The sequence below is a fragment of the Pseudomonas khavaziana genome, assembly GCF_036704165.1.
Classification (GTDB): domain Bacteria; phylum Pseudomonadota; class Gammaproteobacteria; order Pseudomonadales; family Pseudomonadaceae; genus Aquipseudomonas; species Aquipseudomonas khavaziana.
Genome location: NZ_CP129946.1, coordinates 4,972,501 through 5,027,021, shown reverse-complemented (window position 1 = coordinate 5,027,021; position 54,521 = coordinate 4,972,501). Strand labels below are relative to the sequence as shown.

Here is a 54,521-nt window from a genome sequence, read left to right as displayed (position 1 = left end):
CAGACCGCCCTTGTCGATTTTTTCCAACTGGTTGACGCAGCGCAGCAACGTGCTTTTACCCGAGCCGGATGGACCGATGATGCACATCACCTCGCCCTGCTCGACCTCGATATTGATGTCGCGCAGCGCGTGATACTGGTCGTAATACTTGTTCAGGTTGACGGCCTTGACGATGCTTCTCATGGGGCAAATCTCCTCAACCCAGGCTTACGAACGCTTGCCGGCGCCGCGGGCAAAACGACGCTCGAGGCGGCTTTGACCAAATGAAAGAACGGTCACCACCGCCAGATACCAGATGCCCGCCACGATCAGCAGCTCCATGACCCGCGCGTTGGCGTAGTAGATGTTTTGCGCATTGTGCAGCAGCTCCGAATACTGGATCACGCTGGCCAGGCTGGTCATTTTCACCATGCTGATGAACTCGTTGCCTACCGGCGGAATGATCACCCGCATGGCCTGCGGCAGAATGATCCTACGCAGCGCCTGCAGGCTCGGCATGCCGATGGACTTGGCGGCTTCGTACTGTCCGGTATCCACCGACAGCAAACCGGCGCGCACCACCTCGGCTGTATACGCGCCCTGGTTGATACTCAGGCCGAGCAGGGCGGCCACGAACGGCGTCATCAGGTCGACGGTGTCGATGCTGAACAGGCCGGGAATCGCGATCACCGGGAAAATCAGCGCCAGGTTGAACCACAGCAACAGCTGCAGAATCAGCGGTGTGCCGCGAAACAGCCAGGTGTAGGCGATAGCCACGTAGCGCAGGATCGGGTTGGCCGACATGCGCATGATCGCCGTGATCACGCCGATCACCACGCCCAGCGCCATCGCCAGGATCGACATGATGATGGTATTGGCCAAGCCCCACAGGATCGCCTCAGACGTCAGAAACTGCCCGATGTAGGACCATTCGATCTGGCCGTTGGCGAATGCGCGTAAGAGCGCGGCCAACGCGATCACGATCAACGTGGCAAAAAACATTCGCCCGTAATAACGCCGCGGTACGTGTTCGTACTGGGTGATATCGAACTGGTTCTCGGACAACTTGCGCTCTATTTCCAAGCGCTCGGCCGGGGTTTGGTTCATGGTTCTACTCCAAAGGCTGTACACAACCGCCCACTGTAGGAGCGAGCTTGCTCGCGAAAATCTTCAACGCTAACGCGGGAAACCTGACGCCCCGCATTATTTTCGGGTTCTTCGCGAGCAAGCTCGCTCCTACAAGGTGAGCGCGTTCAAATTCTGAAACCAGTGTAGGTGTCGGCCCATTTTTGCTGAGCCGCCAACGCCATCTTCAACCGCCCAATCTGCTCGCGAACCCGCTCCGGCGCCGTCCCACCCCAGCCACTGCGCGCCGCAATCGCCGCTTCCAGGGTCAAGCAGTCGCGCACTTCGGGCGTGAGCCGCGCATCTACCTCAGCCAACATCGCCGGTGAGGCTTCCCACAACTCAATTTCATGCTTCTCACAAGCTTGCACCATGGCGCCGGTAATCTCGTGCGCCTCCTTGAACGGCACGCCACGGGTCGCCAACCAATCCGCCACTTCCGTCGCCAAGGTAAAGCCCATGGGCGCCTGGCGCCGCAGCTCCTCCACCTGCACCTTCATGGTCGCCACCATCCCGGCCATCGCCGGCAACACCAGCAGCAAGGTATCCACGCTGTCCAACACGCTGTGCTTGTCTTCACTCAAATCGCGGTTGTACGACAGCGGCAAGGATTTAAGCGTCGACATCAACCCGGTCAGGTTGCCAATCAAGCGCCCAGCCTTGCCTCGCGCCAACTCGGCAATATCCGGGTTCTTCTTCTGCGGCATGATCGAACTGCCGGTAGCGTAGGCATCGTCCAGCACCACCCAGCGAAACTGGCGCGATGACCACAGGCAGAACTCCTCCGACAGCCGCGAAATATTCACCCCGAGCATGCCCGCCACAAACAGGAATTCCGCCACATGGTCACGGCTGGCGACCGCGTCGATGGAGTTTTCGCACGGCCCGATGTAGCCCATTTCCTTGGCCGAATGCTCCGGTTGGCGGGCAATCGCTGACCCTGCCATCGCCGCTGCACCGAGGGGCGACAACGCCGTGCGCGCATCCCAATCCACCAGGCGCTGCACATCCCGCAACATTGACTGCGCATGGGCCAGCAAGTGGTGGGCGAACACGATCGGTTGTGCCTGCTGCAAATGGGTGAAGCCGGGGCAGATACTCTCGATATGCTGCTCGGCCTGCTCCACCAGCGCCTGCTGCAAGCCCAGCACCTCGGTGGTGATGGTGCGCGCATGGTCGCGTAGGAAAAGGCGCAAATCGTTGGCCGTCTGGTCATTGCGCGAACGTCCGGCGCGCAACTTGCCGCCCAGGGCACCCAGGCGCTCGGTCAGTACACGTTCGATAAAGGTGTGTACGTCCTCGTCATCCTGGGTGGGATGCAAGCGGCCGGCGGCGAAATCATCACCGATACGGTTCAGGACTTCCAGCGTGCGCAGAGTTTCGGACTCATCTAGCAAGCCGGCGCGCTGCAACTCACCGGCATGGGCACGGGAGCCGGCCAGGTCGTAGGGTGTCAGGCGGAAATAGCGCTCGGGGCAACGGGATAACGCCGCCAATGCGGCAGACGGACCGGTCTTGAAACGAGCGCCCCAAAGGCGTTCGGTGGGCTGGGACATGGGTATTCCTCACGCTTGTTTTTAGAAGAGTCGGAGGCAGTAGCAACAGAATTTCATCGATGCAGAACCAGCGTCTGACGCGCCGTATTCAAGGTTGCCAAGGGCGGATGTTTATGTTCATTATCGCCGCCTGGCTATGTTCAAGGATTGGGTTGAAGCCTGTTGAATATGGCACTTGAGGTCAACGCGTATTATGGAAACTCCACTTTCCACTTCTGGAAACCTGCCACCCAAACCCGGCACTAGACCGCCCCTGCAACTGAGCGGGCTGGACTTCAAACTGCTGCGGGTATTTATGGCCGTGGTCGAAGCCGGTGGTTTCAGTGCCGCGCAAAACGAGCTGAATGTGGGCCTGGCGGCGATCAGCAAACAGATCTCCGACCTTGAAATCCGCATCGGCATGCGCCTGTGTACACGGGGCCGGGAAGGGTTCGGGCTGACCGAAGAAGGCAAGTTGGTGTATCAAGCGTCCATTGAGTTATTTACCTCGGTGGACAGTTTTCGCGACAAGCTTAGTTCAGCTCAAAATGAGCTTATTGGCGACCTTAGCGTCGGCGTTATTGACAACACCGTTTCGGACGTTAATTCCCCGCTGATTACCGCTTTGGGTAACTTACATCGCCAGTCGCCAAAAATAAGATTACGCCTACATGCCTCGCAACTGGACGAAGTTGAACGCGGCGTCGTCGAAGGCCGCCTGATCGTCGGCATCGTCCCCGTGTACCAGAGCCGCGAAGAATTCGACTACTTCCCGCTCTACGAAGAAAAGGCCCACGCCTACTGCGCCGTAGGGCACCCGCTGTTCGCTGCGAGCGATATTACGCCCGAAGTCTTGCGCCACTATGAGGTGGTGAACCATCGGTATGCGATCCATCGCGACAAGGCCACCTTTGTCAACTACGACAGCCAGTCAGCCTCTGCCTCCCAGGTTGAAGCCGTCGCCATCCTGATCCTCACCGGCCGCTTTATCGGTTTCCTGCCCGAGCACTATGCCACGCCACTGGTAAGGGAAGGGCGCCTGCGCGCACTGTGCCCGGAACAGGTCCAGCTGAACACCGCGTTCAACCTGATCCTGCGCCACAACGCGCCACGAAGCCCGATGGTAAAAGCCTTCGCCACAGCCTTGGGCGTGGACCTCAAAGCTACGACATAGCTCTCCCGAGCTACACAGGTCAAATGTGGGAGGTGTCGAGCTTTAGCGAGGCTGCGAAGGGATCGCCTCGGTTCACCCGCCAATCCCACCCACCCGCATCACCGCTGCAACCGAGCCCGCTTTTTCTTCTTCGCATGAAAGTGCCGAAAATGCGCATCCTGCGCCGCCGCCAGCAATTCCCTATCCCCCCGCGTATCGCCCCAGGCCCGCAGCCGATACTCGCCCAAATCCCCATACACCGCCTCAAGCCGCAGCACCTTGTTCTCACAACGGCAATTATTCCCGGTGAGCTTGCCGGTCAACACCCCGTCGACCACCTCAAGCTCAGTCCCAATCAACTTGATCCCAAGCCGATCGGCAAACGGCTGCAACACCAACGCCGGCGACGCCGAACACAGCGTCACCACCGCCCCCGAGCCCAACTCCTGCTCCACCGACAACACCCCAGCCGGGCGCATCAACCGCGCCCAATTGCGCTGGCAATACTCCTCAGCCTTTTGCTGCACCCACGTCTTCTCCACCCCGGTCATAAAGGTGCGGATCAACTGCGCTTTCAACTCATCCCGGCTGATCTGCCGCACCAAAAAGCGCAGCCCCGGTACCGCCAGCTTGACCATCCGGCCATAAAACTCACCAGGGCCAAAGGCAAACTTGAGGAAGGGCACGAAACTGTCGTGGTGGGTGAGGGTGCCGTCGAAGTCAAAGACGGAAAGTACTTTGGCGTCAGCGGGGCCGGCTTCGAGCATGTCTGGGTTCACAGGTTGGCCTCGGTCCTATCTAGTATTTTTTGTGCATGCATCAGGTGTGACAGCAGGAGTCTACTCCCGTGCCAATCTTCCGATTTTGGCGTAAAGCCCTTCGGTGAAAGCGTCCCGATCACTCGACCGGTGACAACGCTGATGGCAGTTGGGGCACAAGGCTACAGCATTGGTGATGCGATCCGAACCCTTATGGGCGAGGTGCTTGATGTGATGTACTTCAAAAAGTGGCAATTCATCGTGCATAAAAAAGCCCTGAACAAGTCAGGGCTTCATGGTGTTGCTTGGCTCAGAAATCAATCCCAGCTCAACGCCCCACCTGTCTGATACTCAATCACCCGAGTCTCAAAGAAATTCTTCTCTTTCTTCAAGTCCATGATCTCGCTCATCCACGGGAACGGGTTAGTCGTGCCTGGGTACTCTTCCTTCAAACCAATCTGCGACAGGCGACGGTTGGCGATGAACTTCAAATAGTCTTCCATCATCGCAGCGTTCATGCCCAACACGCCGCGCGGCATGGTGTCGCGAGCGTATTCGATCTCCAACTGAGTCCCTTGCAGGATCATCTGTGTCGCTTCTTCCTTCATCTCGGCATCCCACAAGTGCGGGTTTTCGATTTTGATCTGGTTGATCACATCGATACCGAAGTTCAGGTGCATCGACTCGTCACGCAGGATGTACTGGAACTGCTCGGCGACGCCGGTCATTTTGTTGCGGCGGCCCATGGACAAAATCTGGGTGAAGCCGCAGTAGAAGAAGATACCTTCGAGTACGCAGTAGTAGGCGACCAGGTTGCGCAGCAGTTCCTTGTCGGTCTCGACGGTGCCGGTTTCGAACTTCGGATCGGAGATCGAGCGGGTGTACTTCAGGCCCCACGCCGCTTTCTTAGCGACCGATGGAATCTCGTGGTACATGTTGAAGATCTCGCCTTCATCCATGGCCAGCGATTCGATGCAGTACTGGTAGGCGTGGGTGTGGATCGCTTCTTCGAAGGCCTGGCGCAGGATGTACTGGCGGCACTCCGGGTTGGTGATCAGGCGGTACACGGCCAGCACCAGGTTGTTGGCAACCAGGGAGTCGGCGGTGGAGAAGAAGCCGAGATTGCGCATGACGATGCGGCGCTCGTCGTCGGTCAGGCCTTCGGGGGTTTTCCACAGGGCGATGTCGGCGGTCATGTTGACCTCTTGCGGCATCCAGTGGTTGGCGCAGCCGTCGAGGTATTTCTGCCAGGCCCAGTCGTACTTGAAGGGTACGAGTTGGTTGAGGTCGGCGCGGCAGTTGATCATGCGCTTTTCGTCAACGGCGACGCGGGCGGAGGCGCCTTCGAGTTCGGCGAGGCCTTCGGCGACGTCGAGTTTGTCCAGGGCGGCCTTGGCGCGCACGATGGCGGCCGAGTCACTGGCGGTGACGGCGCGGGCTTCAATGGCGGCGGCGGCGCCGGCACCGTCGAGGCGGTCCATGTTGGCTTCGGTGGCGTGGCCGGCGTTGGCGCCTTTAGCGGCTACTTCGTCTTCTTCTTCTTTGTCGAATTCGTCCCAGCTCAGCATGACGTGTCGTCTCCTGCGTGAGGGCTCAAAGGTGCCCGTGTGAAACCGGATGGTTGGGTGTTCACACGGCCCAATGGCCGCGGTGGATCTTAAGGAATCGTTTGTTGCAGCTAGCGCACGCATTAAACGGAATAGGGCTACGGGTGCTCTGCGTGAGGCTTGAGGTGCGCAGCGGTAGGTGCAAGCTCGCGCGGGATGCCTCAGGTCTGGCTCTTCATCCCAGTGTAAAGGGATATTGCAGGCCCGATTTACCCGCGCATTATAGGGAAAAATTTGGGTTTGTGTTGTGGCGGATGGTCACTGATCAGAGACAAAAAGGACGCTTTATAAGCCGGGGTGAGAGTTTACGGGGTGTTGCTGCCGCAAGTTTTTTAGCAACTGGCACACATCTCCGATTGTCGGCGAATTGCCATATGTCTTGCATAGGCTTCTACGTATCTCTACATTGCATATGTCAGGCATAGGTAGGAGCTGAATCATGCGCACAGTCTCGATTTTTAAAAACGGAAAGAACCAGGCTATTCGATTCCCAAACGACATGGCCTATGAGGGAGTCGGCGAACTCGAAATCACCCGCAACGGAGATACGATTACGTTGCGACCTGTACGACCTAGCTGGGGGTCGTTGCGTGAACTGCCCAAGGCGGACGAAGATTTTCTACAGGAGCGTCAGGACGTTATTGGCGATGAAGGCAGGTTCAATCTGTGACGACATACATGCTGGATACCTGCATTTGCTCATTCATCATGCGTGAACGGCCCGAGTGTGTGCTTGAGCGACTGGCATTGGAGGTCGCGAGGAGCAATCGAATCGTGATTTCGGCCATAACCTATGCCGAAATGCGATATGGACAGATTGGGAAAAAGGCTTCGCCCAAACACAAGACGTTAGTCGATGAGTTTGTGAAGCGGCTCGATGAGGTATTGCCTTGGGGCTTGGCAGCGGTGGACGCGACGGTTGAGGTGAAGCGAAGCTTGACTGGGCAAGGGTCGATCATCGGTCAAAATGACACGGCGATAGCCGGGCATGCAATTGCTGCGGGATGTACGTTGGTAACCAACAACGTCCGGGAATTCAGTCGTGTAGCGGGGTTGTCTTACGAGGACTGGGTTCACTGAAAGATCGGATGGCATCGGTACGGCTGGCGCCGCTATCGGGAGCAAGTCGAATCGTCTCACCGCCCCTCCCACAGTTTGATCGCGGAGGCGTCAGGAATCGAGCCTTTGCCGCAAGAACGATTTCTTGCGGCGAATAAGCTTCCAACTTGAATCGCTGTTATCCGTTAGAACAACCATTGCCCATCACGTGATAATTAAGAATATGCCGCTGACCTTGCGAATCTTCATATTCCATCTTCACCGGTACAACTTCGCATACTTCCGGGATGTTGCTCATGGACACTACTTTGGCCACATCCAAGTGAGTGCTATAGGTGTAGTCCTCAACAATCGGCGCGTTCTGGCCAGCCAGCTCAGTCGGGGCCTCGTCGGCCAGGGCGGCGGTGGCGCACAAGCTGCTGAGGGCCATAACTAATAGAGCTTTCATTTCTTTATTACCTTCTTCAGGGCGAAAGGGGTCACGGGGCCCTTGTGAGGCCGCGTGTGCAACTTGAAAGTTGGGAAGTTCGGATTAACGTGCCTTCGTGGGGGCTGTTACGTTGTTAATCACAGTGCCTTGGTTGGCGGAAGTGATTCTAAGCCTGCGCGTTATATTCATATACCCGTGCTTTTGATAAACACCTTTGGCGGTTTTTGTAACAATCCGTCAATCAAAGTTTTTTCAGTCAGCCGCAAAGCGCCACAGGCTGCGGGCCAGAGCGGTAACACGGCATAGCAGGGCAATTTGTAGGGTCTTGTTACTACCATCGTCGAATGGTTCTATAGGCCCACCCCGGCTACAACAGGGGCCATACAACAACAACTATGTCACCGAGGTAAGAAAGATGAGTGCGGCTTCCCTGTACCCCGTTCGCCCCGAAGTAGCAGCCAACACGCTGACCGACGAGGCAACCTACAAGGCCATGTACCAGCAGTCGGTGGTCAACCCCGATGGCTTCTGGCGTGAGCAAGCCAAGCGCCTTGACTGGGTCAAGCCTTTCACCGCGGTGAAGCAGACCTCTTTCGACGACCACCATGTCGACATCAAGTGGTTCGCCGATGGCACCTTGAACGTTTCCTACAATTGCCTGGATCGTCACCTCGCCGAGCGTGGCGACCAGATCGCGATCATCTGGGAGGGCGATGACCCTGCCGAGAGCCGCAATATCACCTACCGCGAGCTGCATGAAGAAGTCTGCAAGTTCGCCAATGCCCTGCGTGGCCAGGATGTGCACCGCGGCGACGTGGTGACTATCTATATGCCGATGATCCCCGAAGCCGTGGTCGCCATGCTGGCCTGTACCCGCATCGGTGCGATCCACTCGGTGGTGTTTGGCGGTTTTTCCCCGGAAGCGCTGGCCGGTCGCATTATCGACTGTAAGTCGAAAGTGGTGATCACCGCCGATGAAGGCATCCGCGCCGGTAAGAAGATTCCGTTGAAGGCCAATGTCGACGATGCCCTGACCAACCCGGAAACCAGCAGCATCCAGAAGGTCATCGTGTGCAAGCGCACCAACGGTGCGATCAAGTGGAACCAGCATCGCGATATCTGGTACGAAGACCTGATGAAAGTGGCGGGCACCGTGTGCGCGCCCAAAGAAATGGGCGCCGAAGAAGCGCTGTTCATCCTCTATACCTCTGGCTCAACCGGCAAGCCTAAAGGCGTACAGCACACCACCGGCGGCTACTTGCTGTATGCAGCCCTGACCCACGAGCGGGTGTTCGACTACCGCCCGGGCGAAATCTACTGGTGCACCGCCGATGTCGGCTGGGTCACCGGCCATACCTATATCGTCTACGGCCCGCTGGCCAATGGCGCGACCACCCTGTTGTTCGAAGGCGTGCCGAACTACCCGGACATCACCCGGGTGGCGAAGATTGTCGACAAGCACAAGGTCAATATCCTCTACACCGCTCCGACGGCGATCCGCGCCATGATGGCCTCCGGCACTGCCGCCTGCGAAGGCGCCGACGGCAGCAGCCTGCGCCTGCTCGGTTCGGTGGGCGAGCCGATCAACCCGGAAGCCTGGGACTGGTACTACAAGAACGTCGGTCAATCCCGTTGCCCGATCGTCGACACCTGGTGGCAGACCGAAACCGGCGGCAACATGATGAGCCCGCTGCCGGGCGCCCATGCGCTCAAGCCGGGTTCGGCGGCACGCCCGTTCTTTGGCGTGGTGCCGGCGTTGGTGGATAACCTGGGCAACCTGATCGAAGGCGCCGCCGAAGGCAACCTGGTGATCCTCGATTCGTGGCCGGGCCAGGCGCGTACCCTGTACGGCGACCACGACCGCTTCGTCGATACCTATTTCAAGACCTTCCGTGGCATGTACTTCACCGGTGACGGTGCCCGTCGTGACGAGGATGGTTACTACTGGATCACCGGGCGTGTGGATGACGTGTTGAACGTGTCCGGCCATCGCATGGGCACCGCCGAGATCGAAAGCGCCATGGTCGCCCACCCGAAAGTCGCCGAGGCGGCGGTGGTGGGTGTGCCGCATGACATCAAGGGGCAGGGCATCTATGTGTACGTCACCCTGATCGGTGGCGAGGAACCGAGCGAGCAGTTGCGCCTGGAACTGAAGAACTGGGTGCGCAAGGAAATCGGCCCGATTGCTTCGCCGGATGTGATCCAGTGGGCGCCGGGGCTGCCGAAGACGCGTTCGGGGAAAATCATGCGGCGCATCCTGCGCAAGATCGCCACGGCTGAATACGACGGGTTGGGGGATATCTCCACCCTGGCCGATCCAGGGGTGGTGGCGCATTTGATTGAGACGCACAAGACCATGAACGACGCGTAAGCGCGGATAGTCAAATAAAGCCCCATCCGGTTTAAGCCGGATGGGGCTTTTCTGCGGGATCTAACAATCACCAGATATCCAGTGTGGGAGGGGGCTTGCTCCCGATAGCATCAGGTCTGTGCCAAATATACTGGCTGACCCGCCGCTATCGGGAGCAAGCCCCCTCCCGCATTTGGAGCGCATTTCAACCACCAAGCCAATAAATATCGGTTTTTCCTGTAGGGCGTTTCAGAATGTTACCGGCTGGTGCAAATGTGTAACCCCGCATCAAAACTTGAGGCGATGGACCACGCTTGCGCCTCTAAAAACCGCGCTTTAGACACCCCAATAAATAAGATTAAATGCCACACTTGCCGTGCCAGAAGGGTTTGCGAATAATAGGCCCGCAATTTGCAGTACCAATGGGTTTAATATCTTTTGTCTCTGCATAAAATCCAGAGGCTGTCAATGGGCTGGAACCGCGTTCTCGGTGCTTCTGTAAATTGTTGTCGCATTGAGGAAATATCGACTTCCGGGCTGTCGTTAGAATGCCGATCACTCGCTCGTCGTCGCAGGTGTCGCCCGCGCAGGACGCAGCACCGCTATTCGGTTACACCTTCGCCGCATCGTGGGCCATGGCTCATACTGCTGTTTTTGCCCTATACCGATGGAGTCCCAAGATGAAGAAACTCGTGCTGTTGGGCGCCCTGGCGCTGTCCGTGCTGTCCATGCAGGCTTTCGCCGAAGGCAAGCCACTGAAAATTGGTATCGAAGCGGCTTACCCTCCGTTTGCCTCGAAGGCGCCGGATGGCAGCATCGTCGGTTTTGACTACGACATCGGCAACGCGCTGTGCAAGCAGATGGACGTGAAATGCACCTGGGTCGAGCAAGAGTTCGATGGCCTGATCCCAGCGTTGAAAGTGCGCAAGATCGACGCAATCCTGTCGTCCATGTCCATCACTGACGACCGCAAGAAGTCCGTGGACTTCACTACCCGCTACTACCTGTCCCCAGCGCGCCTGGTGATGAAGGAAGGCACCACCGTCAGCGACAGCCTGGATGAATTGAAGGGCAAGAAGATCGGTGTGCAGCGCGGTTCCATCCACGACCGTTTCGCCCGTGAAGTCCTGGCGCCAAAAGGTGCGGATATCAAGGGTTACAGCACCCAGAACGAAATCTACCTGGACGTGGCTGCCGGTCGTCTTGACGGTACCGTGGCTGACGCTACCTTGCTGCAGGACGGTTTCCTGAAAACCGACGCCGGCAAAGGCTACGCGTTTGTAGGCCCGTCGTTCACCGAAGCCAAATACTTCGGCGACGGTATTGGTATCGCCGTGCGTAAAGGCGACAAGGAAAACCTTGAGCGTATCAACGCAGCGATTGCCGCGATCCGCGCCAACGGCGAATACAAGAAAATCCAGGACAAGTACTTCGATTTCGATATTTACGGTGCTGATGCCAAGTAAATAGTCGCAGCTGTCTGTCCGAAATGGCGCAAGCAACAGTCATCCTGAAGTTTGCGCCATTTTTTCATCCCCCTTTTCGAGGACCTGAATCATGTTGAAAGGCTACGGGGCCGTTATCCTCGATGGCGCATGGTTGACGCTTCAGCTCGCCTTGTCGTCCATGGCCTTGGCCATTGTTCTGGGTCTGATTGGGGTCGCGTTACGCCTGTCGCCGGTGCGCTGGCTGGCTTGGCTGGGTGACTTGTACTCCACGGTGATCCGCGGGATCCCCGACCTGGTGCTTATCCTGCTGATTTTCTATGGCGGCCAGGACTTGCTTAACCGCGTCGCGCCGTTACTGGGCTTTGACGACTATATCGACTTGAACCCCTTGGCCGCCGGTATCGGCACCCTGGGTTTCATCTTCGGCGCCTATCTTTCGGAAACCTTCCGTGGCGCCTTCATGGCCATTCCCAAGGGCCAGGCCGAAGCCGGCCTGGCGTATGGCATGAGCAGCTTCCAGGTGTTTTTCCGGGTGATGGTGCCGCAGATGATTCGGCTGGCGATCCCCGGGTTTACCAACAACTGGCTGGTATTGACCAAGGCCACCGCGCTGATTTCGGTGGTGGGTTTGCAAGACATGATGTTCAAGGCCAAGCAGGCGGCAGATGCCACCCGCGAGCCTTTTACCTTCTTCCTCGCAGTGGCGGCGATGTACCTGGTGATCACCAGCGTGTCGTTGCTGGCCTTGCGTTACCTCGAGAAGCGCTACTCGGTAGGCGTAAGGGCGGCTGATCTATGATCTTCGACTACAACGTCATCTGGGAGGCCATGCCGCTGTACCTTGGCGGTTTGCTGACCACCCTGAAACTGCTCGCCATCTCGCTGTTCTTCGGTTTGCTCGCGGCCTTGCCCCTGGGCTTGATGCGGGTGTCCAAGCAGCCGGTCGTCAATGGTGTGGCCTGGCTCTACACCTACGTGATTCGCGGCACGCCGATGCTGGTGCAGCTGTTTTTGATCTACTACGGCCTGGCGCAGTTCGAAGTGGTGCGCGAGAGTTTCCTGTGGCCGCTGCTGTCCAGTGCCACGTTCTGTGCGTGCCTGGCGTTCGCGATCAACACCAGCGCCTACACTGCCGAGATCATTGCCGGCAGCCTCAAGGCCACGCCTAACGGTGAGATCGAAGCGGCCAAGGCCATGGGCATGTCGCGCTACAAGCTGTACCGCCGGATCCTGCTGCCGTCGGCCCTGCGCCGCGCGCTGCCGCAGTACAGCAACGAAGTGATCATGATGCTGCAGACCACCAGCCTGGCCTCCATCGTGACCCTGATCGACATCACCGGTGCCGCGCGCACGGTGAACGCCCAGTACTACCTGCCGTTTGAAGCCTATATCACCGCTGGTGTGTTCTACCTGTGCCTGACCTTTATCCTGGTGCGCCTGTTCAAGTTGGCCGAGCGCCGCTGGCTGAGCTACCTGGCTCCACGGAAGCACTGATATGGAACGTATTGATCATCTGTTGCCCTGGGGCCACCTGGGCTGCGAGCGCCAGCTGAGCGTGTTCCGCTTCGGCAGTGGCGAGCGCAAGGCCTATATCCAGGCCAGCCTGCATGCCGATGAGTTGCCGGGTATGCGCGCCGCCTGGGAGCTGAAAAAACGCCTCACAGAGCTGGAACAGCAGGGCGCCCTTAACGGCGTGATCGAGTTGGTGCCGGTGGCTAACCCGATGGGCCTTGGCCAGTTGTTGCAGGGCAGCCACCAGGGGCGTTTCGAGGTAGGCAGCGGCAAGAACTTCAATCGCGACTTCGTTGAGTTGAGTGAGCCGGTCGGCGCATTGCTGCAAGGCAAACTGGGTGACGACCCACACGCCAACGTGCGCATGATTCGCCAGGCCATGAGCGATACGCTCAGCACCTTGCCCGAGCCGAGCAGCCAGTTGCAGGGCATGCAGCGCATCCTGCTCAGTCACGCCTGTACCGCTGACATAGTGCTCGACCTGCATTGCGATGCCGAAGCCGCGCTGCACATGTACGCGCTGCCCCAGCACTGGCCTCAGTGGCGCTCGTTGTCGGCACATTTGAATGTAAAGGTCGGCCTGCTGGCGGAAGATTCCGGTGGCAGCTCGTTTGATGAGGCGTGCTCGTTGCCTTGGCTGCGTTTGTCCCGGGCGTTCCCCGAGGCGCAGATTCCGTTGGCGTGCCTGGCCACGACCTTGGAACTGGGCGGCCAGGCCGACACCGGGCGCGATGAAGCCATCTTCCACGCCGAAGGCATCCTGGCGTTTCTCGCCGAACAGGGGCTGATCAAGGGAGAGTGGCCTGCGCCGCAACACGAACCCTGTGAAGGCGTGCCCTTCGAAGGCACCGAATTGCTCTTTGCACCCCACGCCGGGGTGATCAGCTACCTGCGCAAGGCCGGTGACTGGGTGGAAAGTGGCGAGCCGATTTTTGAAGTGATTGATCCCCTGGAAGACCGCGTCAGCATTATCTGCGCGGGCACCTCGGGGGTGTTGTTTGCCGTTGAACGGCTACGTTATGCCCAAGCGGGTTTCTGGCTGGCCAAGGTGGCGGGGCGCGAAGCGCTGCGTCACGGGCGCTTGCTCAACGACTGACCACCTGTTTTTGTGAGAACCGACCGCATGTACAAACTTGAAGTCCAAGACCTGCATAAACGCTATGGCAGTCATGAAGTGCTCAAAGGGGTGTCCCTGGCCGCCGCGGCCGGTGATGTGATCAGCATCATCGGCTCCAGTGGTTCGGGCAAAAGTACCTTTTTGCGCTGCATCAACCTGCTGGAGCAGCCCCATGCCGGCAAGATTCTGCTCAATAACGAAGAGCTGAAACTGGTGGCCAATAAGGACGGCGCGATGAAGGCAGCCGACCCCAAGCAACTGCAACGCATGCGTTCGCGCCTGTCCATGGTGTTCCAGCATTTCAACCTGTGGTCGCACATGACCGCGCTTGAAAACGTGATGGAAGCGCCAGTGCATGTGCTCGGCATGTCGAAGAAAGACGCCCGTGAAAAAGCCGAACACTATCTGGCCAAGGTCGGTGTAGGCCATCGCAAGGATGCGTTCCCTGGGCATATGTCCGGCGGCGAGCAACAGCGCGTGGCGATCGCCCGTGCCCTGGCGATGGAGCCGGAGGTGATGCTGTTCGACGAGCCGACCTCGGCGCTCGACCCTGAGTTGGTGGGCGAAGTGCTCAAGGTCATGCAGGACCTGGCCCAGGAAGGCCGCACCATGGTGGTGGTGACCCATGAGATGGGCTTTGCCCGTGAAGTGTCGAACCAGTTGGTGTTCTTGCACAAAGGCATTGTTGAAGAGCGTGGTAACCCGCGGGAAGTGCTGGTGAACCCGCAGTCCGAGCGGTTGCAGCAGTTCCTCTCCGGTAGCTTGAAATAATCAAGACTGCCACTCAACCCCTGTAGGAGCGAGCTTGCTCGCGAAGATCGTCAACGATAACGCGGGAAGCCTGATACCCGGCGGCGTTCTAAGGTTTTTCGCGAGCAAGCTCGCTCCTACAGGAGAGCAGGTCGTCATTGTTTTTGAGATTTGTGTTGGTTTACGGGCTAGCATTGGCCCACGGCTTCTTTCACTGTTTTCGCTTCGGATAGCACTCCATGACCGCCCACAAAATTGGTTTCCTGATTTGGCCCAGCACAAAAGCACTCACGCTTGCGCTGGCTGAGGAGGCCTTGCGCGTTGCCCAGCGGGTGCATCCGGACGTGGTCTACGAGCTGTCGTTCCTGCTCGCCGAGCCGGCAGCCCCAGGCGCCTGGCAACTGCCCGGCGAGCCATGGGCCGGTAAGCTCGAGGGCTTCCAGAAGCTGTTCCTGCTGGCGGACGAACCCCCTACCGTCATTGCGTCCCAACTCGGCACTGCACTCAAGCAGCTTGTCCGTGCCGGGTGTGTGATCGGTGGTTTGTCTGCCGGTGTCTACCCGCTGGCCCAGCTGGGTTTGCTCGACGGCTACCGCGCCGCCGTGCACTGGCGCTGGCAGGACGATTTTGCCGAGCGCTTCCCCAAGGTCATCGCTACCAGCCATCTGTTCGACTGGGACCGTGACCGCCTTACTGCCTGCGGTGGCATGTCGGTGCTTGACCTGCTGCTTGCGGTGCTGGCCCGTGACCACGGCGCCGAGTTGGCCGGTGCGGTGTCGGAAGAACTGGTAGTGGAGCGCATCCGTGAGGGCGGCGAGCGCCAGCGCATTCCGCTGCAAAACCGCCTGGGTTCCAGCCATCCGAAGCTGACCCAGGCAGTGCTGCTGATGGAGGCGAATATCGAAGAACCGTTGACCACCGACGAAATCGCCCAGCACGTATGTGTATCGCGACGACAACTTGAACGGATCTTCAAGCAATACCTCAATCGCGTCCCCAGCCAGTACTACCTGGAGCTGCGCCTGAACAAGGCCCGCCAGATGCTGATGCAAACCAGCAAGTCGATCATCCAGATCGGCCTGTCCTGTGGCTTCTCTTCGGGGCCGCACTTCTCCAGCGCCTATCGCAATTTCTTCGGCGCCACCCCGCGTGAAGATCGTAACCAACGCCGCAGCAGCAGCCCCTTCGAGTTGTCCTCGGTGCCTTCCGAGCGCGGTTGATCACTCCTCCATCGGCGGCGGTGTTTCTACCACCAGGGGCACGCCTTGCGCGTCGACGGTGGCTTCTGTCACTTGAAAGTCAATGCCAGTGCGCACGTAGTGCTGTCGCAGATAATCCAGGCTCTGTGGCGACAAAGGGTTGTCGCTGAAGTCACAGTCTTCACTGTAGGGTGTGGTCGACTCCAGCAGATCGGCCGGAATTTCGCTGATCATATTATCGCTCAGGTCTATCGTATGCAGCTCGGGGAGTTGGAATAGCCCGCGTGGCACTTCGGTGATCTGCGTGTTGCCCAGGTAGAGCGCGCCCAAGTGGTTGAGCCCACTGACATCCGGGGCGACCACCAGCCGGTTGTTTCGCAGGCTCAGAAACCCCAGGTTGGGTACGTTATCCAGCACGTTTACGTCCGCCGGGGTCAGGCTGACCTCGCAGTGCTCAAGGCTCAGAGTGGTGAGCCCGGGCATTTGGCCTACGGCGTCGGGGATCTTGCCCAGGGTGCACCGGCTGAGTATCAGGGTTTGCAGTTTGGGGAAGCAGCGCAGGGTTCCGTCGACACCATTGGTAAGGCCGTTGCCGATGAGTTCCAGGGAGGTCACATGATCAAACCGGGCATGCAATTGCGGCAGTGGGCCCATGATGCTTGTCTCGATCACCACTGCGTGGGTGAATTGCTCCTCCAGGTTTTCCTCGTCCTGTTCGCTTTCGCGGCGCCAGGCATCTTCCAGCAAGCTTTTGAAGCGTCGGCGCGCCAGTTGCTCCTCGGCGGCGGTTTGTTCGTCGAGGCTGATGTCGAGGACGGGGTGACGAGCCGGTACGTCCAGGGCCCACTGCTGCAGGTCGGTGTCCAGTTGCGCGTATTCGGCTTCCAGGCGGGCCAGGGCAGGGGCGATGTCGGCCATGGTCCCAGGCAGGCGAAAGATAAAGTGATCGGCTTCAGCCTCGAGAAAGGTCGGGTACAACTGCAGGACCCTGGCGCGCTCCGCGCTGGGCGCCTGAGCGGTGAATGACTCATTGTAGTTCTGGGCATAGCGCTTGATCTGTTCCAGGGCCGGCGGTTTCAGCTCGTTGCCGGACAGATCGAAACCATGTGCGATGTCGGGCGTCAGGCTGAACAGGCCCAGGGGCAATTCGGTGATGCGGTTGTTGTTCAGCCACGCGGCCTTCAGATGAGGGCGGCTCAGCAGGCCGTTGGGCAAGCGCTCGATCTGTGTGTTTGATAAGTCCAGCAGTGTCAGGTCGGGCATGCCCTCGACATCCGGTATCAAACCCAGGGGGTTTTGGTGCAGATCCAGCGAATTCAAACCCTTCATCGCGTTCAACTGCGCATGGCTTTGCTCGGTCAGGGTTATGTTGCAGTCGCCCAGGGTCAGGCTGTTCAGCCTGGGCATTGTGAAGATCGGGGGCGGCAGGTCGCCAAGTGGGATATTGCGCAGTTCCAGGCTGCGCAGCCAGGGGAAATTGCGCAAGAGAGTTTCGACGCCTTCCAGGCCGCTGCCGCCGGCCACCGATAGCAGTGACACATGACGAAAGGCTGTGCCCAGTTCGGGCAGGCTGGTTAATAGCGGGGCGTGAAGCCTCAGCGTAAAACCGTCCAGCTCGGTGTTCATGAAGTAGTCATCCCGCTCGGTTTCCCGGCGCCAGCATTGTTCCAGCTGGTCGACGATCAGACGGCGCGTATGGGTTTCGTAATAGCGTTGCTCGGCAGGCAGATGCGTCGGGATGGCGGCCTGCCACGCCTGCAGGTTGTTGCGCAGGGTCTGGCGCTCTGCGCGCAGCAGGCCGAGTTGGTTGGGGGCTCCGCCTGGCAAAGATTGCATATGTTCGAGCACGGCCTGTATCTGGTCATCGTCCAGTTGAGGAAACAGCTCGCGCAATCGTTCGGCGGCTGTGGGCAACCTGTCGCCCAGGGCGGGCTGGGCGCGATAGCCGTCCATACCGCCCAACAGCTTCATGGTCTGCGGGTCATAGTAAGGTTTGCGCACGGGGTCGGCGGCAAGCAGCTCGCGCAGTGTGTCCCGCATGATGGGATGGCGCAGGAGGCGCTCGCGCAGTCGTGAACCGGAGCCTGGTTCTATCCGGATGGTGTTGCGCTGGGCCTCTGGCAGGGCGCTCAGGATGGCCGCGTACAGGTCGGACGGAGGTGACAGCGCGTCGCTGCCGTTGTAGGGCGTGTATTGGCCATTATCGTTGCGTACCAGGGTGCGTACCTGCGACGCCTCGGGGTCGCCGATGCGGTCGCGCACGGGGCCATCGACGCTGTAGTTGCGTACCTCCAGGCGCAATGACTGCAACCCGCCCGGCAGTTGGGTCAAGGAGTGCAAGGCCAGGCGCTCGCTGTCCCAGGTCGAGGCGCCGAAGTGCAAGGCTTCGAAGGCACGGCACACCCGCACTTCGGCCTGCGCACTGCGTGCCAGTAGCCGGAGGCGCAATGGCGTTTGCTGGTTGCCCAGCGCTTGGAGCTCTTCGACGGTAGCGTTCTCCAGCAGGGCTTGCGCGACTTTAGCGGGCAGCCCAGGGGCGGCATCGATCAGGCGCTGGACTCGTGGGTCATGAGTGGCTTGCAGGGTGCCGTAGTGGGACTCGAACAGCCCCGCACGTTTCTCCTTGGCGGTGGCCGCGAGCTTCTTGCGCAGATGGCTGGCGCGTGTCTCCAGGCTCAGGCTTGTATCGCCAACAGGGGCACCGTAGGCCTCGGCGGCGTCCTGGGCAGGCAATTGCTTGAGGATGGCCTTGAGCAGGTCACCGTTGTTCAACTGGCTTTCAGGGATGCGGATAACGGGCATTTGCTCGTCGCCAAAGGTCCAGGCTGTGTTGCCCTGCCCATCGATAAATTGCAGGCAGTGACGGTGCGGCCAGTCGCCGTAGCTGGTGAGCAATTGCAGGATGGCTTGCGGGTCAACGCGGCCATATTGCGCGGGGTCATCGCTGGCGAGCCGCGTGATCAGGTTTTGAATCTCGCGGTCGACCCGCAGCCGGTCCAGGGTGTCGAGCAGCAGCGCGGGAGGTGCTTCGCCGTTGACGTGCATTTTGCGCAGCACGTCCGGGTCTACACCACTGATGTTCAGCGCCAGGGCCTGGTCGGCGTCACTGAGCCCATCCACCGGATGGCCCAGGCGCTGCAGCAGGGTTTTTTGGTCCCACCGCAACGGGGCTTCCAGTTCTGTGTGCCAGGCGCCGTGGCCGTTGTGGCGTACCCACGGGCGATAGGCTTCGGGGCGGGACGGGTGTTGCAGATGCAGCGTGGAAGACACTGGGTCTTTTTCCACCGCATAGATTTTGCCATCCAGCGCCAGCAGCTTCTTGCGCTGGTAGGGGTACAGCCCAGTCGGCTCGCGGTAGCTGCCAGGCGGCACACTGATGGCGTGTTCGTAGGTACTGAGGTCGGGTTTCCAGTAACGGACCTGGCCCTTGGGCAGTCGCACTGGCGTAAAGCGGTCAATGAAGGCGATGACGCTCTGGGGCAGGGCCTTGCGAAACTCAGTGATGGCGATCTGGCCGCCCACGGCGAAGGCGCCCAATTGCACCAGTGTCTCGACCACTCCCAATAGGTGCCCTGCAGCCTCGGTGCCCAAGCCTTCGGCCCAGTCGATGACGCCTTCGAACACCTCATCCAGCAGTTGATAAACCATGTAGCCCATCATCAATTCACCGGCGAAGGGCACGAAGGGGGCGACGATCAATGCGGCCGCATTCAGGATCGAGGACGCGACATTCACGAATGAATCCCACAGCGCCCAGCGCGCCTTGCGGTCGGCGCTTGCCGTGCTGACGGCGGTGCTGCGCGCGTCGTTGAGTAGTTGATTGAGCCTGCGCTGGTACTGATGTCGCCAAAAGTCGCTGCCGCCAGGGGTCGCGACAAAGCGCACGCGGGGGTTGTCGGTTGGGGTCTGGCGCCAGCTTGGCTGGCTGCTGCCGGCCTCGGGCGGATGCCAGGTGACCTGGCCGAGCAGTTGGCTGAGGTTGGCGAAGAAATGCCCGCGTTGTTCATGGGGTACAAACCGGCTGAAAAAGCGTTGGTACTGTTCATCGCGCAGTTGGCGCACCAGTTCTTTTTGCATCGCCTGGGACGAGGAGTATTCCTTGATCGGATGCTCGGGGTCGCCCGGCACATACGCCACCACCCGCGTCGCCGTGCGCGAGAGCTCAAGGTCAGGGGCGAACACGATGATGCCGGGCAGGCTTGCATCCATCAGTTTCAGATCGTGGTAGCGCAGCAATTGGCCGTTCAGGCGTAGCCCGCTCACGCCGTCGAGCAGGCCTTGGATCAGGCGCTGGTAGCCGGGCTGGATGTCACCTGTGATCAATGCCCATTGCAGGGCGGCCTGCAGTTGGGCTTTCTGGCTGCGTTCGACTTTCAGGCGCAAGGCGGCTTCGGCCACCGGTTCGTTCAAGCCCAATTGTTCTCGCAGGTAAACCGCATACAGGGCACCGATGTCGAGATCCCGGCACAACTGGATGAAGGCGCTGATCGACAGTACGCGCTTGATGGCCGGCCAGGTGTCGAAGTGGCCTCTGGCATCAGGGCGGGTGATAAAGGTCGAAACGGCTTCATGGGCGTCGGCCTGGGTTTCCTTGTGTTCGAAGTTGTGCAGCGCAGCGTCCAGCAGGGACACGGTCCAGGTGCGGGCGGCCCCCGAACGGATGGGAAAGCCGGGAATGGTCTGCGGGATGTACAGGCGCAGGAAGGTTTCGCGTACATCCAGCTCCAGGCCGAATTGGGTCTTGAGAGCCAGGGTGAGAATCGGCTCGGCAAAGTCCTTGGCGCTCAACAGGCCGGCCAGTGCTTTTTCAACGCTGTTTTGCGCCTCCCAGTGAGCGGTGGCCAGCTGCTTGAGCTCGTCCTGGCTGACCAAGGAGGCGTCGCGCAATGCTGGCGGCAGGCTTGGAGGCACCAGCCCCAGCGCTTCGCGACGGCGTAGAGAGGTCTCGCCCAGCCAGCGCGGAATCGCATTTATCAGCGGTTCATAGTGGCTGTCGGGCTGGGACGAGGGACTGGTGTGCGGAGTAGGTTCTGCAGAGTCAGGCATGGTGCCAATCCTTGTGCGTGGTAAAGCACCAGTAAATCGGCGCACGAGGAGGCGGGGGGGCTACTGGGTTATTGCAACGAGCGCGGCGTGATCTGTTTTTTGGGTGTCCTGCCGAAACAAGCTGTGCTGGTTTACACTGCGCCATTGCGACGCAATATGTCGCATTGCCGTAAACCCGCGTAAAACCGGGGTTGGCGCTATAAGAAGTTGTCGCTTGGCGGCAAGGTGGCGCTGAAAACTGTCCTTACAATCCCTGCATCGCCCGCCAGTTCCAGGCAGGCGTTCCTCTTCAGGAGACTCCGATGTCCGTTGAGCAAGCCCCGGTGCAACGTGCCGATTTCGACCAGGTCATGGTGCCCAACTATGCACCTGCCGCCTTCATCCCCGTACGTGGCGCAGGTTCACGCGTCTGGGACCAGGCCGGTCGCGAGCTGATCGACTTTGCCGGCGGCATCGCGGTTAACGTATTGGGCCACGCCCATCCGGCGCTGGTCGGTGCACTGACCGAACAGGCCAACAAGCTGTGGCATGTCTCCAACGTGTTCACCAATGAGCCGGCCCTGCGCCTGGCGCATAAGCTGATCGACGCCACTTTTGCCGAACGTGTGTTCTTCTGCAACTCCGGCGCCGAGGCCAACGAGGCCGCGTTCAAGCTGGCCCGTCGCGTGGCGTTCGACCGTTTCGGCAGCGAGAAGTACGAGATCATCGCTGCGCTGAACAGCTTCCACGGCCGTACCCTGTTCACCGTCAATGTCGGCGGTCAGTCGAAGTATTCTGACGGCTTCGGGCCTAAAATTACCGGGATTACCCACGTTCCTTATAACGACCTCGCTGCATTGAAAGCCGCCGTGTCGGACAAGACCTGTGCCGTGGTGCTGGAGCCGATCCAGGGTGAAGGCGGTGTGCTGCCGGCTGAACTGGCTTACCTGCAAGGTGCCCGTGAGCTGTGCGACGCCAACAACGCACTGCTGGTATTCGATGAAGTACAAACCGGCATGGGCCGCAGCGGTCATCTGTTCGCCTATCAGCACTACGGCGTTGTGCCGGACATCCTCACCAGCGCCAAGAGCCTGGGCGGCGGTTTCCCGATTGCAGCCATGCTCACCCGTGAAGACCTGGCCAAGCACCTGGTGGTCGGCACCCACGGCACCACCTACGGCGGCAACCCGCTGGCCTGCGCGGTGGCCGAAGCGGTGATCGACGTGATCAATACTCCCGAGGTGCTGGCTGGCGTCAACGCCAAGCACGACGTGTTCAAGGCGCGCCTGGAGCAGATAGGCAAGCAGTACGGCATCTTCACCGAAGTGCGCGGCATGGGCCTGCTGATCGGTTGCGTGCTGAGCGATGCGTTCAAGGGCAAGGCCAAGGACGTGTTCAACGCCGCCGAGAAACAGAACCTGATGATTCTGCAAGCCGGCCCGGACGTGGTGCGTTTTGCGCCGAGCCTGGTGGTGGAAGAGGCGGATATCAACGAAGGCCTGGATCGTTTTGAGCGTGCTGTAAAAGCATTGACGCAAGCCTGATTGGCCTGATCGGGCCAAATGTAGGAGGGGGCTTGCCCTCGATAGCGGTGGATCAGTCACTTGATTCATCAACTGACACACTGCTATCGGGGGCAAGCCCCCTCCCACATTGGAATTAGCCTTACTTGGGGATAGGTGTTGTTTTCAGGCCTGTCCGGTATTTTTTTCTATGAGTTTTCGAGTTAAGGAGTGACACCATGCTGGTGATGCGCCCCGCGCAAATGGCTGACCTGGGCGAGGTACAGCGTCTGGCTGCGGACAGCCCGATTGGTGTCACCTCCTTGCCGGATGATGTGGAACGCTTGAGCGACAAGATCGCCGCCAGCGAAGCCTCCTTCGCGGCCGAGGTGAGTTTCAACGGCGAAGAAAGCTATTTTTTCGTGCTCGAAGATACCGAGACCGGCAAGCTCGCCGGCTGTTCTGCGATCGTCGCCTCGGCCGGTTACTCCGAGCCGTTCTACAGTTTCCGTAATGAAACCTTCGTGCACGCCTCCCGCGAGCTGAAGATCCACAACAAGATCCACGTGCTTTCCCAATGTCACGACCTCACCGGCAACAGCCTGCTCACCAGTTTTTATGTGGTGCCTGAACTGGTCGGTTCGCCGTGGTCGGAACTCAATTCCCGTGGCCGCTTGTTGTTTGTCGCCAGTCACCCCGAGCGCTTTGCTGACTCGGTGGTGACCGAGATTGTCGGCTACAGCGACGAGAACGGTGATTCGCCGTTCTGGGACGCCATCGGCCGCAACTTCTTCGACCTCAACTACGCCGCGGCCGAGCGCCTGTGCGGGCTGAAAAGCCGTACCTTCCTCGCCGAACTGATGCCCCATTACCCGATCTACGTACCGCTGCTGCCGGACGCAGCGCAGGAAGCCATGGGCCAGGTGCACCCGCGTGCACAGATCACCTTCGATATTCTTATGCGTGAAGGCTTCGAGACCGATCACTACATCGACATCTTCGACGGTGGCCCGACCTTGCACGCTAAGGTTTCGGGCATCCGCTCGATTGCCCAGAGCCGCGTGGTGCCGGTGAAAGTCGGCGAGATGATCAAAGGCGTCGGCCGCCAGTACCTGGTGAGCAACGCGCAGTTGCAGGACTACCGTGCGGTGATGTTGGAACTGGACTACGCACCGGGCAAACCGGTGATTCTGGACCTTGCAACCGCCGAGGCCCTGGGCGTCGGCGAAGGCGCGAGTGTGCGTCTGGTTGCAGTTTAAGCGCCGGTATAAACAGAGTTTCGCGGGTGGCTGTAAAGCGACCCGTTCGAGGAGATAGCATGATCGTTCGTCCCGTACGCAGCAGCGATTTACCGGCCCTGATTGATCTGGCGCGCAGCACCGGCACCGGCCTTACCACCTTGCCGGCCAACGAAGAGCGCCTGACCCACCGGGTTGGCTGGGCGGAAAAAACCTTTCGCGGCGAAGCCGGGCGCGGCGATGCTGACTACCTGTTCGTGCTGGAGAACGACGAAGGCCGTGTGGTCGGTATCTCCGCCATCGCTGGCGCAGTTGGCCTGCGTGAGCCCTGGTACAACTTCCGGGTGGGGCTGACTGTCAGCGCGTCCCAGGAACTGAATATCTACCGTGAGATTCCGACGCTGTTCCTGGCCAACGACCTCACCGGCAATTCCGAATTGTGCTCATTGTTTCTGCATGCCGATTACCGCAACGGCCTCAACGGCCGCATGCTGGCCAAGGCACGTATGTTGTTTATTGCCGAATTCCCGCAACTGTTCGGCAACAAGATCATTGCCGAGATGCGCGGAGTGTCCAACGACGCCGGACGTTCGCCGTTTTGGGAAAGCCTGGGTCGGCACTTCTTCAAGATGGAGTTCAGCCAGGCCGACTACCTCACCGGCGTAGGCAACAAGGCATTTATCGCCGAGCTGATGCCGAAGTTTCCGTTGTACAGCTGCTTTCTTTCCGAGGACGCACGCAATGTGATCGGCAAGGTGCATCCGGACACCGAACCGGCGCTGAGCATGCTCAAAAGCGAAGGCTTCAGCTACCAGGGCTATGTCGATATTTTTGACGCTGGCCCGGCGGTGGAATGTGAGACCAGCAAAATCCGCGCGGTGCGCGACAGCCAGTCACTGGTATTGGCCATCGGCACGCCGGGGGACGACGCCACGCCGTTCCTGATTCATAACCGCAAGCGTGAAGAGTGCCGTATTACCGCCGCTCCAGCTCGCCTGGCCGCAGGCACCCTGGTGGTCGATCCGCAGACCGCCAAGCGCCTGCAGCTGGTGGTGGGTGATCAAGTGCGTGCTGTAGCGTTGTCCGCTGCTCGGGAGTCGAAATAATGAATTCGTTGTATATCGCAGGTAGCTGGCTGGCCGGCCAGGGTGAACTGTTTGAATCGCGCAACCCGGTGACCCAGGCGGTGCTGTGGGCCGGCAATGGCGCCAGCGTCGAACAGGTCGAATCCGCCGTGCAGGCCGCGCGCCAGGCATTCCCGGCCTGGGCCAGGCGCCCGCTGGAAGAACGCATCAGTGTGCTGGAAACGTTCGCCGCTACGCTGAAAAGCCGCGCCGATGAAATCGCCCGCTGCATCGGTGAGGAGACCGGCAAGCCGCTGTGGGAGTCGGCCACTGAAGTCACCAGCATGGCCAACAAGATCGCGATCTCGGTACAGAGCTACCGCGAGCGTACCGGCGAGAAGAGCGGCCCCCTGGGCGACGCCACTGCCGTGTTGCGCCACAAACCTCACGGCGTGGTGGCGGTGTTTGGTCCTTACAACTTCCCTGGGCACTTGCCCAACGGCCATATCGTCCCGGCGTTGCTGGCGGGCAATACGGTGCTGTTCAAGCCGAGCGAGCTGACCCCGAAAGTCGCCGAGCTGACTGTGCAATGCTGGGTCGAAGCCGGTTTGCCGGCGGGTGTGTTGAACTTGCTGCAAGGCGCGCGGGAAACCGGCATCGCCCTGGCGGCCAACCCGGGCATCGACGGCCTGTTCTTCACTGGCTCCAGCCGCACCGGCAATCATCTGCACCAGCAGTTCTCCGGGCGCCCGGACAAGATCCTGGCCCTGGAAATGGGCGGCAACAACCCGCTGGTCGTGGACGAAGTGGCCGATGTGGATGCGGCGGTCTACACCGTCATCCAGTCGGCGTTTATCTCGGCGGGCCAACGTTGCACTTGCGCCCGTCGCTTGCTGGTGCCGCAAGGCGCCTGGGGCGATGCGTTGCTGGCGCGGCTGGTGGCGGTCAGCGCGAGCATTGAAGTGGGCGCATTCGACCAGCAACCGGCACCGTTCATGGGCTCGGTGATTTCCCTGGCGGCGGCCAAAGCGCTGATGGAAGCGCAGGAACTGATGCTGGCCAATGGCGCGGTGGCGCTGCTGGAGATGACCCAGCCACAGGATCAGGCGGCTCTGCTTACCCCAGGCATTATCGACGTGACTGGCGTGACCGAACGCGAAGACGAAGAACTGTTTGGCCCGCTGTTGCAGGTGATCCGCTACGCTGATTTTGCCGCGGCGATCGCCGAGGCCAACAACACTCAATACGGCTTGGCCGCTGGTTTGTTGTCGGATTCCGAAGCGCGTTACCAGCAGTTCTGGCTGGAAAGCCGCGCCGGCATCGTCAACTGGAACAAACAGTTGACCGGCGCCGCCAGTACGGCGCCATTTGGTGGGGTAGGGTCGTCGGGCAACCATCGCGCCAGTGCGTATTACGCGGCGGATTATTGCGCGTACCCGGTGGCGTCGCTGGAGACTCCAAGCCTGGTGGTTCCAGCCACGCTAACCCCCGGCATTACACTGATCTAATGTGGGAGGGGGCTTGCTCCCGATAGCTATCTATCAGTTGATCAATCAGGTGACTGACTTACTGCTATCGGGAGCAAGCCCTCTCCCACACCGGTTCAGGGGTGTATTCAAGTAATTTGATGCCTATAAAAACAGATGTTCGTGGAGCCTCGCCGATGAAATCCTATGAAGTCAATTTTGACGGTCTAGTGGGGCCGACCCATAACTACGGCGGGTTGTCCTACGGCAACGTCGCGTCCCAGAGCAACAGCCAGCAATCTTCCAATCCGAAGGAAGCGGCGTTGCAGGGCTTGCAGAAAATGAAAGCCCTGATGGACATGGGCTTTGTGCAAGGTGTGTTGGCGCCTCAGGAGCGCCCGGATGTGGCCGCCTTGCGCAACCTCGGTTTCAGCGGCAGCGACGCCCAGGTGATCCAGCAAGCGGCCAAGCACGCGATGCCGTTGCTGGTGGCCAGTTGCTCGGCATCCAGCATGTGGGTCGCCAACGCCGCAACCGTCAGCCCGAGCGCCGACACGGCAGATGGCCGCGTGCATTTCACCGCCGCGAACCTCAACTGCAAGTACCACCGCAGCATCGAACACCCCACCACCAGCCGCGTACTGGGGGCGATGTTCGCCGATCAGAAACACTTCGCCCACCACGCCGCCTTGCCGGCGGTGGCGCAGTTCGGCGATGAGGGCGCGGCCAACCACACACGTTTCTGCCGTGAATACGGCGAGGCCGGCGTTGAGTTCTTCGTGTTTGGCCGCAGCGCGTTCGATACCCGCTACCCGGCCCCCCAGAAGTACCCCGCGCGCCAGACCCTCGAAGCGTCCCAGGCCGTCGCGCGCCTGCACGGCCTGAAGGATAGCGGTGTGGTCTACGCCCAGCAGAATCCGGCGGTGATCGATGCCGGCGTGTTCCACAACGATGTCATCGCGGTGGGTAACGGCGAAATGCTGTTCTATCACGAGGACGCGTTCCTCAATACCGAACAAATGCTCGCCGAGCTGCACGGCAAGTTGGGCAAGCTGGGCGGTAATTTCCAATCCGTCTGCGTGCCCCGTGCCCAGGTCAGTGTCGAGGACGCGGTGCGTTCCTACCTGTTCAACAGCCAGTTGCTGACCCGCCCTGACGGTTCGATGCTGCTGATTGTGCCGGAAGAGTGCCGCGCCAATGAGCGCGTGTGGCAATACCTGCAGGGCTTGACCGCCTCCGGTGGGATGATCCGCGAAGTCAAGGTCTTCGACCTCAAGCAAAGCATGCAGAACGGTGGCGGGCCGGCGTGCCTGCGTCTGCGCGTGGCGTTGAACGAAACCGAGCTGGCAGCGGTGAATCCAGGCGTTATCATGACCGCGCCGTTGTACGACACGCTGACCCAATGGGTCGACAAACACTACCGCGACAGTCTGCGCGAAACCGACCTGGCTGATCCGCAGTTGCTGCTTGAGTGCCGGACGGCACTGGATGAACTGACGCAAATCCTTAAACTGGGCTCGGTTTATCCTTTCCAGATCAATTAACGCCGTACGGCTGAGAACTATTTATGACCACCGACACCCTGAAACTGATCCTTGAAGACACCGACGGCACCCAGCTGGAAACGTCCTGCACTCGCGTTGCCGTGGTGTGGCAGGGCAAGGAGATCTGGATCCAGCACGACGGTCGCGGCCAGCTGCTGATCGGTGTGGATGTGGAAGAGGGCGATGCCGAATACGCCAACCTGCTGATGCGCCCATTGGCTACCAACCTGATGAGCCTGCAACTGGAAATGGAACCGGCCGACGTTGAAGGTGATGATGACGATCACGTCCATGGTCCTGGCTGCAACCACTAAGGAAGCTGCTTATGCTCGCCCTCGGCAAACTGCTTGAACTGACCCTCGCCGGTCGTGAACCGGCGCAAAAAATTCAACTGACTGTCGACGGCGTGCAGATGCGCTGGCTCAGTGAGGGCGCGCTTGAAGTGCGCCCACCTGAGGCGCGTGACAATGGCAGCGACCTGCTGCTGTCGTCCGGCATCCATGGCAACGAAACCGCGCCGATCGAGTTGCTCGACCGACTGTTGCATGGCATTGCCCGCGGGGAGATCAAGCCCCGTACCCGTATTCTGTTCCTGTTCGGCAACCCCGAGGCCATGCGTCGCGGTGAGCGTTACCTCGAACTGGACGTCAATCGGCTGTTCAACGGCCGGCATGAAAAAAACATCGGCCCCGAAGCCATGCGTGCCGCCGAGCTTGAGCAGCTGGCCCGCAGTTTTTTCAGCCAGCCCGGCCGTTCACGCCTGCATTACGACCTGCATACCGCGATTCGTGGTTCGAAGATCGAGCAGTTTGCCCTTTACCCGTGGAAGGAGGGGCGCCAGCATTCACGCCGTGAACTGGCGCGCCTGAGCGCAGCCGGCATGCAAGCGGTGTTGCTGCAGAACAAAACCTCGATCACCTTCACCGCGTTTACCTACGAACAGCTGGAGGCCGAAGCCTTCACCCTGGAGCTGGGCAAGGCGCGACCGTTCGGGCAGAACGAGGGCGTGGACGTGTCACGCCTGGAAACGCGCCTGAAGCAGATGATTGAGGGCAACGAGCCGGAGACTGACAGCCTGGATGGCTTGCAACTGTTTGCCGTGTCCCGTGAAGTCATCAAGCACAGCGATGCCTTCCTGATGCATCTGCCCGCAGATGTGGAAAATTTTTCGGAACTGGAAAAAGGCTACCTGTTGGCCGAAGATGTGGCCAAGACCCGCTGGGTGATCGAGGAGGAGGGCGCCCGCATCATCTTCCCCAACCCCAAGGTGAAGAACGGCTTGCGAGCCGGGATTCTTATCGTGCCTGCCACGGATGCTGGGTTGGCTTAAATCTTAAACCCAACTGGATCCAAATGTGGGAGGGGGCTTGCTCCCGATGACGGTGTATCAGTTCCAGATGAGCTGACTGACACTCTGTTATCGGGTTCAAGCCCCCTCCCACATTGTCCTTGCAGTGTTGCTTAGACCGCTACAGCGCGCGGCTCACTACGACGGATCGCCCGTACTTTGTGCAGGGTATCGGCGCACGTACGCGCAGCTTCCTGGCCCTTATGCACGAAGTGCTCGTAGAAGAACGTGGTGTGCTCGCTGCCGGCATGGAAGTGATGCGGCGTCAGGGACACCGAGAACACCGGCACTTCGGTTTCCAGTTGTACCTGCATCAGCCCGCTGACCACCGACTGTGCGACGAATTCGTGACGATAAATGCCGCCATCCACCACCAGGGCGGCGGCAACGATGCCGGCATAACGGCCGGTCTTGGCCAACAGCTTGGCGTGCAGGGGCAGTTCAAAGGCACCGCCGACTTCAAAGAAATCGATGTCCGACTCCTGGTAGCCCTGGGCGATCATTTCGGCGAGGAAGCCTTTGCGCGATTGGTCGACAATATCCTTGTGCCAGCAGGCCTGGATAAACGCTACACGCTCGCCGTGATGGTTCTTGCTTTTGCTGTCGATTGCGGTGGGTTGCATGTTCTGACTCCTGTTTAAGAAAAAAACAGGGCGTTATGAATCGAATGGGATTTAAGGGTACGAACAACGACGTCATGCAGGCATGAAGTCAGCGCTTGCGGCCCTTAGGTGCCAATCCCGTTCTCTCTTCATCCGGACTATGACCGTCGGCCCCGGGATCACACCGGGTCTGCTGACCTTGTCGCCGTCCCGCGTGAGCAGTCCGAGGCGCCAAGCGCTCGCGGGCTATGCACATTGCGTGCAATTACCGCCGGTGGGGAATTGCACCCCGCCCTGAGAACGTTGCCGCCAGAACCCTGGCGGCGGAGAGTTTTTAACATGGTTTTTCAAAAACTGCACGAGTGCCGTATCGATAACCTATATCGGTTTGTTTGGTTGGTATTCGATTGAATGCAGGCGGGGCTTGATATTCCGCGGTTTTGCCCGCAGTAATCACGCACAAGAGGATTTATCCATTCCGTTAGAGGCCCCCTTCATGACCGTGATCGACCTGCGCAGCGACACCGTGACCCAACCCACCCCCGGCATGCTTGACGCGATGGCCAGTGCCGTCAGTGGTGATGATGTCTATGGTGAGGACCCCAGCGTCAACCGCCTGGAGGCCGAGTTGGCCAAGCGCCTGGGGTTTGCCGCCGCGCTGTTCGTGCCCACTGGCACCATGAGCAACCTGCTGGCGTTGATGGCCCACTGTGAGCGTGGCGAGGAATACATCGTCGGCCAGCAGGCCCACACCTACAAATACGAAGGCGGCGGTGCAGCGGTGCTTGGCTCGATCCAGCCACAGCCCCTGGAAGTGCAGGCGGACGGCTCGCTCGATCTGGATCATGTGCTCGCAGCCATCAAGCCCGACGATTTCCACTTTGCCCGCACACGCCTGCTGGCGCTGGAAAATACCATGCAGGGCAAGGTTCTGCCGCTGGAGTACCTGGCCAAAGCCCGCGCCTTCACTCGTGAGCACGGCTTGGCCTTACACCTGGACGGTGCGCGGATCTACAACGCTGCGGTCAAGCTGGGAGTCGATGCGCGCAAGATCGCCGAGCATTTCGATTCGGTGTCGGTGTGCCTGTCCAAGGGCCTCGGTGCGCCAGTCGGCTCGGTGTTGTGCGGCTCTACGGCGCTGATTGCCAAGGCGCGGCGCCTGCGCAAGATGGTTGGCGGTGGCATGCGCCAGGCCGGTTCTCTGGCGGCGGCGGGGCTGTATGCCCTGGATCATCAGGTACAGCGCCTGGCTGATGACCATGCCAATGCGCAATGGCTGGGGGATGAGCTGCGCAAGGCCGGCTACACCGTGGAGCCGGTGCAGACCAACATGGTGTATGTGCAGGTCGGTGACCAGGCCCAGGCCCTGAAAGCCTTTGCTGCCGAGCGTGGGGTCAAGTTGAGTGCTGCGCCACGGTTGCGCATGGTCACGCACCTGGATGTCAGTCGGGCGCAGATCGAGCAAGTCGTGCAGACATTCGTCGAGTTTTCGCGAAAATGACAGTGCACGCCGTCTAATTGAGTGTATCTATCACATAAACACGCTGTACCACCGGCAAAGGGCCGATATAATGCGGCCCTTTGCCGTCGCTCCGTCTGATGATGTTGCGCACTGGCCTTTGGCCGCAGCCTCCGTGGAAGAACCTAATGAAAAGCGCAGAAATCCGTGAAGCCTTCCTTCGCTTCTTCGAAGAGCAAGGCCACACCCGTGTAGCCTCCAGCTCATTGATCCCAAGCAATGACCCAACCCTGCTGTTCACTAACGCGGGCATGAACCAGTTCAAGGACTGTTTCCTGGGCCAGGAAAAACGCGCCTATACCCGCGCAGTCAGCAGCCAGAAGTGCGTACGCGCCGGTGGTAAGCACAACGACCTGGAAAATGTCGGCTACACCGCCCGTCACCACACCTTTTTCGAAATGCTCGGCAACTTCAGCTTTGGCGATTATTTCAAGCAGGACGCGATCAACTTCGCCTGGACCTTCCTGACCGGCGTATTGAAGCTACCGAAGGAAAAACTCTGGGTCACCGTCTACGCCACTGACGACGAGGCCTACGACATCTGGACCAAGCAAGTCGGTGTGCCGCCTGAGCGCATGGTGCGTATCGGCGACAACAAAGGTGCGCCGTATGCCTCCGACAACTTCTGGACCATGGGTGACACCGGTCCATGCGGCCCCTGCACCGAGATCTTCTACGATCACGGCGCCGACATCTGGGGCGGCCCACCGGGTTCGCCGGAAGAAGACGGCGACCGCTATATCGAAATCTGGAACAACGTGTTCATGCAGTTCAACCGCACCGCCGATGGCGTGTTGCATCCGCTGCCGGCGCCATCGGTAGACACCGGCATGGGCCTGGAGCGGATCAGTGCGGTGATGCAGCACGTGCACTCCAACTACGAAATCGACCTGTTCCAGAGCCTGCTGGCTGCCGCGGCCAAGGCCATCGGCTGCGCCAATGAAGACCAGGCGTCGCTCAAAGTAGTGGCTGACCACATCCGTTCCTGCGGTTTCCTGATTGCCGACGGCGTACTGCCGTCCAACGAGGGCCGCGGTTACGTGCTGCGTCGCATCATCCGTCGCGCCTGTCGTCACGGTAACAAGTTGGGCGCCAATGGCAGCTTCTTCTACCAGATCGTGGCGGCCCTCGTCGCCGAGATGGGCGAAGCCTTCCCGGAACTCAAGCAGAACCAGGCGCACATCGAACGCGTGCTCAAAGCCGAAGAAGAGCAGTTCGCCAAGACCCTGGAACAGGGCTTGAAAATCCTCGAGCAGGACCTTGCCAACCTGCAAGGCACCGTGGTGCCAGGTGACGTGGTGTTCAAGCTCTATGACACCTACGGCTTCCCGATGGACCTGACCGGCGACATCGCCCGTGAGCGTAACCTGACCCTCGACGAGGAAGGTTTCGAGCGCGAGATGGAAGCCCAGCGTGTGCGTGCGCGTTCCGCCAGCTCTTTCGGCATGGATTACAACAGCCTGGTCAAAGTCGATGTGGCCACCGAATTCACTGGCTACAAGGCCACCAGCGGCTCGGCCAAGGTGGTTGCGCTGTATAAGGACGGTCAGTCCGTCGACGTCTTGAATGAAGGCGATGATGGCGTAGTGGTGCTGGACCAGACGCCTTTCTATGCCGAGTCCGGTGGCCAGATCGGTGACTGTGGTTTCCTCAAGGCCATCTCAGGTCGCTTTGACGTGCGCGACACCACCAAAACCGGTGGCGCGTTTCTGCACCACGGCGTATTGGCATCGGGCAGCCTGACCGTCGGTTCGCCAGTGGACACCCAAGTGGACGCCGACGTGCGCCACGCTACCTCGCTGAACCATTCGGCCACCCACTTGCTGCACGCGGCACTGCGCCAGGTGTTGGGCGAACACGTCCAGCAGAAGGGCTCGTTGGTCGATAGCCAGCGTCTGCGCTTCGATTTCAGTCACTTTGAAGCGATCAAGCCTGAGCAGATCAAGGCCCTGGAAGACATCGTCAACGCTGAGATTCGCAAGAACACCGCGGTGCAAACCGAAGAGACCGATATCGAGACTGCCAAAGCCAAGGGCGCCATGGCGCTGTTCGGCGAGAAGTACGGCGACAGCGTGCGCGTACTGAGCATGGGGGGCGACTTCTCGGTGGAGCTGTGTGGCGGTATCCACGCCAACCGTACCGGCGATATTGCCCTGCTGAAAATTGTCAGCGAAGGCGGTGTGGCGTCCGGTGTACGTCGTATTGAAGCGGTCACCGGTGCTGCGGCCCTGGCCTATCTCAATGCGGCAGAAGAACAACTCAAGGAAGCGGCCACCCTGGTCAAGGGCAGCCGCGACAACCTGATCGACAAGCTGTCCGCCGTGCTGGAGCGCAACCGTGCGCTGGAGAAACAGCTGGAGCAGTTGCAGGCCAAGGCGGCCAGTGCTGCGGGCGATGATCTGTCGGCCTCGGCCGTGGACGTCAAGGATGTAAAAGTCCTGGCGGCGCGCCTGGATGGTCAGGACGGCAAGGCGCTGTTGGCCTTGGTCGATCAGTTGAAGAACAAACTCGGTCGCGCAGTGATCCTGCTCGGCAGTGTCCATGAGGATAAGGTTGTTCTGGTTGCCGGTGTAACCAAGGACCTGACTGGCCAACTCAAAGCCGGTGATTTGATGAAGCAGGCCGCCGCGGCAGTCGGCGGCAAGGGCGGTGGTCGTCCGGACATGGCGCAAGGCGGTGGTGTCGACGCTGGTGCCCTGGACGCGGCCCTGGCCTTGACCGTGCCGTTTGTCGAGGCAGGTATTTAAGGCACTGTTAATCGGCCCGTGGTGTAGTCACGGGCTTGTTCAGTGCCGGTGGATTGGATATTAGGCGCCCCTTTACGGGCTGAGGCGGCTTGGAAATGGCTTTGATCGTACAGAAATTTGGAGGCACCTCGGTCGGCTCTGTCGAAAGAATCGAGCAGGTCGCCGACAAGGTTAAGAAGTTCCGCGATGCCGGCGATGACCTGGTAGTGGTGTTGTCAGCCATGAGTGGCGAGACCAATCGCCTGATAGACCTGGCCAAGGCCATCAGTGGGGATCAGCAGCCGCTGCCGCGTGAGCTGGATGTGATCGTGTCCACGGGTGAGCAGGTCACCATTGGGCTGTTGGCGATGGCGTTGAACAAACGTGGCGTGCCGGCGGTGTCCTACACTGGTAGTCAAGTGCGCATTCTTACGGACAGTGCCCATACCAAGGCGCGCATTCTGCAAATTGACGATCAGAAAATTCGTACTGATCTGAAAGCAGGGCGCGTGGTAGTTGTAGCGGGTTTCCAGGGCGTGGATGAGCAAGGCAATATCACCACCCTTGGCCGTGGCGGTTCGGACACCACCGGTGTGGCACTGGCGGCAGCGCTAAAGGCTGACGAATGCCAGATCTATACCGATGTGGATGGCGTCTACACCACTGACCCGCGCGTTGTGCCTGTGGCCCAGCGCCTGGACAAGATTACCTTTGAAGAAATGCTGGAAATGGCCAGCCTGGGTTCCAAGGTATTGCAGATTCGTGCGGTGGAGTTCGCCGGCAAGTACAACGTTCCGCTGCGCGTATTGCACAGCTTCAAGGAGGGTCCGGGCACCCTCATTACTATTGATGAAGAGGAATCCATGGAACAGCCGATCATTTCCGGCATCGCTTTCAATCGCGATGAAGCCAAGCTGACGATCCGTGGCGTGCCAGACACTCCGGGCGTGGCTTTCAAGATTCTTGGCCCTATCAGCGGCGCGAACATCGAAGTTGACATGATCGTGCAGAACGTTTCGCACGATAACACCACCGATTTCACCTTCACCGTGCACCGCAACGAGTACGATGCGGCGGAGCGGATCCTGCAGAACACCGCGAGCGAGATTGGCGCCCGTGAGGTGGTGGGTGATACCAAGATCGCCAAGGTCTCGATCGTGGGTGTGGGCATGCGTTCCCACGCTGGCGTTGCCAGTCGCATGTTCGAAGCGTTGGCCAAGGAAAGTATCAATATCCAGATGATCTCCACGTCGGAGATCAAAGTCTCGGTAGTGATCGAAGAGAAGTACCTCGAATTGGCTGTGCGTGCGCTGCACACCGCGTTTGAGCTGGATGCACCGGCCCGACAGGGCGAGTGATGTGTTGCCAGGGAGGCGCGGTTTTACCGCGCCTTTCATTTTTTTGTGGGGCGCATGCTCTTTTGCATGGGTTCGACAATACTTAGGCAGGTAGGGCTATGGCCTTTCGGTTGTAGGTCGAATGCCTTTTTTTTGCAGACTGTTGTTCCTGAACTGAAATGCGTGAGGAGAAAGGCATGCTGATTCTGACTCGTCGTTGCGCAGAAAGCCTGATTATTGGTGATGGCGAAATCACCGTGACCGTGCTCGGCGTCAAAGGCAATCAAGTACGTATCGGGGTTAATGCTCCGAAAGAGGTAGCGGTCCACCGCGAGGAAATCTACCTGCGGATCAAGAAAGAGAAGGACGAAGAACCAAGCCTTTAATTTTTATCGTTTTTTATGTTTGCAAACGGGGAAGAACGTGGTTAATATACGCCCCGTGTTGCGGAGAGCTGGCCGAGTGGCCGAAGGCGCTCCCCTGCTAAGGGAGTACACCTCAAAAGGGTGTCGGGGGTTCGAATCCCCCGTTCTCCGCCATTATTTGCTTAGTACGTTGCAATCTGGTTTTTTCGGTAAGTTGTTGAAAATACTCGAAAAAACAGCTTTACATAGAGATTGAACGGCCTATAATGCGCGGCAACAAATGCACTCGTAGCTCAGCTGGATAGAGTACTCGGCTACGAACCGAGCGGTCACAGGTTCGAATCCTGTCGAGTGCACCATTTAAGAGTTAGTTGCAGTAATGCAAGTAATTCGGTTTCAACCAGTTGTGATCTGGTATAAAAACACAATCTGCACTCGTAGCTCAGCTGGATAGAGTACTCGGCTACGAACCGAGCGGTCACAGGTTCGAATCCTGTCGAGTGCACCATACAAACAAAAAGCCCGCCTAGTGCGGGCTTTTTGCCGTCTGGCGTTTATGTGGGTTTTATCCCAGGTTTCTAACTTTTTCTCTCGCCCCATGTGTTTTCCCTCCCGCCAGTGGCGTCGCAGTTCATGGATGTTAGTCAATGCTGAGCTTTGACGCGCAAGCACTTGTTCTTTCCAGTTTTTTAACGTTTAAAACCTCCGGGCGGTGTATCATGCGCCCGTCAGCCCCGCCGGGGCTTGTGGAATACCTCCATGGACTTACCCAGTAGTTACTCAGTACCCCGTCTTACCAATCATGAATTGACTGATTGATCCTTCCGGCGTGCCCCGCTGCTGGGAGTGGAGTTCGCCTATGACCGAAGTAGAAGTAAAGAAAACACAAGAAAGCCTGCAGGATCGCCTGGCTCAAGTCATTGAGCTGCTGCAGCGCCAGCGTGTGGTCGAAGACCTCACGCACCGTCAGGAAGGTCCGAATCACGACCGTGTTGAAAACCTGGTTCACCGGCAAAACCTGGTCGAGTTGCAACGCAAGCTCGATGACCTGCACTCCGCCGACGTTGCTTATATTCTCGAAGCCCTGCCACTGGATGATCGACTGACCCTTTGGCAGTTGGTCAAGGCGGATCGCGACGGCGATATTCTTCTAGAAGTCTCTGATTCCGTTCGTGAAACCCTGATCGCCGACATGGACGATCATGAGCTCCTGGCTGCTGCCCGGGAGATGGATGCGGACGAACTCGCCGACCTGGCCCCTGAGCTGCCCCGTGACGTCGTCCATGAGTTAATGGAGGCGCTCGACTCGCAGCAGCGTGAGCGCGTGCGTTCGGCGCTGTCTTACGACGAGGATCAGGTTGGCGCGCTGATGGACTTCGAGATGGTCACCATCCGTGAAGACGTCAGCCTGGAAGTGGTGCTGCGTTACCTGCGCCGTCTCAAGGAGCTGCCAGGTCATACCGACAAATTGTTTGTGGTCGACTACGAAGGGATACTCAAGGGCGTACTGCCAATCAAGCGTCTGCTGGTCAACGACCCAGAAAAGAAAGTCGCAGACGTAATGGCCAGTGATCCGGTGAGCTTTCATCCGGATGAGGATGCTTATGATGCCGCCCAAGCGTTTGAGCGTTATGACCTGATCTCGGCGCCGGTTGTCGACAAGAACGGGAAGCTGATTGGTCGTCTGACTATCGATGAGATGGTCGACCTGATTCGTGAGGAAAGCGAAACAGAAGTCCTTAATATGGCGGGCCTTCGTGAAGAGGAAGATATATTTGCCTCGGTATGGCGCTCGCTACGTAACCGTTGGGCTTGGTTGGCGGTCAACTTGATCACCGCGTTTATCGCCTCGCGAGTTATCGGCCTGTTCGAGGGTTCCATCGAGAAACTGGTGGCACTTGCGGCGCTGATGCCGATCGTAGCGGGTATCGGCGGTAACTCCGGCAACCAGACCATCACCATGATCGTGCGTGCCATGGCCCTTGACCAGGTTAATACCGGCAACACCTCACGCCTGATGCGCAAAGAGCTGGCGGTGGCGCTGATCAATGGCGTTGTCTGGGGAGGGGTTATCGGTATCGTCGCCTACCTGCTGTATGACAGTTGGTCCCTGGGGGTGGTCATGACTGCTGCGATGACATTAAACCTCTTGCTGGCGGCGCTCATGGGCGTTTTGATTCCTATGACATTGGCGCGTCTTGGCCGTGATCCGGCGATGGGGGCCAGTGTGATGATCACGGCGATGACTGATAGTGGTGGCTTCTTTATCTTCCTGGGACTGGCGACTATCTTCCTGCTTTGATCCCTTCCGGCGGGGGGGCAAATCTGCCCCTCGTCCACATCATACCTTTCCAAATTTCGCGCAAAAAAAAGCCAGCACATAGCTGGCTTCGGCTTTCTGTGTCAATCAATTGGCTTCTGCGGCTGCCTCGACGTCGTGTGCGATCAGCGAGACGAGCGCATTTTGCTGGCGATGGGAGAGCTGACGAAAACGCTGCAGCAGTTCGCGTTCGTGCAGTGACAGCTCGGGGCTGTCCAGGCGCATGCTCAACTCTTCACCCAAGGCACCTTCCTGAATAAGGCTCTGTTCCAGGCGTGCGATGATTTCGGAGTTCATGCTGCGGTGATGATTGCGAGCCACCTCGGCAATGCGTTCCCGCATTCCGTCTGGCAGACGTACGACGAACTTGTCAGCCGTACGGCTGGAATAAATTGCCTGTTTCAATGGGCGCATATATTTAACCGGTTAGTTCAGGGGAGCGGTTTTTGGAATTGGCCGCAAGATGAGTGTTAAGACAAGGCTCACGACCAAAGTTCAACCCGAATTGCAAAGAGGCCGCATCATGCCTCAGATTTGACATTTCATTGGCGTCAATTCTGTGACAAATATTGAACTGCCTACAGGCTTTATGCCAGCACTGATTTGCGTTTTTGCGGACTGGTTAGAAAACTTCTCGCAATCAGCTGAGGGTGGCCGACCTTCGCCCATGACTGTCACGCGTGCGATTCGAAGGGCTCAAGCCATAAGGAATATGGCCTTTTGCCCGCACCCTTAAGACTAGTGGCAGTTTGCTTATTTGCTAATGTCAGGCGACATAAGGTAGGGGGTCAGCGCAGGACAGGGTCGAATTTGATTCGACGGCCTACGATGAGCGTCAGGAGCAGCAGGCTGCCAAACACTGCGCTGGCGATAAAGGCGGTGGTTTGATCATCCTGGGTCGTTGAGACCAGGCCGAGCAGTGTGGCGGTGAAAGTGAGGCAAAGAAATAGCCAGGCAAGCTTGGACATGAGCAGCGTTCTCAGAAAACCCAGTGTTCGGAGGCTGGCGCGCCTTGTGCGTCCAGGGCCAATCTGACAGGTGATTGCGGCGTGGCGTTCATCACTGCGAGTTGAGGGCGTTGTTGCTGTTGAAGGTAATGCGGGGTCGCTTTGCTGATTTGCGCAGTGTCTTCGGTAGGCGATTGGAATTGGAGCATCACCAAGGCAGTCAATGCCACTGTATTAAGGCCTAGCAGAAGGGCGCTGTTCATGGTGATCTACTCCGTGGATGCCTGGATCAATTGGTTTTTGTGATAGAACCATTGCAGATGCCGTGCCAATATTTTATTTCAATAAAATCAACCGGTTATCTTTGAATTCGGTCTCTTAAGCTTGCAGTTTGCAAGTATGGAGATTTGAAGGCAGTGCAATTTGCACGACCGATGCGTGGTGGCGAGAGGTTGAATTGCAGTTGGCGATGCCCAAAAGCATCCGCCTACAATCAAAAAGCCTGTGGACGACATGACAAAACCAGCCCTGGCCGTTAACATGCTCGCCGATCATCGCTTAGCTGGCTTTTGCGCTGACGGCAGTATTCGTCCCAGTAGCTCAATTGGATAGAGCATCCCCCTCCTAAGGGGAAGGTTGGCCGTTCGAACCGGCCCTGGGACACCATATAATTTCAGGCCTAGAGCTGTTTTAATCTCATGTCTTGTGAGGCTGTGACAGCAGGGTGACAGCAAAAAGATTGTCACCAGACTGAAGCTAATCGTTCCAGCTCGGCTTTAGGTATCGCGTGCAATCCCAGTAACCCGGCCAGTTTTACGCCAGGGCCTGAGATTATCGCGAAAGCTGGGATGACCAGCCCCGGCTGATATACATTTTCCCCTCGCGCCTCATTGATGCTGAAGCTGCTCGCCAGCTGCTTTTGGTACAAATAAAAAGCCTCTAATGTCGTTTCATGGGATTCCGGGTGCATTGGCTTATCTCTGGACCACGGTTCGTCACGGGTCTTGAACGAAGCAATCTGATCAATCAGGCTGAGTAAGCAGAATTGGCGATAGGTTAGGTCCTCGGCAATATTGAGTAGAAAATTAGCTTCGGCTTTTTTGATGTACGGCATGAATACAAGGTTGGAATAGAAATTCGCGAGGTAGGGGAGCTTTAGCTGTTCGTGCTCTTGCTTCGCGGCGAGCAAGACTCCCTCAAAAACCTCCTCGGCGGGTGAGGGGTTCCCGGCTTCCGCCTCGAAAAAATCATCATCTCTTCGCGGTCGCCAGAGTAACTGTTCACGAATACTATCGATTGCCAGCGCTGCGACACCGGCGACCCGCTGCTGCTCTCTCGGCGAAAGAACTCGTTGGGCAATGTCATCCAACACTACTACGCAAGCTTCACCCACTGCAGCGCCGACCGCGGCACCTGCAACCGTGCCGGCCGGCCCCGTGAGTGACCCGACAGCGCCCCCAACTGCAGCGCCAGCGATTTTGCTGCCATGACTTAAAAGCGACAGATAATTTTTCACGGTAGCTCCTGAGAAAAGTCCATTCAAATCGATAATTGATCGCGGATGCGCAGCACTGTCGTGGTTGAGCAGTTAGCGTGCCTAGCTGTGGCACGGATGCCCAGGCCGGCGCGTAGTAGTTCAGTCACGCGCTTATGCAGGTCAGCGTCAATGGGGCGCCCCTGGTACTTACCTGCGGCTTTGGCCTTTTCGATGCCTTGAGCCTGGCGCTCGCGGCGCTGCTCGTAATCCTTGCGCGCGATCGCAGCCATCATTTCCACCAGCATGGAGTTAATCGCCCCCAGCATCCGGCCCGTGAACTCGTCGCCCTTGGTGTCCTGCATTCCTTGGTGGCTGGTCGGCAGGTCGAGCGCAACGATGCGCAGCCCCTTGGAATCGATCGCAGCCTTTAGCTTTTGCCAGTCCTCCACTGGGAGGCGGGAGAGGCGGTCTATCGACTCCACCAGCAACACGTCACCCTTACGGGCATCCTTGAGCAGGCGCACCAGCTCAGGCCGGTCTGCGGTGGCGCCGCTGGCGTTCTCCAAGTACACGCTGGCGATGACCTTGTTATGGTCGCTGGCGAACTGCTCGAGCGATGCCCGGGCGCGGCCGGCGTCTTGTTCTTCGGTGGATGCTCGGAGGTATGCGCGGATGAACATGATGGGTGCCTGTATCAGTTAGGGCGTTCTACTAATACTGTTTCACTTTGGGTGTTACTTATCAAGCGGAAAGCCAAAAAAAGACAAAATAAGCCTGTATCTGGATAGGCATACCAGAAAAGAGCGCATTGAGATGACGTCCGATGCGGCATAGCATGGTTGCTACTTGCCAGCATGGAGTGCGTAATGATCTCGGCGATGATAGAAGGTGAAAAGAGACCTCCTCAAGTAAAAGGGGAGCAAACCAAATGCGTCGGCTGCGGTGGCACGCTAAGGGCCGTCATCCCTCAATTCAAGGCTGCGCATTGGCGTCACGACAGTGGTGATTGCGATCCGTGGAGCGAGCCCGAGGGAGAATGGCATCTGGGATGGAAAGGCTGCTTCAGCCCTCGCTATTGTGAAGTGTTCATGAGAGATCCAGAGACAAAGGAAATCCATAGAGCTGATGTTTTATGCCCGCGGCCCGAGGGGGCAGGGGTAGTCTTGGAGTTGCAACACTCTCCTATCTCGGAAGAGGAGCGATCATCCAGAGAGGCGTTTTACTCCAAAGAAAATCGAATGTTTTGGCTTCTGAACATGGGGAGAACATCAGCCCTTTCGTTCAATTTTGCATCTTGCCTCAACTTCAGTGAAGACAATCGAGTAGAGGTCGGAGGACGTGACTTTTACCGGATGGAGTGGTTCATGCGCGGGACGATGCTGGACAAGTGGAAGCAATCTAGAGCGCATGTTTTTTTAAATCACGGCCGCTTCGTTTTCTATCTTGCGACGAGGGCTGCGTGCCGTTCATTGGTCGACGGCCAAGCCAAAGGAGAGTTTGCCTTGGCGCGCCTCACTGTGCGTGAGTTTCTTAAAGCGGTAGCCGGAGACGATCCCTCTGCGCTAACGATACGATCTGTTGAAGGGGGGGGCTGATCGCTGCCCATCAAATCGAGCTCGGTCGGATGTCCAGGCCTACGTTGGTATCGCCTCCGATTCGAAAGCGCTTCGTCTGCCCGGGCTTGAGGATGGTCGCTTGTTCTTTCAGCGCTCCCGACCAGGTACACAAACCCGACCCGCTTGCATCCGCGCCAAGCCCCACCAGATGCTCGCCAGCAGGAACGTAAAGGCTTACCACTTCGCCAGTGTCGATTCGTGCAACTGGTCGACCGTCAACATGAATGGCAACGAAGCAGCCACCCCCGACAAAGCCAGTGTCACGTGCAACTTGAATTGTCCCATATTGCCCAGCCGGTTTTTTACCGTAGGCCAGTACCCTGTCGCCAGGAACAGGCTTGGCCTGGTCGAACGCGACAGGAGAGGTAGAGCAGCCGGCCATCAAGACGACCAGGGCAGTTGCAGGGGCGATCTTCAGCATGGGAACTCCTTGTTATGATCTGCAACTTTAGCACCGGTGTTCAATGGTCACATTTGGTCTTCGGCGTAGATCGCGGCGCTGATAATTGCTCCGCCGACCCTGCGCTTGCCGTAGCAGAGCGGGACCGGGTTACCCGACGCCGTGGTGTTCTTGGCGCTACCGAAGGCGTAGCCTGGGGTGTTCTCTGGTGCGGCGCTGGTCTTGAGGCCGCCTGCCTGAGGGCTGAGCATTTGGATAACTCCGCCCAGGGCGAGGGACGCGCCCATCATCATCATCCCTGATGTGAACGGCGTGGCCGTACCGCCAGAAGCGTATGTAAGCACCGCACCGACTGCGAGCAATACAACGCCGACGATGGTTTGAAGAACGCCACCTCTCTTACTCCCGACGATAACGGGCGAGATGATGATGTCGCCAGTGCCCTGGTATCCCAACTCCTTCGCGCCAATGTTTTTCTTGCCGCGAAAGACCGCAAACTCCAAGCCACGCGACTTAGCATTAGAGATAAAGCGCTCGAGGCCTGGAATCTGCACACATAATGCCTTGATTGCTTCGGCAGGCGAGCGAACGGCCAGGTGATAGACCTTCCCGAACTGCCTGAGCTGGCCGTAGAGTTTGATTGTGGTGAGCGGGTTGTAATGGATTGCTGTAGCGGCCATGAGGCCTCCTATGGATTGGTCAAAGGGGCTGGAAGCCCAAGGCGAATGGCGAGCACTGCGCGCGACATATGCGCCTGGTCGATCGTCAGTTGCTCCTGGCGCGGGTCGTAGTTCCACACCCGGTTGTAGATCGCCTCACTGGCCCGGGCACCGCGGAATGTACCCCTCAGCAGGTCGGCCGAAACCATCGCCTCTTCCTCGGTGAAGAAGGGGCCGTCGACTGTCACCTGTTGGCCACCACTGACGTGCTGGACCTCCCACACCGTGTAGCCGGCGTCCGGCCCCTGGATCAGTTCGTAGGGTTTGAATTTCTGCGTTTTGCACGCCTCGGTAAAGCGCTCTTGAAACGTCATGTCTTCTTACTCAAAGAATCAGCCGGCTGATGGGCGCTACCAACACTTGCGTAGCGCACGGATGGTCGGTTAGGCCGCTTCGGATTGATCAGGGGTCGCTTTTGCAGAGGTGCGGGTGGGCATTTTCGCCAGCCATTCGCGAAGTGCTTCGGAGCCCTCACAGCCCGATCGCCACTTCTCAAACCGGCCGGTGTACCCATTCGAATTGGCGACCATACCGCTCAGTGCGACACCGGCATTGGAGGCGGTGGCCAGCACGTCATCGTAGATAGCTAGCATCTGCTTGAGCCCATCAATGTCTTCGGCGCGCGACGCGGCAATTCCTGCGCGCGAAAGGCTGTCAGCCGCCTCTGGCGATAGCCCGGAGAGCATTGGGTTTGCCCTGAGCACCGCCTCTACAACGTCGGGGTGACTGCCTGCGCGCGCTTCAGCTACTAGCCGCTGACGCTCCTCCGGCTTGAGGCCGCGCACGATGGCTCGCAGCTCCTGATCAGCCAGGAAACCAACAACGTCCGAGCTCGCGCGAGGCGTGACTGGAGCAAAGCCGTTGACCACTGTTTGGGCCAGCGTCAGCATATCCTTTGCCGCCTTTTCCATAGCCGGCATCAAGGCAGGAACGATCCCGTCAATCTGCTCCTTGCCCTTGCGCTCGATGGCCGCGGCGTTGAGGTCTTTGTTTCCGCGAATCGAAAGAATTTCTTCTCCAAGATCCTTGAAAGTCTCCAGCGCCAAGCCTTGCAAATGGCGAACCGACTTCAGCAAGCCGCCGGCCTGCCAGGTGCCTTTCGTGCCGTCGGGGCGCTGAATATTGAATGTTCGGGCCTCTACCTGGGAATGCTCGTATTCGGAATAATGGAGGTTGGCCAAGCCAACTTTGAGGACGGAGCGTTTGCCGATTTTCATTGAGTTACCTTTGATGTGTGGGTCGATTAAGCGGCGTCGACGTGAAGCGGGCGGTTCTCAACAAGCGCGATCAGCAGAGCGCTTGCCTGAACGCTTCCTTGTTCGGCGGCCGAACGTAGGCGGCCCCACGCGGCATTGATTTCGGCGCGGGTGGGTTTGGCTTGTGGGCCACGGGGTTTGGTATTGCTGGCGCTGACTGACATGATCAATCCTCTGTGAGCTGTTGAAAGCCTTGCAAAGCTCACATTAGGGAGTATCTGGCCGCATATCCAGTGCTTTTAGGGTGCACCTCAGGTGCTACACAGAACGGGATTGAATGGGACTGAAATAGTTGGTTTTGGCGGGATTTTGGCGGGTGATTTTGTTGCAGTAAGCCGGTGGTATCCAAAGTGATACAGGGCTGGGTTTTCAGCTCAGTCCAACTTCAGATTGAGGATGGTGCGGGGAGGGCTGACCTACCGTTTTGGGATGTCAGGTTTCCGCGCCACGTTTTGCGAGATTTGAAAACGTGGCGCGGATTTGATGTGTCCAGCTTTGGACGCATCTCGGTATTCGCTAAGCGGTCGTCGAGCAGTCGTCGAATGGTCGTCGATATGTTCCCCACCGGTGGTGGGATACCTGCTCCGACCTGCTGTCAGGCGTCTTTGGGTGGAGCCATGACGAATTCAACCTCGACGCGGCCGGCTGGCTCGGATTTGCCCGCGTCAGTCCTGGCCCTGCGACTGGTGTAGATGTCCCCGCACTCCTTAGCCGCCTGCTCCATCAGCTTCATTGCCATCACCAGGTGCCCGCGCGCCTCGGCCTCTTCAAGCATCCGCCCAAGCGCGCGCAGTCTCATGGATCGGTTGGCGATCGGCTCCTTGACCACCTCAGACCGGAAACCGGCCCTGGTGTCTTCGAACAGCGTCACCCAGCGCTTTGCCAGGCCCTTGCTGCTCTTGCGTGTCGGGTCGTGGGTCTCGACCTGCTGGCGCGACACGACCACGCCGAAGCCATCCTTAACGGCGGTCGCGACCTGTGAGGGCGAGTCGAAGCACGCCAGTGACTGGACGATAAAGGCTTTGATTTCGTTGTTGAGCGCGGCCATGGGCTGGAATCTGTCTAGGGTCTGTCAAGAATCCTCATGGTTGCCCAGGCGGCGAGCAAAGGCAATGCCCAGCCAGGCGCACCACTGGCCGCGTTTTAAACGTGAGGTAACGGGAAAGTAACGTTACGAGCGTTAGCGGGATGTGTCGGGATATCCGGCACTTTTGGCTCCTCAACTTTGAGGAGTCGCCATTTTGGGATCGTCCTGCAGTCAGACGATACGGTCTGTTTCGGCCCAAACGGTCTGTCTCACAACGCCCGGGCTGAGTACCGAGAAAATCGGAACCACTCTCGATCTGCCAGATAGGCCAAACCATCCCACTTAGACCGAAACGTCTCACTCGGCACGGCAAGATTTTAAGGCTAGGCTGGGCATCGTCCTCGCCAAATGTTTTGAAAGGACAGCGACCTAACTACGGCAAGGAGCGTGCGTATGATCAGCGTTTATATTGACGCAAATGTCTGGAATATACTGTTCGACCATCAAATAGATCTAACCACTGAGTTTCCAGCTAACCAGTACTGTCTTTGCATGACCCGGGAAGCGGAGTTTGAGATACCACCAATCCCCGAGGAGAAGGCTGAGCTGAAAACTTTCATCAATGCAACGGTCCAGCGGGCCGTCAAGACGGTTCCGTTATTCGGTTTCTACGACGAGTCTGTGCCGGCGGATGAACAACGATATGGGGGATTCGATCAGGGTTGCTTCGCAAGCGAGGCGGAGTTGGCGTTCATGGCGCAGCAGCGGAGTACGATCGGTGCGCGCATGAAAGCTAAATCAAGGCTTTATCCTAACGAAGCAGATGTAGCATTGGCTTCCCGATCCTTCGAGTCGGTTGTTCTCACCTTGGACGCTAAGAAAGGACCGCTGAACACCGCTTATCAGCAGGGCGGTCAAGTTGTGTTCCTGGATCAGTTCCTAAATTCCGGTCTTTGCCTACGAGCGTTCGTAGAGCGGGCGCTGGCAATGTGAACAGATGTGCTCACATTTGAGTGAGGGTGTCCTTGTCATCGTGAAACCTGCTCCGGCCTGCTGTCAGGTGTTCATGTGCCGCTAGAGCTATCAATCTGCCCAGTTCACGAGGATTTCGCTGTTGGAGCCTTAAAGGACTGCGTACTTAGGCCGAAACTATGTGTGAACACTTATGAGAAAAAACCATGCTTTCTTATCTTGGCCTTACTGGCGTCGCAATTGAGGCGCTTCTGAAAGTCGTATCGGCAAGTGGCACTAAAGCGGCTGCACCGGACGAGCTCAATCACGCGAAAATGCAGGCTGAAACAATGGCCAGTATCGTTTTAGCTCAAGCTAAGGCTCAACAGGAACAAGCCATTGCCCTTCGCATAGCTTGCGCTGAAGAGGTGCAGATCGAAGAGTTCTACGACGTTTCAGGAAGTGGCCAGCTTGGAGTTTCTATGAAGGATGAGGGCGTTACCGCAGGGCTTACCGGTGATGGTCGCAGGGTGACCAAGCGGATTATCAAATTTACCGGCAACCCTTGTCCGGAAGAGATCTATCAAGACTTCTTGTTCGGGAAAAGCTCAAAAGCTATATCTCCTGATGGGCAATAATCAGCATCAGTTTGGTTTGTGAGACCAAAACGTCTCACTGAGATCAAAACGTCACACTTTCTCAGATCTCAATGGGGAGGGGGAGAGCAGCACTTATGATCGCGGAGGCACACCTACGTCGGCAGCTAACTCTGCCTGGTCTCCGTGGCGGATTTGAGGCAAGCAGACCATATGATCCGATTCGGCTCATATGATCTGTCTCGCACAGATAATCAGCGAGGCTCCCGACTTATCCGTAAGACCAAGGAATTAGATGTTTCGCTGTTTCACAGCGGGCGAGGGGCGTTCGCTAAATCTTTAATTTTTTCATTAGGACTATAAAGTTAGGGCGGTGAAGTATTCTAACTCACCGCCTGACGCTTGTGATAATTAAGAGAGGGTTACTTCGCGTTGCGAGTCGACTAGAAGTCTTAGTTCATTAAGGCTTTCCAGTAGATCCTCATGATGGTTTTGAGGGTTATACTCAAGTATTTTTATGTTGTATGCGTTTTCCATTGCTGACATTAGTGCAGTATGCGTGCCGTGGGGCATTACCGCGTAATGTGAGTGTGTGGATGGCGCAGATATATTAGTGTTCTCTAGAACTAGTTGAATGTCAGGATCTGACATACTGCACCCGAGAAATAAGACAGTACTCACAGTCAGTAGGCTGTCTAAAACCGTGTAAAAGCCTGCGTGGTCTTTCTTGATGGCGTAGTAGTCAGAACGATTTAATATCAGGTTACCTGGGCTCGAAATACAGCCGTGAGCTTTGATAATCAGGTTGTCGTTTGATCGTACACAGTCAAGAATGTCAGTGTCCGAAAACTTCTTCACTGAGTACCCGTGCCCTGCTATTAATGCGTCGCATTGCTTTTCGTAGATTTGGTCATAATTTGTGGTTATTACTATTTTGGGGTTAATGCCTTGAATAGCGCTGTGATAATCTGAAGGTATGAAATCGGGAGTGGCAAACTGAGCGACAAAAAATGCCTTTTTATCAGCTGGATTTGTACCGTGAAATATAATTTCAGCCGCATCCAGTAACTTATCATTTTGAATTAGCTGGTTGATAAACGGTACGTCAGCACGTTTGAATTTTTCTCCTGCATCAGTTAGCAGTTTTTTCCAGCCAGGCGGACGCACATCAGGATTGTTTTTCGATACCGATCCGGAAGATATACCGGCACCGATGAAAATGATGGCTCGTTTAGATGCTAGCTCTTGAACTAAAGAATCAGGCCAGTCGATCATTTCGCTGCCCCGACGTTTTTAACAATATTCAATGCGATTTTGTCAAATATCTCAGAATAGTTTTTGGCTTGGGAGTAATGTGCGCCGAAGATCCCGTCGCTTGCTTTCAAATCCCTTATAGGTGATGAACTCTGCTGCGCAAGTGCTGCAAGGCTAAACATATTGGGGATGACACCAAGCATAAGACTCTGATTTTCGATATTAGGAGCGCTATATTTTCCGAGGTATGTCTTAAAGTTTTCCTCGAATAATTTTAATATTGATTCGAAGGCTTTTGTAGGGCGTCTATCACCATCTTTGTTTTTTCGCGCGTGGTACGCTTGGCTTGTGTAACCAAGGCAGCCGCTGCTGATATTTATGGACTCTTTTATCCGGTATGTAGAGAAGTAATTAGGATGGGTGTCTGAAAGGTTGTTAACCCCTCGGTCGTATTTTTTATTCCAATCATCAAGCCAGCGGGATATATTTCTTAAGCCTACAATACTAAAGATGTCGATCGACATTGGAGTGACAAAGTAATCTGACGCAATAAGTGCTGATCTGTTGAGGGAGCCTAAGCTAGGGCCGAGGTCAAGAATTATATAGTCGTATTTTTCTCCGATGCTGGACACTAATGCGTTGCACCAGTTTGTTTTTCGAAGAGCGCCAACGTCGCCACCTGGGACCTTAACCCAGGCTTCACCAAGCCTGTCCTCAATCTCAGAGAGGTTGGGATGGCCCATAATTAGATCTACACCAAACCTGTTGGTTTTTTTGATGATAGCGTCTACACCAAAATTGATGCTAGGTTCGTCGACTAAGAGAGGGCCAACTATGTCTATGATGGTTTTATAACTATCGGGATCGCTCCAATAGCATTCTGTAACACGATCTTCACCGGCAATTAGCAATGTCGCATTGCACTGTGGATCTAGGTCTATATATAAGACGCGTTTGTTTAACCTCTGAGATAACCCAGCGGCCACATTACAAGAGGTGGTTGTCTTTCCGACCCCCCCTTTATTGTTGAAGAACGCTATTACCTTGGCCATTTTTACATTCCTTGTTTGTTAGTGTGGCTGTGCGACACGCCGAATTGCGGAACGCTACCAAAACGCCACCATCAAGTCCATATTTTGAGAATTTCTAGCCATCGAAACTGTCGCGAGCTACCGCGCGGAGATTGGTCGTTCTGGGAAAAAATCTGAGGTCGCACATCGATATGCCGTCATCGAGGCTACTGTTTGTTGCGTTACCTGTAACGTTGTGGCACCATCATCTTATGTTACGGGTAACGAGGTGGTAATGGAAAATGAAAAGAAGGTGAAGACCACAGCTGACCGTCAGCGCGAATTTAGGGTGCGCCAGCGCGAGGCAGGCTTCAAACAGCAGACATTGTGGATTCACACCAAAACAGAAGAGGAGGGCAAGCAAGCTGCGCGGGACGGCAAGCCACTCAGCCCGATGGAGTCGAAAGACCCCTTGAGCTGGGCGGCGGGCTGGATCAGCGAGAAGGGCAAGCAGTAATCGGCTGAAACCTTAGCCGATTGAATCGATGGTCCAGATTTGGGCCATCTCAGAAGAGGTGCCAACCCGGTGTGCAACCACCGGGCCGGCTATCACACGACGAAACTTAGAGGTACACGTCATGCAATCTAAACAGAATACCATCCAAATTCTGGATGCGCGCGGCCAGATCATCGCCACCATGGCGCTGCCGGCCAACATCAAGCTAACTGAGCTGGCCCCATTGAAGATCCTGGGCGACATCAGTTTCAAGGTTCTGCCAGGCGCCGCCCAATCACGCGGGATCTGCTTAGGGTGTGTCGTATGAGCGCCCAGGTCCGCACCATCCAAGAAGTCGCCCATGATGCTCTTGAGGATCTCGAAAGCGCCCAGATCGCCCTGCGCAAGGTTGAGGCGGTTCTCTATGCCGCTCTGGCAGACAAGGGCACCAGTCAGCACGTCCGCAACCTGGTAGACGTTGCGTGGAGCCTGGCCGCTGACGGAGCTAACACCGCCGACTGCAACCGCGAGCAAATCGCCGCCGCGCTGGTCGGGTGTGCTGCACTGGCCGCCGGGGGTGACCAATGAGCCGCTCCTACAAGGCAATTGCCGAGACCGCCACCAGTGATCTGTACGAAGCGCAGGCAGCACTAAACAACATGCACGCAATCTTCACGCTGATGCTCCAGCACTTCCCCGAAGACAGTACCGGCAACGCTTTCGCGCAACTCGGCATCCTCGAGTCGAATGACTGGTCCACGAAAATTTATCAGTGGTGCGAGTGCATGGAAAACGAGCTGGATGACGCGAACGAAGAGGCGGCCGTGGCGATTTCTGCCGAGCGGGCACACGCTACCCGGTGGTGGACGCACTTGTACGAGATGCGGCGCCGCAAGGAGCTGCCGGAGTGGGTAGCGGCGGGCATCGGCACGCATGATGAACACGACCAGATGCTGGAGAGCCGGAAGGCCGTCAATCAGGCCCTGTTCGGCTCGGATGACCTGGGCGGCGATCAGCAATACCGCGCGTTGGTGTTGGAGTAGGGCTGACAAACTACGAAACCTTCGCAGCATCAAGGGCACTACCCCGAAACAGGGTGGTGCCCTTTTTCATTTGTTGGCCGTTGGTGCCTTCTCGGTGAGGTAGATAAGGTCTTTCCTCACTTCCTCGGCGCACGGTCTGCACATTCCGAGCATCGTCCAAGGTCGCCAGTCGAGAACAAGGAAAGTGAAGCCTCCGATGCGCTTACATTTCCCTGCATAACCATGAGTGCAGCGGGCCTGCTGGTAGGTCCTTGGTCCCATCTTAATAACCCCTGGTGGTGGTAATTTATAAAGGGTGGGATTTTTTCCGTTTACGCACTCCTCTGGAGGCCCCGGTTTCATTGAAAGGTACTGGGAAAAAATCCCAGTACTGCACCATCTCAGCAAAATAACCGGACGCAACCGGACAATGAGGGAGTGATGACTGGGAAAAATTCCCAGTACTAGGCGGAAAAATTCCCACCGAAAAACTCGAAATCAGATGAACTTGAAGCGCGGTGGCCCAGGGGAAATCTCGAGTTCCTTTCCCGGGCAGTCGTCAATTGCTGCCCACGTGACCGCATACAGCGCGCAACGGGCCATCCCCTGCTCTCTGCCGCCCTTACGGCTCTCTCTTGTGCGAACGATCAGCCCAGCCTCCATAAGCTCAGCGAGGGCTGAGGCAAGCGTCTTCGCGTCCATAGGCTTACCCTTGGCCATCATTGAGGCAGTGCAGGAGAGATCCCCGTTATTGCGGCCGTTGTAGTTCCTGGCCAACTTGATCAGCACCGTTACCGCCTTGGTCGACAGATTGTCGAAGGCGTCGCTGACCAAGAGCCGATAAGGAAGCGCCAAAACTCGGCCGCCGCCAAAATCGACTTTGTAGGATTTTTTTCTGGCCATTAGCGGCTCACAGGCAGGCGGAACGGGTGTCTCCGTTATGGAGACACCCGCTATCTTTGGATTACGACGCTTCGCGCATCAGGATGTACTTGGCCACGCGGTGAGGCGGCCGGCCTGGCTCGGTGGACTGGTGCGTCCAATAGGTGCGGATCTCATGACCCTTTTTCCTGAGGCGGCGGATGGTGTTGGGGGGCTGGACGATATCCAGGTCCTTGGCGGCTTCGATGGTCGATACCGGCCCGTTTCGCAGGGCCTCCATCATCTTGCAGTCTTGCTCTGTTGAAGAATGACGTGTCATAGTTTGCCCTTCACGTTGGTGCTACCCAGTGTGTTTTCGCTAAGGCGGTGTTCGAGCACCGCCTTGGCAATCTCTCGCGCAGCCTTGCGCAATCTCCACTCCTTATTCTTTCCGCACTTCACCGTGCGCCGGCCTTTGCTGCGCGCTCAATCCAAGCCTTCAGTTCGGCCACAAGAATCAAGCGGCGCTTGCCAAGCTTGAACGCCTTCAAATCTCCATTAGCCATGACTTCATAAATCCCCGACCGCGAGTAGCCGGTCATACGTGCTGCTTCCTCAACGCTGACTGAGAGAGGTGGCAGTGCGGCGAGTTGTGACATAACGACTCCTTCTGGCTAGGTTAGATTGGTGCCAGTGGTTGCTAGTCTATATTTATAAATTCTAAATGTGCAAGCATTTGCTAAATTCATCCGCACTCATTCGGATTGACGAGAGAATGCGAGTGCAGCAAGCTATACGCCTGGATTCGGTTGGGCCGATCTATTGAGGTGGCAGGTATATGGCGACGAAAACGAGCAAGCGGACCGGCGAGACCAGCACTACGGTTGCCGTTGGGATCAGGATTGATCCGAAAATCAAATTCGCCCTCGATATCATGGGTAGGCTGCAAAAACGATCTCTAACCGCGGTGATTGAGTGGGCCATTTCCCAGGCTATCGATCAGCAATCCACTGATGTCAATGGGACATCCCTATCGACCGTGCTCGATAGCGTATGGTCGACTGACGAGTCTGTGCGACTTGTAATGCTTGCTATTAACTTGCCTGAGGCTCTCACATACGACGAATTGAGAATCTGGGAAACTATTAAGGCAAGTTCATATTTTTGGCTTAATTATCCCGACGGTACTTTTAGTAATCGCCATGATGATCTTTCATTGAGTTCGGTTAGGTCAGGCTGGCGGGACCTTCTTGAGCACGTCGAAAAGCACCGCAATAGCGCAACGATCGTACCTATTAGAGATGAAGACATAATCCCGTTTTAAATCAACTCTACCGCTGCCGCCTTCGTTCCCGGCGCCAGGTGCGCGTAACGCAAAGTCATCTTGATATCGGCGTGCCCCAGCAGGTCCCGGACAGTGTTGAGCGGCACACCAGCCATCACCAGGCGTGATGCGAAGTCGTGACGCATATCGTGCCAGCGGAACCCGACGATCTGCGCCCGTTCAAGCAACTTGAACCAAGCGCTTTTGACGTCTTCAAAGCGACCGCCGCCCTGACCTGGAAACACGTACGGCGACTTGCTGACCTGCTTCTTCCAGGCTTCCAGCACACCAATGGTCTCCTTGTTCATCGGGATGTGGCGCGTATCACTTGTCTTGGTGGTGGCCCCGACGACTGTGATTGTCTTCGTGTCGACGTTCACCGCTGACCATTTCAGGTCGAACAGCTCTCCGCGCCTCATGCCGGTATTCAACGATACCAGCACCATTGGCTTCAGGTGATCGGTGAAGGGCAGTTGCAGGAGGCTTGGCAGTGGCTCTCTGTGGCGGTCCGTCCGCCAGGTGTTTGCACTCTCACGCTCGGCCCTCATTTCATCCTGTCGAGCGTCCAGGGCATCGCGTAGACGCTTGGTCTCGTCAGCAGCCAGGTAGCGAATCACCCCCTTTGAATCGACTTTGAGCTGTTTCAGCTTGGCCAGCGGGTGTGTGTCGATGTACTCCCACTCAACGGCGCGACTGAAAACACCGCTGATCGAGCCCATTTTTCTATTCACCGTCGATGCTTTGTTGCCGGCTTGCATCCAGGCGGTACGGATTTGCTCCAGGTCTCGCCCGGTGATCGCGTCCAGGCGCTGGGACATGATTGTTTCAAAGTTATTGCTGAGGGTGTGTTGTGTCTTCTCGTGACCTTTGTGATGAGCCTTGAACCACGGCATATAGGTGTCGTCGATGAAATCGCGCAGCGAGGGCAGGGCTGATCCCTTGCGCCCCTGGGCGATGGCCAGGGGCTCGCCGTGGGCGTGCGCATCGGCTAAGTACTGGGCGGCCTCGGTTCGGGCTTGGTCAAGGGTAAGCACGCCGACACGCCCGAGGGTGGCGTTCTTGTTTCGGCCCCAAGTGACCATGTAGGACTTGTGACCGCTGGGCAGTACGCGAATAAAGAAACCGGGTTGCACGGTGTCATGCACGCGGTATGCTTTCGCCTCGGGGGCTAGGCTGCCAATAAGCTTCTGAGTGATTTTGGTTTTCAAGGGTTCGACCGTGACAGCAGGGTGGCAGCAAAAAGCACTATACCGCTCGACGTTCACGGACTCAATGGGACTAAAAGGCCCAATAATGCTGGGCTTGTGGCTGTACCCATTGGGCATAAATTGACCCTCCTAAGGGGAAGGTTGGCCGTTCGAACCGGCCCTGGGACACCATCCATATTGCTAGCACCTTCTGTTGTCGGTATTCGCCGATTTCGCCACTCAGACATTTCTTCTATATAGCTTTGGTTTATTTCAAGCCTGAAGTCGCTTTCTATCGGC

General features: G+C 57.7%; 55 protein-coding genes, 4 tRNA genes, 1 pseudogene and 1 riboswitch (1 of these 61 running past the window's edge). Of the genes and pseudogenes, 34 read left to right on the top strand and 26 right to left on the bottom strand.

Annotation, left to right across the window (positions count from 1 at the left end):
* The 3 genes from QYQ93_RS22475 to argH all read right to left on the bottom strand — a co-directional run.
* Positions 1 to 183: the 5' end (the start) of an amino acid ABC transporter ATP-binding protein gene (locus QYQ93_RS22475; protein ID WP_034108897.1), read on the bottom strand. The gene continues 582 nt to the left of window position 1, outside the view; only the first 183 of its 765 coding nucleotides appear in the window; it begins with the start codon at positions 181 to 183; the stop codon falls past the left edge of the window.
* Between the two features lie 24 nt (positions 184 to 207).
* Positions 208 to 1,086, bottom strand: coding sequence for an amino acid ABC transporter permease (locus QYQ93_RS22470; RefSeq protein ID WP_338475507.1), 879 nt, complete (start codon positions 1,084 to 1,086; stop codon positions 208 to 210).
* Between the two features lie 146 nt (positions 1,087 to 1,232).
* Complete coding sequence (gene argH / locus QYQ93_RS22460; protein ID WP_338475506.1) at positions 1,233 to 2,660, bottom strand: argininosuccinate lyase; 1,428 nt, start codon at positions 2,658 to 2,660, stop codon at positions 1,233 to 1,235.
* 193 nt (positions 2,661 to 2,853) lie between these two features.
* Here argH and QYQ93_RS22455 point away from each other — a divergent pair, with 193 nt between their 5' ends.
* Positions 2,854 to 3,813 carry a LysR family transcriptional regulator gene (locus QYQ93_RS22455; protein WP_338475505.1) on the top strand — a complete coding sequence of 320 codons (960 nt, stop codon included), beginning with the start codon at positions 2,854 to 2,856 and terminating at the stop codon, positions 3,811 to 3,813.
* Between the two features lie 98 nt (positions 3,814 to 3,911).
* Here the strand turns inward: QYQ93_RS22455 and QYQ93_RS22450 are convergent, their stop codons facing one another.
* The 3 genes and pseudogenes from QYQ93_RS22450 to QYQ93_RS22440 all read right to left on the bottom strand — a co-directional run bounded on the left by QYQ93_RS22450 (position 3,912) and on the right by QYQ93_RS22440 (position 6,118).
* The gene (locus QYQ93_RS22450; protein WP_034128477.1) at positions 3,912 to 4,559 is read right to left on the bottom strand and encodes an HAD-IB family hydrolase; all 648 of its coding nucleotides are present in this window, start codon (positions 4,557 to 4,559) and stop codon (positions 3,912 to 3,914) included.
* A 72-nt stretch (positions 4,560 to 4,631) separates the two neighbouring features.
* A pseudogene (locus tag QYQ93_RS22445) lies at positions 4,632 to 4,820 on the bottom strand (HNH endonuclease); the annotation flags it as partial.
* A 47-nt stretch (positions 4,821 to 4,867) separates the two neighbouring features.
* On the bottom strand, positions 4,868 to 6,118 hold the full coding sequence (locus QYQ93_RS22440; RefSeq protein ID WP_338475504.1) for a ribonucleotide-diphosphate reductase subunit beta: 1,251 nt from the start codon (positions 6,116 to 6,118) through the stop codon (positions 4,868 to 4,870).
* A 478-nt stretch (positions 6,119 to 6,596) separates the two neighbouring features.
* Here QYQ93_RS22440 and vapB point away from each other — a divergent pair, with 478 nt between their 5' ends.
* Positions 6,597 to 6,827: a type II toxin-antitoxin system VapB family antitoxin gene (gene vapB / locus QYQ93_RS22435; RefSeq protein WP_043050337.1), complete on the top strand. Its 231-nt coding sequence runs from the start codon at positions 6,597 to 6,599 to the stop codon at positions 6,825 to 6,827.
* On the top strand, positions 6,824 to 7,237 hold the full coding sequence (locus QYQ93_RS22430) for a type II toxin-antitoxin system VapC family toxin (RefSeq protein ID WP_043050338.1): 414 nt from the start codon (positions 6,824 to 6,826) through the stop codon (positions 7,235 to 7,237). The genes vapB and QYQ93_RS22430 overlap by 4 nt, the downstream gene beginning before the upstream one ends.
* 157 nt (positions 7,238 to 7,394) lie before the next feature.
* Here the strand turns inward: QYQ93_RS22430 and QYQ93_RS22425 are convergent, their stop codons facing one another.
* Positions 7,395 to 7,664, bottom strand: coding sequence for a DUF2790 domain-containing protein (locus QYQ93_RS22425; protein WP_043050339.1), 270 nt, complete (start codon positions 7,662 to 7,664; stop codon positions 7,395 to 7,397).
* A 397-nt stretch (positions 7,665 to 8,061) separates the two neighbouring features.
* On the opposite strand from QYQ93_RS22425, the gene acs reads away from it, so the two are divergent.
* From acs to argR, 7 genes are all read left to right on the top strand, one after another.
* Entirely contained in the window at positions 8,062 to 10,017 is a 1,956-nt protein-coding gene (gene acs / locus QYQ93_RS22420) for an acetate--CoA ligase (RefSeq protein WP_338475503.1), read from the top strand.
* 659 nt (positions 10,018 to 10,676) lie between these two features.
* Positions 10,677 to 11,462, top strand: a complete 786-nt coding sequence (locus QYQ93_RS22415) for an ABC transporter substrate-binding protein (protein WP_043050341.1) — start codon at positions 10,677 to 10,679, stop codon at positions 11,460 to 11,462.
* A 91-nt stretch (positions 11,463 to 11,553) separates the two neighbouring features.
* Positions 11,554 to 12,243 carry an ABC transporter permease gene (locus QYQ93_RS22410; protein WP_003193627.1) on the top strand — a complete coding sequence of 230 codons (690 nt, stop codon included), beginning with the start codon at positions 11,554 to 11,556 and terminating at the stop codon, positions 12,241 to 12,243.
* The gene (locus QYQ93_RS22405) at positions 12,240 to 12,938 is read left to right on the top strand and encodes an ABC transporter permease (RefSeq protein WP_005790641.1); all 699 of its coding nucleotides are present in this window, start codon (positions 12,240 to 12,242) and stop codon (positions 12,936 to 12,938) included. Before QYQ93_RS22410 ends, QYQ93_RS22405 begins: the two co-directional genes overlap by 4 nt.
* 1 nt (position 12,939) lies before the next feature.
* The gene (locus QYQ93_RS22400) at positions 12,940 to 14,052 is read left to right on the top strand and encodes a succinylglutamate desuccinylase/aspartoacylase family protein (protein WP_043050342.1); all 1,113 of its coding nucleotides are present in this window, start codon (positions 12,940 to 12,942) and stop codon (positions 14,050 to 14,052) included.
* Positions 14,053 to 14,079: 27 nt separating this feature from the next.
* Positions 14,080 to 14,844: an ABC transporter ATP-binding protein gene (locus QYQ93_RS22395; RefSeq protein ID WP_003214336.1), complete on the top strand. Its 765-nt coding sequence runs from the start codon at positions 14,080 to 14,082 to the stop codon at positions 14,842 to 14,844.
* 218 nt (positions 14,845 to 15,062) lie between these two features.
* Positions 15,063 to 16,043 carry a transcriptional regulator ArgR gene (gene argR, locus QYQ93_RS22385; RefSeq protein WP_217882014.1) on the top strand — a complete coding sequence of 327 codons (981 nt, stop codon included), beginning with the start codon at positions 15,063 to 15,065 and terminating at the stop codon, positions 16,041 to 16,043.
* Here the strand turns inward: argR and QYQ93_RS22380 are convergent, their stop codons facing one another.
* Positions 16,044 to 21,068, bottom strand: coding sequence for a leucine-rich repeat domain-containing protein (locus QYQ93_RS22380; protein WP_338475502.1), 5,025 nt, complete (start codon positions 21,066 to 21,068; stop codon positions 16,044 to 16,046).
* Between the two features lie 302 nt (positions 21,069 to 21,370).
* Between QYQ93_RS22380 and QYQ93_RS22375 the strand changes: the two genes are divergently transcribed.
* The 7 genes from QYQ93_RS22375 (at position 21,371) to astE (ending at position 29,191) form a co-directional block, all read left to right on the top strand.
* Entirely contained in the window at positions 21,371 to 22,591 is a 1,221-nt protein-coding gene (locus QYQ93_RS22375) for an aspartate aminotransferase family protein (RefSeq protein ID WP_043050345.1), read from the top strand.
* 197 nt (positions 22,592 to 22,788) lie between these two features.
* A complete protein-coding gene (gene aruF, locus QYQ93_RS22370) occupies positions 22,789 to 23,808 on the top strand; it encodes an arginine/ornithine succinyltransferase subunit alpha (RefSeq protein ID WP_043050346.1) in 1,020 nt (339 codons plus the stop codon).
* A 59-nt stretch (positions 23,809 to 23,867) separates the two neighbouring features.
* Positions 23,868 to 24,893 (top strand): arginine N-succinyltransferase, encoded by a 1,026-nt coding sequence (gene astA, locus QYQ93_RS22365; RefSeq protein WP_003193612.1) that lies wholly within the window; start codon positions 23,868 to 23,870, stop codon positions 24,891 to 24,893.
* The gene (astD, locus tag QYQ93_RS22360; protein ID WP_338477285.1) at positions 24,890 to 26,359 is read left to right on the top strand and encodes a succinylglutamate-semialdehyde dehydrogenase; all 1,470 of its coding nucleotides are present in this window, start codon (positions 24,890 to 24,892) and stop codon (positions 26,357 to 26,359) included. Before astA ends, astD begins: the two co-directional genes overlap by 4 nt.
* A gap of 155 nt (positions 26,360 to 26,514) precedes the next feature.
* Entirely contained in the window at positions 26,515 to 27,861 is a 1,347-nt protein-coding gene (gene astB / locus QYQ93_RS22355) for an N-succinylarginine dihydrolase (protein ID WP_338475501.1), read from the top strand.
* 23 nt (positions 27,862 to 27,884) lie between these two features.
* On the top strand, positions 27,885 to 28,175 hold the full coding sequence (locus QYQ93_RS22350; protein ID WP_003214319.1) for a hypothetical protein: 291 nt from the start codon (positions 27,885 to 27,887) through the stop codon (positions 28,173 to 28,175).
* 11 nt (positions 28,176 to 28,186) lie between these two features.
* Entirely contained in the window at positions 28,187 to 29,191 is a 1,005-nt protein-coding gene (gene astE / locus QYQ93_RS22345) for a succinylglutamate desuccinylase (protein WP_338475500.1), read from the top strand.
* 131 nt (positions 29,192 to 29,322) lie between these two features.
* Here astE and QYQ93_RS22340 read toward each other — a convergent pair whose 3' ends face one another.
* Positions 29,323 to 29,832, bottom strand: a complete 510-nt coding sequence (locus QYQ93_RS22340; protein WP_032879834.1) for a 6,7-dimethyl-8-ribityllumazine synthase — start codon at positions 29,830 to 29,832, stop codon at positions 29,323 to 29,325.
* Positions 29,833 to 29,947: 115 nt separating this feature from the next.
* Positions 29,948 to 30,117: riboswitch (FMN riboswitch) on the bottom strand.
* Between the two features lie 190 nt (positions 30,118 to 30,307).
* Here QYQ93_RS22340 and ltaE point away from each other — a divergent pair.
* The 8 genes from ltaE (at position 30,308) to mgtE (ending at position 38,060) form a co-directional block, all read left to right on the top strand.
* The gene (gene ltaE, locus QYQ93_RS22335) at positions 30,308 to 31,312 is read left to right on the top strand and encodes a low-specificity L-threonine aldolase (protein WP_043050351.1); all 1,005 of its coding nucleotides are present in this window, start codon (positions 30,308 to 30,310) and stop codon (positions 31,310 to 31,312) included.
* 146 nt (positions 31,313 to 31,458) lie between these two features.
* Positions 31,459 to 34,077: an alanine--tRNA ligase gene (gene alaS, locus QYQ93_RS22330; RefSeq protein WP_338475499.1), complete on the top strand. Its 2,619-nt coding sequence runs from the start codon at positions 31,459 to 31,461 to the stop codon at positions 34,075 to 34,077.
* A 95-nt stretch (positions 34,078 to 34,172) separates the two neighbouring features.
* Positions 34,173 to 35,414, top strand: a complete 1,242-nt coding sequence (locus QYQ93_RS22325; RefSeq protein ID WP_043050353.1) for an aspartate kinase — start codon at positions 34,173 to 34,175, stop codon at positions 35,412 to 35,414.
* 176 nt (positions 35,415 to 35,590) lie between these two features.
* Positions 35,591 to 35,779 (top strand): carbon storage regulator CsrA, encoded by a 189-nt coding sequence (gene csrA / locus QYQ93_RS22320; RefSeq protein WP_003175645.1) that lies wholly within the window; start codon positions 35,591 to 35,593, stop codon positions 35,777 to 35,779.
* A 62-nt stretch (positions 35,780 to 35,841) separates the two neighbouring features.
* Positions 35,842 to 35,932, top strand: a tRNA-Ser gene (locus QYQ93_RS22315).
* A gap of 108 nt (positions 35,933 to 36,040) precedes the next feature.
* A tRNA-Arg gene (locus tag QYQ93_RS22310) sits at positions 36,041 to 36,117 on the top strand.
* Positions 36,118 to 36,189: 72 nt separating this feature from the next.
* Positions 36,190 to 36,266: transfer RNA gene (locus tag QYQ93_RS22305), tRNA-Arg, on the top strand.
* A 351-nt stretch (positions 36,267 to 36,617) separates the two neighbouring features.
* The gene (gene mgtE, locus QYQ93_RS22300) at positions 36,618 to 38,060 is read left to right on the top strand and encodes a magnesium transporter (protein ID WP_043050354.1); all 1,443 of its coding nucleotides are present in this window, start codon (positions 36,618 to 36,620) and stop codon (positions 38,058 to 38,060) included.
* A gap of 105 nt (positions 38,061 to 38,165) precedes the next feature.
* Here mgtE and QYQ93_RS22295 read toward each other — a convergent pair whose 3' ends face one another.
* The 3 genes from QYQ93_RS22295 to QYQ93_RS22285 form a co-directional block, all read right to left on the bottom strand.
* Entirely contained in the window at positions 38,166 to 38,492 is a 327-nt protein-coding gene (locus QYQ93_RS22295) for an Arc family DNA-binding protein (RefSeq protein WP_003193592.1), read from the bottom strand.
* Positions 38,493 to 38,866: 374 nt separating this feature from the next.
* Positions 38,867 to 39,046, bottom strand: coding sequence for a PA3371 family protein (locus QYQ93_RS22290; protein ID WP_043050355.1), 180 nt, complete (start codon positions 39,044 to 39,046; stop codon positions 38,867 to 38,869).
* 11 nt (positions 39,047 to 39,057) lie between these two features.
* A complete protein-coding gene (locus tag QYQ93_RS22285; protein WP_043050356.1) occupies positions 39,058 to 39,288 on the bottom strand; it encodes a hypothetical protein in 231 nt (76 codons plus the stop codon).
* Positions 39,289 to 39,614: 326 nt separating this feature from the next.
* Here QYQ93_RS22285 and QYQ93_RS22280 point away from each other — a divergent pair.
* Positions 39,615 to 39,691: transfer RNA gene (locus QYQ93_RS22280), tRNA-Arg, on the top strand.
* Between the two features lie 76 nt (positions 39,692 to 39,767).
* Here QYQ93_RS22280 and QYQ93_RS22275 read toward each other — a convergent pair.
* Positions 39,768 to 40,541 carry a hypothetical protein gene (locus tag QYQ93_RS22275; protein ID WP_338475498.1) on the bottom strand — a complete coding sequence of 258 codons (774 nt, stop codon included), beginning with the start codon at positions 40,539 to 40,541 and terminating at the stop codon, positions 39,768 to 39,770.
* Between the two features lie 23 nt (positions 40,542 to 40,564).
* Positions 40,565 to 41,182 carry a recombinase family protein gene (locus QYQ93_RS22270; protein WP_338475497.1) on the bottom strand — a complete coding sequence of 206 codons (618 nt, stop codon included), beginning with the start codon at positions 41,180 to 41,182 and terminating at the stop codon, positions 40,565 to 40,567.
* 186 nt (positions 41,183 to 41,368) lie between these two features.
* Here QYQ93_RS22270 and QYQ93_RS22265 point away from each other — a divergent pair, with 186 nt between their 5' ends.
* Positions 41,369 to 42,097 (top strand): hypothetical protein, encoded by a 729-nt coding sequence (locus tag QYQ93_RS22265; protein ID WP_338475496.1) that lies wholly within the window; start codon positions 41,369 to 41,371, stop codon positions 42,095 to 42,097.
* 10 nt (positions 42,098 to 42,107) lie between these two features.
* Here QYQ93_RS22265 and QYQ93_RS22260 read toward each other — a convergent pair whose 3' ends face one another.
* The 6 genes from QYQ93_RS22260 to QYQ93_RS22235 all read right to left on the bottom strand — a co-directional run bounded on the left by QYQ93_RS22260 (position 42,108) and on the right by QYQ93_RS22235 (position 45,541).
* Entirely contained in the window at positions 42,108 to 42,539 is a 432-nt protein-coding gene (locus QYQ93_RS22260) for a hypothetical protein (RefSeq protein WP_338475495.1), read from the bottom strand.
* A gap of 47 nt (positions 42,540 to 42,586) precedes the next feature.
* Positions 42,587 to 43,198: a tail assembly protein gene (locus QYQ93_RS22255; RefSeq protein WP_338475494.1), complete on the bottom strand. Its 612-nt coding sequence runs from the start codon at positions 43,196 to 43,198 to the stop codon at positions 42,587 to 42,589.
* 8 nt (positions 43,199 to 43,206) lie between these two features.
* A complete protein-coding gene (locus tag QYQ93_RS22250; protein WP_338475493.1) occupies positions 43,207 to 43,551 on the bottom strand; it encodes a hypothetical protein in 345 nt (114 codons plus the stop codon).
* Between the two features lie 69 nt (positions 43,552 to 43,620).
* A complete protein-coding gene (locus QYQ93_RS22245) occupies positions 43,621 to 44,454 on the bottom strand; it encodes a hypothetical protein (protein ID WP_338475492.1) in 834 nt (277 codons plus the stop codon).
* Positions 44,455 to 44,480: 26 nt separating this feature from the next.
* Positions 44,481 to 44,657 carry a hypothetical protein gene (locus QYQ93_RS22240; protein ID WP_338475491.1) on the bottom strand — a complete coding sequence of 59 codons (177 nt, stop codon included), beginning with the start codon at positions 44,655 to 44,657 and terminating at the stop codon, positions 44,481 to 44,483.
* 431 nt (positions 44,658 to 45,088) lie between these two features.
* Positions 45,089 to 45,541, bottom strand: coding sequence for a DUF2280 domain-containing protein (locus tag QYQ93_RS22235; protein WP_338475490.1), 453 nt, complete (start codon positions 45,539 to 45,541; stop codon positions 45,089 to 45,091).
* A 432-nt stretch (positions 45,542 to 45,973) separates the two neighbouring features.
* Here QYQ93_RS22235 and QYQ93_RS22230 point away from each other — a divergent pair, with 432 nt between their 5' ends.
* Positions 45,974 to 46,513 (top strand): hypothetical protein, encoded by a 540-nt coding sequence (locus QYQ93_RS22230; RefSeq protein ID WP_338475489.1) that lies wholly within the window; start codon positions 45,974 to 45,976, stop codon positions 46,511 to 46,513.
* 185 nt (positions 46,514 to 46,698) lie between these two features.
* A complete protein-coding gene (locus tag QYQ93_RS22225; RefSeq protein ID WP_338475488.1) occupies positions 46,699 to 47,109 on the top strand; it encodes a hypothetical protein in 411 nt (136 codons plus the stop codon).
* 369 nt (positions 47,110 to 47,478) lie between these two features.
* On the opposite strand, the gene QYQ93_RS22220 is transcribed toward QYQ93_RS22225, so the two are convergent.
* Together QYQ93_RS22220 and QYQ93_RS22215 are read right to left on the bottom strand one after the other, a co-directional pair.
* The gene (locus tag QYQ93_RS22220; protein ID WP_338475487.1) at positions 47,479 to 48,342 is read right to left on the bottom strand and encodes an SIR2 family protein; all 864 of its coding nucleotides are present in this window, start codon (positions 48,340 to 48,342) and stop codon (positions 47,479 to 47,481) included.
* The gene (locus QYQ93_RS22215) at positions 48,339 to 49,373 is read right to left on the bottom strand and encodes a ParA family protein (RefSeq protein ID WP_338475486.1); all 1,035 of its coding nucleotides are present in this window, start codon (positions 49,371 to 49,373) and stop codon (positions 48,339 to 48,341) included. The genes QYQ93_RS22220 and QYQ93_RS22215 overlap by 4 nt, the downstream gene beginning before the upstream one ends.
* Positions 49,374 to 49,626: 253 nt before the next feature.
* Between QYQ93_RS22215 and QYQ93_RS22210 the strand changes: the two genes are divergently transcribed.
* The 4 genes from QYQ93_RS22210 to QYQ93_RS22195 all read left to right on the top strand — a co-directional run bounded on the left by QYQ93_RS22210 (position 49,627) and on the right by QYQ93_RS22195 (position 50,870).
* Positions 49,627 to 49,848 (top strand): hypothetical protein, encoded by a 222-nt coding sequence (locus tag QYQ93_RS22210; RefSeq protein WP_338475485.1) that lies wholly within the window; start codon positions 49,627 to 49,629, stop codon positions 49,846 to 49,848.
* Positions 49,849 to 49,969: 121 nt separating this feature from the next.
* Positions 49,970 to 50,155, top strand: coding sequence for a hypothetical protein (locus QYQ93_RS22205; RefSeq protein WP_338475484.1), 186 nt, complete (start codon positions 49,970 to 49,972; stop codon positions 50,153 to 50,155).
* Positions 50,152 to 50,415 (top strand): hypothetical protein, encoded by a 264-nt coding sequence (locus QYQ93_RS22200; protein WP_338475483.1) that lies wholly within the window; start codon positions 50,152 to 50,154, stop codon positions 50,413 to 50,415. Before QYQ93_RS22205 ends, QYQ93_RS22200 begins: the two co-directional genes overlap by 4 nt.
* Positions 50,412 to 50,870 (top strand): hypothetical protein, encoded by a 459-nt coding sequence (locus QYQ93_RS22195; protein ID WP_338475482.1) that lies wholly within the window; start codon positions 50,412 to 50,414, stop codon positions 50,868 to 50,870. Before QYQ93_RS22200 ends, QYQ93_RS22195 begins: the two co-directional genes overlap by 4 nt.
* Before the next feature lie 477 nt (positions 50,871 to 51,347).
* Here the strand turns inward: QYQ93_RS22195 and QYQ93_RS22190 are convergent, their stop codons facing one another.
* The 3 genes from QYQ93_RS22190 to QYQ93_RS22180 form a co-directional block, all read right to left on the bottom strand.
* A complete protein-coding gene (locus tag QYQ93_RS22190) occupies positions 51,348 to 51,752 on the bottom strand; it encodes a hypothetical protein (protein ID WP_093128165.1) in 405 nt (134 codons plus the stop codon).
* 61 nt (positions 51,753 to 51,813) lie between these two features.
* On the bottom strand, positions 51,814 to 52,050 hold the full coding sequence (locus tag QYQ93_RS22185) for a helix-turn-helix domain-containing protein (RefSeq protein ID WP_026013795.1): 237 nt from the start codon (positions 52,048 to 52,050) through the stop codon (positions 51,814 to 51,816).
* A gap of 118 nt (positions 52,051 to 52,168) precedes the next feature.
* Positions 52,169 to 52,369 (bottom strand): helix-turn-helix domain-containing protein, encoded by a 201-nt coding sequence (locus tag QYQ93_RS22180; RefSeq protein ID WP_134023847.1) that lies wholly within the window; start codon positions 52,367 to 52,369, stop codon positions 52,169 to 52,171.
* A gap of 179 nt (positions 52,370 to 52,548) precedes the next feature.
* Here QYQ93_RS22180 and QYQ93_RS22175 point away from each other — a divergent pair, with 179 nt between their 5' ends.
* Complete coding sequence (locus QYQ93_RS22175; RefSeq protein ID WP_338475481.1) at positions 52,549 to 53,034, top strand: hypothetical protein; 486 nt, start codon at positions 52,549 to 52,551, stop codon at positions 53,032 to 53,034.
* Here QYQ93_RS22175 and QYQ93_RS22170 read toward each other — a convergent pair.
* On the bottom strand, positions 53,031 to 54,242 hold the full coding sequence (locus tag QYQ93_RS22170; RefSeq protein ID WP_338475480.1) for a site-specific integrase: 1,212 nt from the start codon (positions 54,240 to 54,242) through the stop codon (positions 53,031 to 53,033). The two genes, QYQ93_RS22175 and QYQ93_RS22170, sit on opposite strands and share 4 nt — an antisense overlap.
* Positions 54,243 to 54,521: the final 279 nt, after the last annotated feature.

What these genes read in the sequence shown, in the direction of transcription:
- QYQ93_RS22470 (WP_338475507.1), bottom strand. Translation starts at nt 1,086, where the DNA reads ATGAACCAAACCCCGGCCGAGCGCTTGGAAATAGAGCGCAAGTTGTCC.
- argH (WP_338475506.1), bottom strand. Translation starts at nt 2,660, where the DNA reads ATGTCCCAGCCCACCGAACGCCTTTGGGGCGCTCGTTTCAAGACCGGT.
- QYQ93_RS22455 (WP_338475505.1), top strand. Translation starts at nt 2,854, where the DNA reads ATGGAAACTCCACTTTCCACTTCTGGAAACCTGCCACCCAAACCCGGC.
- QYQ93_RS22450 (WP_034128477.1), bottom strand. Translation starts at nt 4,559, where the DNA reads ATGCTCGAAGCCGGCCCCGCTGACGCCAAAGTACTTTCCGTCTTTGAC.
- QYQ93_RS22440 (WP_338475504.1), bottom strand. Translation starts at nt 6,118, where the DNA reads ATGCTGAGCTGGGACGAATTCGACAAAGAAGAAGAAGACGAAGTAGCC.
- vapB (WP_043050337.1), top strand. Translation starts at nt 6,597, where the DNA reads ATGCGCACAGTCTCGATTTTTAAAAACGGAAAGAACCAGGCTATTCGA.
- QYQ93_RS22425 (WP_043050339.1), bottom strand. Translation starts at nt 7,664, where the DNA reads ATGAAAGCTCTATTAGTTATGGCCCTCAGCAGCTTGTGCGCCACCGCC.
- acs (WP_338475503.1), top strand. Translation starts at nt 8,062, where the DNA reads ATGAGTGCGGCTTCCCTGTACCCCGTTCGCCCCGAAGTAGCAGCCAAC.
- QYQ93_RS22415 (WP_043050341.1), top strand. Translation starts at nt 10,677, where the DNA reads ATGAAGAAACTCGTGCTGTTGGGCGCCCTGGCGCTGTCCGTGCTGTCC.
- QYQ93_RS22410 (WP_003193627.1), top strand. Translation starts at nt 11,554, where the DNA reads ATGTTGAAAGGCTACGGGGCCGTTATCCTCGATGGCGCATGGTTGACG.
- QYQ93_RS22405 (WP_005790641.1), top strand. Translation starts at nt 12,240, where the DNA reads ATGATCTTCGACTACAACGTCATCTGGGAGGCCATGCCGCTGTACCTT.
- QYQ93_RS22400 (WP_043050342.1), top strand. Translation starts at nt 12,940, where the DNA reads ATGGAACGTATTGATCATCTGTTGCCCTGGGGCCACCTGGGCTGCGAG.
- QYQ93_RS22395 (WP_003214336.1), top strand. Translation starts at nt 14,080, where the DNA reads ATGTACAAACTTGAAGTCCAAGACCTGCATAAACGCTATGGCAGTCAT.
- argR (WP_217882014.1), top strand. Translation starts at nt 15,063, where the DNA reads ATGACCGCCCACAAAATTGGTTTCCTGATTTGGCCCAGCACAAAAGCA.
- QYQ93_RS22380 (WP_338475502.1), bottom strand. Translation starts at nt 21,068, where the DNA reads ATGCCTGACTCTGCAGAACCTACTCCGCACACCAGTCCCTCGTCCCAG.
- QYQ93_RS22375 (WP_043050345.1), top strand. Translation starts at nt 21,371, where the DNA reads ATGTCCGTTGAGCAAGCCCCGGTGCAACGTGCCGATTTCGACCAGGTC.
- aruF (WP_043050346.1), top strand. Translation starts at nt 22,789, where the DNA reads ATGCTGGTGATGCGCCCCGCGCAAATGGCTGACCTGGGCGAGGTACAG.
- astA (WP_003193612.1), top strand. Translation starts at nt 23,868, where the DNA reads ATGATCGTTCGTCCCGTACGCAGCAGCGATTTACCGGCCCTGATTGAT.
- astB (WP_338475501.1), top strand. Translation starts at nt 26,515, where the DNA reads ATGAAATCCTATGAAGTCAATTTTGACGGTCTAGTGGGGCCGACCCAT.
- QYQ93_RS22350 (WP_003214319.1), top strand. Translation starts at nt 27,885, where the DNA reads ATGACCACCGACACCCTGAAACTGATCCTTGAAGACACCGACGGCACC.
- astE (WP_338475500.1), top strand. Translation starts at nt 28,187, where the DNA reads ATGCTCGCCCTCGGCAAACTGCTTGAACTGACCCTCGCCGGTCGTGAA.
- QYQ93_RS22340 (WP_032879834.1), bottom strand. Translation starts at nt 29,832, where the DNA reads ATGCAACCCACCGCAATCGACAGCAAAAGCAAGAACCATCACGGCGAG.
- ltaE (WP_043050351.1), top strand. Translation starts at nt 30,308, where the DNA reads ATGACCGTGATCGACCTGCGCAGCGACACCGTGACCCAACCCACCCCC.
- alaS (WP_338475499.1), top strand. Translation starts at nt 31,459, where the DNA reads ATGAAAAGCGCAGAAATCCGTGAAGCCTTCCTTCGCTTCTTCGAAGAG.
- QYQ93_RS22325 (WP_043050353.1), top strand. Translation starts at nt 34,173, where the DNA reads ATGGCTTTGATCGTACAGAAATTTGGAGGCACCTCGGTCGGCTCTGTC.
- csrA (WP_003175645.1), top strand. Translation starts at nt 35,591, where the DNA reads ATGCTGATTCTGACTCGTCGTTGCGCAGAAAGCCTGATTATTGGTGAT.
- mgtE (WP_043050354.1), top strand. Translation starts at nt 36,618, where the DNA reads ATGACCGAAGTAGAAGTAAAGAAAACACAAGAAAGCCTGCAGGATCGC.
- QYQ93_RS22295 (WP_003193592.1), bottom strand. Translation starts at nt 38,492, where the DNA reads ATGCGCCCATTGAAACAGGCAATTTATTCCAGCCGTACGGCTGACAAG.
- QYQ93_RS22290 (WP_043050355.1), bottom strand. Translation starts at nt 39,046, where the DNA reads ATGTCCAAGCTTGCCTGGCTATTTCTTTGCCTCACTTTCACCGCCACA.
- QYQ93_RS22285 (WP_043050356.1), bottom strand. Translation starts at nt 39,288, where the DNA reads ATGAACAGCGCCCTTCTGCTAGGCCTTAATACAGTGGCATTGACTGCC.
- QYQ93_RS22270 (WP_338475497.1), bottom strand. Translation starts at nt 41,182, where the DNA reads ATGTTCATCCGCGCATACCTCCGAGCATCCACCGAAGAACAAGACGCC.
- QYQ93_RS22265 (WP_338475496.1), top strand. Translation starts at nt 41,369, where the DNA reads ATGATCTCGGCGATGATAGAAGGTGAAAAGAGACCTCCTCAAGTAAAA.
- QYQ93_RS22260 (WP_338475495.1), bottom strand. Translation starts at nt 42,539, where the DNA reads ATGCTGAAGATCGCCCCTGCAACTGCCCTGGTCGTCTTGATGGCCGGC.
- QYQ93_RS22255 (WP_338475494.1), bottom strand. Translation starts at nt 43,198, where the DNA reads ATGGCCGCTACAGCAATCCATTACAACCCGCTCACCACAATCAAACTC.
- QYQ93_RS22250 (WP_338475493.1), bottom strand. Translation starts at nt 43,551, where the DNA reads ATGACGTTTCAAGAGCGCTTTACCGAGGCGTGCAAAACGCAGAAATTC.
- QYQ93_RS22245 (WP_338475492.1), bottom strand. Translation starts at nt 44,454, where the DNA reads ATGAAAATCGGCAAACGCTCCGTCCTCAAAGTTGGCTTGGCCAACCTC.
- QYQ93_RS22240 (WP_338475491.1), bottom strand. Translation starts at nt 44,657, where the DNA reads ATGTCAGTCAGCGCCAGCAATACCAAACCCCGTGGCCCACAAGCCAAA.
- QYQ93_RS22235 (WP_338475490.1), bottom strand. Translation starts at nt 45,541, where the DNA reads ATGGCCGCGCTCAACAACGAAATCAAAGCCTTTATCGTCCAGTCACTG.
- QYQ93_RS22230 (WP_338475489.1), top strand. Translation starts at nt 45,974, where the DNA reads ATGATCAGCGTTTATATTGACGCAAATGTCTGGAATATACTGTTCGAC.
- QYQ93_RS22225 (WP_338475488.1), top strand. Translation starts at nt 46,699, where the DNA reads ATGCTTTCTTATCTTGGCCTTACTGGCGTCGCAATTGAGGCGCTTCTG.
- QYQ93_RS22220 (WP_338475487.1), bottom strand. Translation starts at nt 48,342, where the DNA reads ATGATCGACTGGCCTGATTCTTTAGTTCAAGAGCTAGCATCTAAACGA.
- QYQ93_RS22215 (WP_338475486.1), bottom strand. Translation starts at nt 49,373, where the DNA reads ATGGCCAAGGTAATAGCGTTCTTCAACAATAAAGGGGGGGTCGGAAAG.
- QYQ93_RS22210 (WP_338475485.1), top strand. Translation starts at nt 49,627, where the DNA reads ATGGAAAATGAAAAGAAGGTGAAGACCACAGCTGACCGTCAGCGCGAA.
- QYQ93_RS22205 (WP_338475484.1), top strand. Translation starts at nt 49,970, where the DNA reads ATGCAATCTAAACAGAATACCATCCAAATTCTGGATGCGCGCGGCCAG.
- QYQ93_RS22200 (WP_338475483.1), top strand. Translation starts at nt 50,152, where the DNA reads ATGAGCGCCCAGGTCCGCACCATCCAAGAAGTCGCCCATGATGCTCTT.
- QYQ93_RS22195 (WP_338475482.1), top strand. Translation starts at nt 50,412, where the DNA reads ATGAGCCGCTCCTACAAGGCAATTGCCGAGACCGCCACCAGTGATCTG.
- QYQ93_RS22190 (WP_093128165.1), bottom strand. Translation starts at nt 51,752, where the DNA reads ATGGCCAGAAAAAAATCCTACAAAGTCGATTTTGGCGGCGGCCGAGTT.
- QYQ93_RS22185 (WP_026013795.1), bottom strand. Translation starts at nt 52,050, where the DNA reads ATGACACGTCATTCTTCAACAGAGCAAGACTGCAAGATGATGGAGGCC.
- QYQ93_RS22180 (WP_134023847.1), bottom strand. Translation starts at nt 52,369, where the DNA reads ATGTCACAACTCGCCGCACTGCCACCTCTCTCAGTCAGCGTTGAGGAA.
- QYQ93_RS22175 (WP_338475481.1), top strand. Translation starts at nt 52,549, where the DNA reads ATGGCGACGAAAACGAGCAAGCGGACCGGCGAGACCAGCACTACGGTT.